This window comes from Paenibacillus paeoniae, from assembly GCF_003388735.1.
Taxonomy (GTDB): Bacteria; Bacillota; Bacilli; order Paenibacillales; family Paenibacillaceae; genus Pristimantibacillus; species Pristimantibacillus paeoniae.
Genome location: NZ_QUBQ01000004.1, coordinates 173,015 through 230,685, shown reverse-complemented (window position 1 = coordinate 230,685; position 57,671 = coordinate 173,015). Strand labels below are relative to the sequence as shown.

Below are 57,671 nucleotides of genomic sequence, written 5' to 3'. Positions count from 1 at the left end.
ATCGTTGATGCAGGCGCGTATTCCGCCGCTCATGATCCAGACGTTCGTAGAGAATACGATCAAGCACGCGATCACAATGGATGAACCGATCCATCTTCGTGTCGATGTCGAGGCCGACGATGATCAAGCGTCATTTCTTCGCATTGTTATCCGGGATACAGGGCAAGGCTTCTCGGAGGAGGCGCTGGGCAAGTGGCAGCAAGAGCCGGATGCGGAGCATCATGGCGACCGTCACATCGGCATCTGGAATGCCAGGCGACGACTCCGTCTTATCTATCAGGAGAAAGCCCGGTTGCAATTGTCCAATCATCCGGAGGGCGGAGCGAATGTAGAGATTCGGATTCCGCTCCAGTTCGAGATCAGCTCAGAGGAGGGATATGATGTATCAATTATTGATCGTTGATGATGAAATCCATGCGGTAAGGGCTGTCCAGAAGGGCGTGAACTGGGAAGAGCTGTCGATCTCCCGTATTCATGTGGCTCACAATATTAAGCAGGCCAAGGATATATTCGGTGAGCATGCCATCGACATTATGATTTGCGACATCGAGATGCCCCAAGGCAGCGGTATCGAGCTGCTGTCGTGGGTGAGGGAGCAGCATACGCAGACGGAGTCCATCTTCCTCACATGCCATTCCAACTTTGACTACGCAAAGGAAGCAATCCAGCTGGGAAGCCTGGATTATATGCTGAAGCCCGTCAAATTTCACGAGCTGCGGAACGTGGTGCAGAAGGGAGTTGAGAAGGTGGGCGAGAAGCGGGAGCTGCATGTGAGCAAGGTGGAGGGCCAGTACTACTCCATGCTCTGGCAGACGCATCGCCCCGTCTTAATGGAGCGCTTCTGGCATGACGTCATGGACCGACGTCAATCCTCCCATCCGGAGCGGATACGGGATGCCCTTCATAACCAAAGCCTTCCGATCAAGGAGACGGATTCCTTCCTGCCGGTCCTGATTTACGTTCAGCGTTGGGCGGAAAAGCTGAATCCGCGTGACGGAAAGCTCATGGAGTATGCGCTGCGGAATGCGGCGGACGATATTATATGGCGCGGCTGCGAGCACCGCCCGTTCGTACGCATGAGTGATGATTTATATGTAGCGATTCTGCCTGCGGATCAAGGGGAGAGTGGTTGGGAGCAGCAGTTAAAGCCGATCCTGGGGGACTATATTGCAGCCTGCAATCGTTACTTCCGCTGCGACATCTCTTGTTACGTCGGTGAGCGGGGGCTTCCGCATGAGATTGCTATACGCTATGACCGTCTGATTCGAATGAAGGACAATGTGCTGAACCGCAACAATGACGTCGTCTTCTGGAGCGAGGAGCTTGGGAACACGGAATCCATCGATGTCATTCGTATGAACGTCTGGCTGAAAATGCTGGAGAAAGGCGCCTACGATGCCATTCTTACCGAGTCGGCGCAATATTTGCAGTCGCTTCAGGAGTTGGGCTGTCTTAGAGCGGAGGTGCTGCAGCAGTTTCTCCAAAACTTCCTGCAAATGCTCTATCACTTCTATCAGTTCAAAGAATGGCAGGCCTATCAGGTGCTTGGGGAAGAAGTGTCGCTGGAGCGTCTGTCGCAGGCCGTCCGGTCGCTCACCGATTTGCGGATATGGGTGAGAAGCACGTTGACCCGAACGATCACTTATTCACGTCAAGCGCAGGACAATGAGACCGTTATGGATAAAGTGAAGTCCTTCATCTCGCAGCATGTCAGCCAGAGCATCTCTAGAGAGGATATCTCGAGGCATGTCCATCTGCATCCCGATTATCTGTCGCGGCTCTTCAAGAAAGAGACGGGACAGTCGCTTGTAGAATATATATTGGATGAGAAGATGGTGATTGCCAGAGAGCTGCTGTCCGGAACAGAACTGTCGGTCAGCGATGTCGCCTCATCAGTAGGCTACTCCAACTTCTCTTATTTCTCGAAGGTGTTCAAGAGCACCGTTCAGATGAATCCGAACGAGTACCGCAAGGCGGCCAGAGGGGCGGCTGGAAGGAAGACGTAGCATCGGCTTCATTGGGCCTTCTCCATCGGACAAGCTGTTCGTTTACTAGTCCCCCTCCCCATTCTGACAAGAAGTCAGAAAATTGCGATGAACAGGTCAGTATGTTGGCGGTTAGCGCTTACATGATCCTCTACAATAGGTGTTGTAGCCGGCATTACGATCATGTTCAAGAGGGAAGGAGGCTGGCCATGAAGGCTATGGCTAATGGGAGTACCCTGAAGAGAGCTATGAAATTTAAGATGCTGTACATCATGTTAATTCCCGGCATTGCCTATCTGTTGATTAACAACTATGTGCCTATGCTAGGGATGATCATCGCGTTCAAGGACATCAACTTTGCAAAGGGGATTCTCGGTAGCGACTGGGTGGGCTTCAAAAATTTCGAATACCTCTTCAAAACGGCAGATGCCTACATCATTACCCGCAATACGATTCTGTACAACCTTGTCTTTATTGTAGTGAATCTGGTGGTCGCGGTGGCGCTGGCGATTCTCTTGAACGAAATGAAGAATCGGTTTTTTTCACGCTTCTATCAAAGCGTCGTCTTGCTTCCGTATTTAATCTCGTCTGTTATTATCGGTTATCTCGTGTTCTCGCTGCTTAGCGCAGAGACGGGGCTGATGAACAAGACGATCTTGCCTTGGCTTGGCATCGATCCAGTCATGTGGTACAGCGAACCTGGATTTTGGCCTTACATTTTAACCTTTGTGAAAATATGGAGCACCGCAGGGTATCTATGTATTATCTACTTCGCGGCTGTCGTCGGTATTGATCAGGAGTATTATGAGGCGGCGACGCTCGACGGAGCGAATAAGTTCCAGCAAATTCTGAAAATTACGATTCCGTTAATTACCCCGGTCATTGTCATTATGACGCTTATGCAGATCGGACGTATCTTCTACTCGGACTTCGGCCTGTTCTATCAGGTCACCTTGGATTCGGGCGTGCTGTTGCCGACGACCAACGTCATTGACACCTATGTCTATCGTTCCTTGCTTCGCAATGGCGATATCGGCATGTCATCGGCTGCCGGACTCTACCAGTCCGTAGTTGGATTTATCATTATTCTTGCATCCAATTATGCAGTGAAAAAAATCAATCCGGATAATTCGTTGTTCTAAGGGGGGAGACAGAGACTATGCGCGCCAATCGATTGGAACAGACGGTTATTCATATCATTTTCTTTCTATTCGCTTGCATCTGCTTAATTCCGTTCGCCGTACTCATCTCCGCTTCCTTGACTAGCGAGAGCGCGATTATCCAGAACGGCTACTCCATCTGGCCTAGCGTGTTCAGCGCGGAGAGCTACCGCTTCTTGCTGAAGGAGCCCATGATGATTCTGAATGCATACGGCATCTCCATCTTCGTCACGGTACTCGGTACGGCGGTGAGCTTGATTATGATGACTTTGCTGGCGTATCCCATCTCCAGGAAGGATCTGCCGTTTCGCAACGTCATCGCATTCATTATCTTCTTTACAATGCTCTTCAACGGCGGGCTTGTACCAACGTATCTGATGTATACGAACGTCTTCGAGATCAAAAACACGTTAACGGCATATCTGGTGCCGGGACTTCTGGTCAGCGCGTTTTTCGTCATCCTGATCCGGACCTTCTTCACGATGAATATCCCGTCTGAGGTTATCGAATCGGCGAAGATCGATGGTGCGGGGGAGTTCCGTATCTTTTACGGTATCGTGCTTCCGTTATCGAAGCCTGTGCTGGGGGCCGTAGGCATCTTCCAAATTATCAACTATTGGAATGACTGGTTCAACGGCCTGATCTACATTACCGACAACAAGCTGCATAGCATTCAGGTCATGCTGAACACCATTTTGCTTAATTCGCAATACCTGATGACGAATGTTCAGGCGGCGGACAACATGGTTGAGGCTGGAGATATTCCGAGCCATGGCCTTAAGATGGCCATTGCGGTCATTGGCGTTATTCCGATCTTGATTACGTATCCTTTTTTCCAAAAGTACTTTGCAAAGGGGCTTACGGTTGGTGCGGTGAAGGGCTAGCACAGAATGGAAACAGCAATGCCATATGAACAGCCAAAAAGGGGAGGCTTTAAGGATATGTTCAAAAAAATGGGCACAACGGTACTGGCACTTACGATGACGGCAAGCTTGATGCTCGCAGGGTGCGGCAAGTCGAATGAGCCTGCGAACAACGGGCAGAGCGGAGCAGGTGAAGGCGGACTGCTGCCTTACGAAATTAATATGGTCTTCTACGGTCCGCCGCAGAAGGATCTGGACGAAATTGCAGCAGAAATGAGCAAGATTACGAAGGAAAAGATCAATGCGACCGTGAAGTTAGTTAGAATTGAACCCGCTGCGTGGGCGGAGCAATCCATTCTTATGCTGACGGGCAATGAGCAAGTTGACTTGATCGTAACCGGCGGAGGTGATTATTCCAGACAAGTGGCGCAGGGGCAGCTGGTCGCGCTGGATGACTTGCTCCAGAAGCATGGACAGGGCATTTCGAAGGCGTTCGAGCCGGATGTACTGGGCGCGTCGAAGGTAAACGGGCAGACCTATGCCATTCCAACCAACCGGGATTTTGCATCCCATCCGCTTGTTCTGATGCGTCAGGATATGCTGGATAAGTATAAACTCGACATTAGTAACATTAAGACCATTGATGATCTAGATCCCATCTTCAAAGTCATTCACGAGAATGAACCGAATGTCAATGTGCTGGGCAAAGCAAGCGCAGCCGCATCCATCGCGAACAGGCTGCTTGAGACTAGATGGGATGTACTTAGCGATTATATTGGCGTACTGCCCAATCTGGATGAGCTGAAGGTCGTTAATCTGTACGAGACGCCAGAGTATGCCGACATGCTGAACACAATCAGAAGATGGTATCTGGCAGGCTACATTCATAAGGATGCAGCCACAAGCAAAGAGACAGCGGTTGATTACATTAAGGCGAACATTGGATTCTCCGTTATTAATAAAGGAAAGCCTGGCGCGGTCGGTCAGACGGAAAACAGAGTCGACACGAAGCTGGCATCGGTGGATATCGGCTCACAAATTACGAGCACGACATCCATTACAAGCATTATGCTCGGTATTCCGACCAACTCGAAGGACACGGATCGGGCGATGATGTTCCTGAATCTGCTCTACTCCGATCCCGATCTGATCAACTTGATCAATTGGGGTATCGAAGGCAAGCATTACGTCAAGGTCGGTGACAGCTCGATCGACTTCCCGCCGGGCGTGGATGCATCCAATAGCGGCTTCAACCTTAGACAAGGCTGGATGTTCGGCAATCAGCTTCTTTCCTACACGTGGGCGACGGATGTGCCGAATCTGTGGCAAGAGATGGATAAGTACAATCGGGAAGCTAAGAAATCGATAGCAATGGGCTTCACCTACAATCCGATTCCGGTGAAGACGGAATTGGCAGCCATTACGAATGTTACCCGTCAATATGCCATGGGGCTGGAGACCGGCACGATTGATCCTGAGGCGAATCTGCCGAAGTTCATCGCCGCTCTGAAGGCTGCCGGCATTGACAAAGTTGTTGCAGAGAAGCAGAAGCAGCTGGACGAATGGGCCAAAAATAAATAATCGGGAGGCAATTCTATGAAGCTTTCAATCGGTGGATATTCTTTCAACAACACGTTTGTGGATGGCAAGATGGACATATTCGGTTATCTGGAGACGGTCAAGTATCGGTATGGTCTGGACACGGTCGATCTGTACAACGGTTTCTTCGTGGATAAGAGCAAGCCGATATGGAAGCTGGCTGACGAGGACTACATTGTGAAGATTCGCGAAGCGCTGGATGAGAAGGGAATGACTGTCGTCAACTTCGCCATTGATACAGCCTCGCTATGGGATAAGGACGAAGAGAAGCGTGAACTGCAATATCAGAACGCGCTGGAGCATCTGAAGGCGGCGAAAATATTGGGCGCCAAGACAGTGCGTATCGATACAGGCGGTTCGTATTCCAAGGAAGAGAATGGCGACTTCTACGAAATGAGCAATGAGCAATACGAGCATCTTGTGACGAGATACCAGGAGTACTGCAAGATTGGAGCTGACTATGGCTTCAAAGTTGGCCCGGAGAATCATATGGGACCGTCGCTTAACCCTCACTTCCTGAAGCAAATTGCCGAGGGCATAGATCATCCGAACTTTGGCGTCCTGCTGCATGTGGATCGTTGGAAGGTCGATGCTGAGCTGGGTGATGAGATTGTTGCTCCGTGGGCTTGCCATATTCATTTTGGCGGCAATACGTTGGCGCAGGAAGAACGTGCAACGGCCATTGCGAAAATGCTGGTTGATTCCGGCTTTAACGAATACTGGGCCGTTGAACATAACGCGCCGAAGAATCAGTACATTGAGGTAGAGTGGACGCTGTCCACGATGAAAAAAATATTAGGCAACGTACAATAGGAGGCGAAAGCAGCGTGAGCAAAATTAGAATCGGTATTGTAGGAGTAGGACTGATCGGCCAGACACACTTGAGCAATTACGCGAAGATTGAGGACGCTGAGGTTGTGGCAGTATGCGATATTAATGAACAAGCGGCACAAGCCGTCGCCAGCCAGTTCGGCATTCCGGATGTCTATACGGATTTCCGTGAGCTGCTTAAGCGTGATGATATCGATGCCATTGACGTCTGTCTGCATAACAACTTCCATGCCCCGGTGACGAACGAAGCACTGCTGGCAGGCAAGCATGTTTATTGCGAGAAGCCGATCGCAGGTACTTACTTTGACGGTGTGACCATGCTTGAGACAGCCAAAGCCAGCGGCCGGCTGCTTCATATCCAGCTCAATACGTTATATAAGAAAGAGACGAAAGCAGCGAAAGCCTTGATCGATGAGGGAAGCCTCGGCAAGCTGTATCATGCAAGATCAACCGGATTCCGCCGCAGAGGCCGTCCGTTCGTAGACGGCTATGGTACGAAGTTCTTCAATCGTAAGGAAACGGCAGCGGGCGGCGCGCTGCTTGATATGGGTGTCTATCATATCGCTCAAATCCTGTATCTGCTCGGCGTGCCGACGCTGAAGAGCGTCTCCGGCAAAGTATATCAGGAGATGGATATGGATGCAGCGAGACGGGATGAGTCGCAATTCGACGTAGAGGAGCTAGGCCTCGGCTTCGTCCGGTTCGAAGAGGGTGTGACGCTTGATCTGATTGAGGCGTGGTCGGTTCATATGGGCGGCTTCGAGGGTTCCAGCGTGCTGGGCAGCAAAGGTGGGGTTCGCCTGCCATCGTATTCCTCGATCTCGCAGACGAGCGCGCTAACCTTCCACACGACGGTAGCCGATATGGATCTCGACAGCACCATCAATCTGGACGATATGGATTTGCGTTGGGGCAGGCTGAAGCCGGACTATGACGCCTATGCCTCTTCGCAGCAGCACTGGATTGCCGCTATTCAAGGCAGAGTTCCGTTGCTGCCTACGGCGGAGATTGCGCTCCAGACGATGCTGATCAGCGAAGGCGTATACTTGTCGGATCAACTGGGACGTGAAGTAACGGCAGAGGAAATTATCGCACATTCGATTTCTACTAATGTCTTAGTATAAGGGATGAAGGGATTATGTCGGACCATACGATAAGCCGTAATATGCTGGGAATGCTGAAGGTATTCAACTTTGTACTCTATGGAGCCCTTGCGATCTATAGCACGTTCTTTGCGCTCTATCTCAAGGATATGGGGATTTCCAATGTGCAAATTGGACTACTGGTAGCGGGCGGTCCGCTCATCGGGCTGGTAGCGAATCCTTTCTGGGCGTATTGGGCGGATCGGCTGCGCAACAATAAGCGTATTCTCATTATTTGCTTAATCGGCAATTTCATCTGTATGCAGTTCGTTTTTATGACGGGGTCTTATACGTTAATTTATACGCTGATGCTGTTTTATTTCTTCTTCCAAAGTCCGCTGTTCACGCAGAGCAACAGTCTGATTCTCAATGTCATCGAAGGAACGAGCCGCAAGTTCGGCGAGTTCCGGGCATGGGGCTCGCTAGGCTGGGCGGTGATCGCGGTTGTGGCTGGGCCGATTATCGGCTGGCTGGGCATTAGCAAGCTATGGATTGTATTCGATATCATGCTGTTGTTCGCTATCTTCTTCACATTTTTGATGCCAAGCGGCAACGAAAGACCGTTGAAGGAGAAATTTTCGAACAAGGGATATCTCCAAGTATTTCGGAACAAGTACTTTCTGTTGTTCGTTTGCCTGGGTGTCCTAATCTCCATTCCCAATTCGATTAATATGACCTTCCTTGGTATCTATATTAAAGACCTGGGTGGTACGGATACGATTGTGGGATGGTCCGCCTTCGCTACGGCGATTTTGGAAGTACCTGTGTTCCTGCTATTGGATAAATATTTGAAGAAAAACTCTCGCACGATGCTGGGGTGGCTGGTCATCATTAGCGCAATTTTCTCGGTTCGCTGGCTGTTGATGTCCGTCGCAAGCTCGGCGATCCAGGTCATCTTTATCCAGTTGCTGCATTCCATCACATTCGGTGGATACTATTACATCGGAACGCAGCTTACGTCCCACCTGGTGCCTGCTGAATATCGTTCGAGCGGCCAGGCCGTGTACGGGTTGACATGGGGCGGTGTATCCGGGATCGTCGCCGGGGTTCTCGGGGGTTGGATGTTCGAAACCTTGGGTGCATCAGTATTGTACCGGATTTGCTTTGCCTTTACGTTATGCGGTGTGCTTGGATTCTTCCTGCTGCGGCAGTTCTTTCTTAGGGCAGGAAGTTCGGTCGGCGCGAACAGGCAAGAATCCATGTAAGGATAGAGAACAGGAGAGATTAGACAAAACCCGTAAGCGGGCGCTCCATCTGGAGCGCTCGCCTACGGGTTTTCGGTGTGTCCGGGTAGGCAGCATCGTTCATTCAGGGTACACTAGTAATCATTCAAGTATTGGAAAATCTAGTATTCGGTTATTGCCCTTGTATAGGAGGTTGAATTCATGATAAGTGGCTTACATGCAAGAGAGAAATTAAATGAAGCAGAGCTGGACGCAATTGGCCTGCTGGCCGATACATGCAACCGGCATGATCGGATTGAGCTGAAGCTCAACTGGAATATGCTGCGGGAGCGTTCGGGTTCAGAGACGAGTGATTTTCTCTACTATGAATCTGGACAGCTAGTCGGATTTCTGGGCGTTTATCAATTTCTGTCCACGGAAGTGGAGCTTAGCGGGATGGTGCATCCGAGTCATCGGCGCCAAGGCCTATTCGGGCAGATGGTTCAGGCTGCGAGAGAAGAATGCAAGCGGCGTAATGTGTCAAAGCTGGTTTTTATGTGCCAGCAGGGCTCGTCGTCTGCTAAGGCTGTTATGGATCGATGGACTATTCCTTACGGTTATTCGGAGTATTGGATGGGGCTATCGGATCCGCGCCCTCAGGAGGATCGTGAACAACTAGAATCCTTGAAGCTTCGGGAGTTTGATTCGGCCGACGAGTCTGCCATTGTAAGATTGAATGTAGAAGGTTTCGGACTATCGGAAGAAGATGCGACCAACCTGCTGGAGAAGCCGAATGGGCTGAGGACTAGCCGTGTCTATATGGCGGAAGTCCAAGGCGAGGAAGGTATTCGTCGAACGGTAGGGAAGATACATGTCCGCATCGTCAACGGCAGTGCGTTCATCTATGGATTTGTAGTAGCAGCTAATGAGCGTGGACGCGGGTATGGCAAGGCTATCCTAAAGCAGATCATTAAGGAGATTAGAGCTGAAGATCCGCAAGCGACTATTGCCCTTGAAGTGGCAGTGAAGAATGAACAGGCGCTCGGTCTGTATGAATCTACAGGATTCCGCATAAGCAAGGCAACAGATTATTATGAATGGACCGCTGTGACGAATTCGTAATAAGCATGCTGGTTGCAAGGTTGCGAATCGCAGCACGGCTTCAAAGATTAAGCTTTCTGTTGAATTGTTGGATTAAACCTAAGAATGCGCTCCGCAGTTTCCCATAGCTCCGGCATGAATTGCAGCACGGCTTCGGCTCTTTTTGCCATGGCAGACGAATCTGTCACGCCGAGATCATCGGTTAGCGCCAGAAGGGCGGGCAAATAAGTCTGCTGTAAGTGCGGCGCATCGGCAGCGAAAATCTGATGACATCTAGCGAAGGTCGCCGCAATCCAGAATATCGCTTCATGATGCTGCCCAGAGCGAATCAGATCACGGCTGCCGTCAATGGCGATGGGCCTCGAGAGATCTGAAATGTCGGTGCGGAAGAAGAAGGGTGTCCGCACTGCCTTAGCAGCGGCATCGAATGTACGGGCAAGCTCATTTAGATGATGCTCCACCTGAGAAGCCGAAAGATGGCTGCAACCGAGTAATTGTAGTAGCTGAGGGTATACCTCTTGAAGTCTGTACTCGTGGAGAACCTCACGAGCAGCGGCGTACCGCAGTCGGATGGTCGGATTGCGAAGCGCAGCGACAAGCAGAACGTGAGTGGCTACACCTGTAGGGAAAAGCCATGCCGTCAAGCGGTCATGCAGCGGTGCGTTGACATCGAGCGAGCTCAATCCACTCACGATTCGGTTGCGAGCGTTCTCGCAGCGCTGCTGCACCCACGCTATTTCATTGAATCTCGGACCTACTTCGGCTTGAAGGTTGCGCAATCGCCCGGTAGGATCGGCTAGGATTGTATCCCTGCGGAAGCTCCCTGCCAGATGATAGGAAGCGAGCACTTCTTCCGCCGAGTCGAGCTGATTCAAGGACAATAGGGTCACTTCGATAAGCGCGTCTTGAAATACTAGTTTGCCGGGCTTGACCGGCGGCTCGTCCTCTGCGGTAACTACTACGATATCGACATCGGAGCTGGTCGGAAGTTCAGCGTCATCCGGCATATCGATAGTCGAGCCGCTGAAATATGCGCCCCGAAACCATTCTTCAGGAGCGGCATGCGCCTGTACCCATTCAGCCGCTGCTTTGCGTGCATCCTTTACTTTCATGGGATGATTCTCCTTTGCAAGGATCCCCATTCTTCCGAGAAGAAGAATGGGGATGTCTGTTTTTATTGGCGATATTTTCTTCCGATTAGAATCGTGACATTCAAGGTAAGCTCAAGGGAGCTAAGCTCCTGCAAAGACTGGATGCTCCTTGTATCCGCATGCCAAGACAAAGGGGTCATCGCAATGGCATGGGGGATGAGTGAGGCATCTAGCTTTAATCGTGTGCATAGCGGAAGCGACTTAACCAGTTCGAAATTATCCTGGAATCTGGCTTCCAGCTTGGCGCCGGAATGCGGCTCACTGGATGAGCGGAAAGCCGCACGCAGCTCTTGCAGATGCTCGTTGTCAGGAATGACCTTAATTAAAAAACCGTTATTCCTCAGCAAGCGATGGCACTCCGCATAGTTGGTTGGCGATAGAATGTTGAGTATGAAGTCGAATCTGTTGCTCGCCAGCGGGCTTCTAGCCAGATCGGCGACACACCAGAGAAGATGGGGCTGACGGCTGGCAGCCATCCGAACGCCTTCTTTGGCAATATCTAATCCGACGCCCGCTGCTTGAGTGCAACCTTCGGTGTGCATCATGTCCAGTATACGTGCCAGATGTGAGCCTTCCCCGCATCCCATATCGAGCAGACGGACAGACTGGTTTTCGATATGTGTAAGTATTTGGTCGGTTATCAGGCGATCGAGAGATTCGAAGAAGCCGCTCTGGCTTAAGATGCTTCTGGAGCGGAATAAGGCTTGACCATATTTGGACGGCGCGGGACGCGGTAAGAAATGGACATAGCCTTGTTTGGCAATATCGAAGCTGTGCCCTTTGAGGCAGACGAGCTGCCGTAGGTCCTCAACACGCATCATAGAGGAGCAAACGGGACATTGGAATAAGCTGCTGTGAACGCTCATGGCTTCGGCAGCAAGAATACGATTGCGTTTGTTCAGCACAAATAAACACCCTTCCATTCGTTTTCGTTGAATGAAAAAGGCACAGCCAAATAAACCTGGCTTCTTCCCTTAGAAAAAAAGCCGAGCCTTATCTACCGTGCCTCTCATTAGCGCAAACGAATGTAATGAATCATGGTGAATATAGCCTCCAATCGCAAAGACCCTATTAACGATGCTATACCAGCATAACATGAATACTTTTCCGGAAGCGAGAAACATCCCGGTCGCCCATAATGTATAGCTTGGAGGCAAGGAGGTCATGAATCCCGATGTCCCCATTGACGCGTAGATTCTCTTATAGGATCAAAAAAAAGCTGTCTTGGGCAGCTTTTTCTCTTTGGGCACCTGCTATCATCATTCATTCACGACGAGACCAAACAGCGCTGCGAATACATACGCTTGCTCGCGTGAGATGATGCAGCCCTTCAAGTCCTCGATATTGACGCTTAGTCCATTGAATTCGCAATCGCTCAGATCGATGCCGCTAAGCGGCGTGCCGGAGAACTGAGCCCGGTCGATATTGCAACGGGACAACTCGGTTTTCTGAAGCTTGGCGAAACAGATGTCAGCTCGGCTGAAGGAGCTGTCCTGAATAATGAATTGCTTCGTATTCGATACTCGCAGCGAAGCATAGTCGGCAAGGGCATTATCGATCAGTACGTTTCGGATCGTGGCCCCTGTTAGCTGCAGGCCGATCATTTTGCAATCGCGGAATTCGGTACGGTGGATGACAGCATCTGTCCATTCGGCATTGGAGAAATCGCATTTCTCGAAGATGACGTCGGTCATCTCCATTCTGGTCCAAGACGTATCCGCGAATATCACATTCTTGAATATAATTTTCTCGAACGTAACTCGGTCAATATCACGGTCGTCGAAGACGCAATCCTGGATGATGCCCATCTCTATGAAATCTTGCACAGCCAGGTCCGGCTTAGATAGTATAGGTAGATTCGCGGGCAGAATGGGTGATTCGATTTTCATGGTTTTCTTCTTTGTCATAGCTTTCATCTCCTATAGGATAAGGGTCCGATCGATATTTCCTTACTACATACTAACATAGCAGAATTCTGAAACAACAAAGATTTTGCCCATGTTGAGTGGTTGTGGTTAACGTTCAATGGCAGTCCACATACGATAAATAATTTTTATATGGTGTATAGAAAATGCGAAGTTTCGCTTATCAATATAGCGTGGTAAAGTGAATGAAAATGGTAACGGGAGTGAGCGTCATGGAACTGGATGTCATTTCGAATGATTTTCGTCGATTTGCCAAAGACTGCAAAGATTCGAGTCGTCTGTATGAGTATCTGTCGCAGAGAATAGCCCAGGACAAAGAGTTGTTGCAATTATCTTCCCAAGCCAAGGAAGGTCAACCTATTCCCAATCTGCTGTTCGGTGCGGTTCATTACTTGCTGATGCAGGGCAAGTCTCATCCGCTGGCCATGTATTATGGAAGTCTTGTGGCAGAGCCTGGTGCAGCCGAAGAAGCATTCCCAGCATTCAAGCAGTTCTGTGCGCAATATAGGGAGGAAATAATCCCTATTCTAGCAAGCAAAAATGTGCAGACGAACGAGGTTAGACGCTGCGCTTACCTTTATCCGGTCTTTTGCTCCATCTATGCATCGATGCAGCGGCCGCTATCCCTGATTGAGATTGGCACGAGCGCTGGACTGCAGCTGTATTGGGACCGCTACGGCTATTCCTACTCATCGAAGCCTGGTATAGTTTTCGGCAATCCTAACTCTGAGCTGGTGCTTGTCTCGGAGATGAGAGGGAAGGGTTGGCCGGATTTGTCGCCCCTAAGTCCACCTGTAACCGACAGGATCGGCATTGATCTGCATGTGAATGATCTTTCGGATGCAGAAGACTGCCTATGGCTTCAAGCATTGATCTGGCCAGAGCATGCCGAGCGAAGAACCAACTTCGATAAGGCAGCTTCTATCGCAAAAAACGGAGGAGCAAGGCTCGTTCAAGGCAACGGAGTGAAGCTGCTTTCCGAACTGGCGGAAATGACTGATCCTGAATCGGTATTATGCGTCTTTCATACCCATGTAGCGAACCAGTTGTCCGAGCATGATAAAAATGAGCTCCTTCAGACAATCGACCAGCTAGGCGGCCGGCGGGAGGTGTTTCATATTTACAATAATATGCGGGATGGGCAGCTGCATGTGGATGGCTATAGGAATGGCGTATTGCAGGAGATCATTGTTGCTGAAATTGACGGACATGGGCGATGGTTCAGCAGGTGACATGATAAAAAATCCTGTGGTTTCGTTTGTTCAGCCTGTTACAGCTTATTATCTCATCTCAACCATCAAGTATGACGAAGCTCCAACGGCCGAGGACATTGCCAATTTGGAATCGGATGACAACGAACATGTACTTGTTCATGAAGGAAAACCGTTTCTGGAAGGACATGTTGACATTTCAACCCCAACACCGAATATTGTGCCTTGGATTGGAAAGACACTGTACGTGTATGTAGTACTGAAAACAGAGGATGGGGAGCTGCATTTCATAGGAGACCCTGAAGAACCGTTTTCCTTTCAAGCTGAAATTAATCCATAACGCTAATGTGCAGCAGTTTCTCGCCCCGTGCTGGGGAGAGGAGCTGCTTTTTTTGATCATCATAAATGTGCTGAAATTAGCTTTGTCATCACAGAATGCCGCGTATCTATATCCGGGCGAACGTTACCCCTTGCTGCCAATAATCGTAAAGCGTAAGTCTGACTTATTCGGGCATCCTATGGGAAAAGACAGAAGGAGCGATCAGTATGGCCCGGAGAAGAAGGTATGTGGTGCCAGAAGCGGCGCGCGGCATGCAGGCTTTCAAAGCAAATGTGATGAAGCAAGAAGGTTATAATGTAAATCCTGAGCGGCCTGACGATGTGAAGTATGAAGTAGCTAAGGAGCTTGGCATTCCCTTGAGACAAGGCGACAATGGAGACCTGTCCACGGAATCAGCAGGACATATCGGTGGCAAGATCGGCGGATCAATGGTTCGCGAGCTGGTTCGTATGGCGCAAGATCGTTTGTCCAAGCAATAGAAAACAAACCGTCAGAGAATACAGCTCTGGCGGTTTTGTCATCTATTAATAGACCAGTGCGGCTGCATCTTGGCGAATATGCTCAACGTATGCTTTCGCCCGATCAGCGAGATATTCATCCGTCCGTTCTTGTACGTGATAGAGGACAAAGGCTGGCAAGTAGGTGCCATTAATTTTAGTGACCGTCGCTTGGATCGGTCTAAGCAGCTCGCTGATGGTGAAGGCATTTTGTCCACCGGAGCGATATTGCTTCTCTGTTCCGCCAGTTGTGACGGCAGCCAGAAATTCCTTCCCTTGAAGTTGGTTGCCTCCCGGTCCATAAGCCCAGCCGTAGGTGAGCACATCGTCAAACCATTTTTTCAGCAGCGGTGGCGTGCTGTACCAGAACACGGGAAATTGGAATACGACCCGGTCATGGGCCAGCAGCAATTGTTGTTCCTTCTCTACATCAATGTTCCAGTCTGGATACTGTTGGTAGATATTGTGGAAATGGATATGGTCATAAGACGTCAGTTCACGGGCCAAAGCTTCATTGCCGCGTGACTCTTGCAAATTTGGATGTGCGGATATCACTAAAATGTTCAAGGTTAACACCCTTTCATGAGTTGTGGCAATCGCGATTACAACCTCATTATTGAGCAAATTTCATGCGTTGAAAAGTACGCAGTTTTGTGGTACTAGGTTCTATAAAACGTACCATTGGCAGTTACTGATTCTCTGGAATACAGTACGAAAAAACGTACTAAGTATGATAAAAAATCGTACTGTTGTTATTCGAGATACTCTGATAAAGTAACAGTAATTATTGTTTTTCAGCTGGGAGGAGACGAGGCATGCCAATGGAAGAGAATGATCCCGATCGAACGAAGGGGATAATGGCCACTCTCCAAGTCATCGGAGGAAAGTGGAAGCCGCTTATCGTCTTTATCTTGCTGTATCACGGTACAAAGCGCTTTGGTGAGCTGCGCCGGATGCTGCCGAACATAACACAAGGCATGCTGACCAATCAGTTGCGCGAGCTGGAGCGGGATGGACTTGTTGTACGGAAGGTATATCATGAGATCCCTCCTAAAGTGGAATATGATCTGTCGGAGCATGGCCGGACGTTAAGCGCTGTTTTAGCGGATATGTGCGGCTGGGGCTTTAAGCATATGGAGTTTATGAACACATTGGAAGAAACACGTGAAGAGGATTATGCGGATCAACCGCAATCTCAATAAATAGAATAGATATGTAAAAGAAGCACCCGATCAATCGAATCGGGTGCTTCTCTGCGTTATCTCGTTCTGTCTGACTATACGTAGGGCTGATCGGTCTCTGTATAGACAGATATGAGTACGATCGCTTGCTCATCACCGATATTACGGACGAGATGGGGCGTGCATGCATTCCAGGAGAAAGAGTCGCCTTCTGTGAACTCGGCCGAATCCTCGCCTTGCTCCGCATAGATTCTGCCCTTGATCACCACATGCACTTCTTCGCCTTCATGGGCATGAGGGACATTTCCTGTGGAAGCGCCGGGAGGAAACTCGACAAGCATCATCTTCACGTTTTTGGAGGAGCTGAGATGCTCGACCTTCAGTTGCTCGATTCCACTTGTCGTCACTTTGCGCTCGGACTTACGCACGATCCCCATGCGCTCCTCTTTTTTCAGCAGCAAATAGGCTAGAGGAACCTTCAAGGCGTTCGCGATGTTTTCCAATGTAGCAATGGAGGGGGAAGTCTTATTGGTCTCAACCTGACTCAAGAAGCCTTGGGACAAGCCGGTTTCTTCGCATATTTGTGCGATCGTAATCGCTTTTCGCTTTCGAATGGCCCGAATGTTGGAGCCGATATCCATAGAGTTCACGCATCCTCAAAAATATTTGTGATACAGATGATATATTCATATTATCAATTTTCCCATTGACATGCCAGCCCTCTGTCATTTAAATTACTTATATAAAATTAATTTCTTTATAACTAATATTTTATTCAAGAGGTGACTTCTATGATACCTGCTTATGCTTATCAAATTAGCTTGCCGGAGCACGTGGAGCCGGACAAGACGTATCCCACCGTATTTACTTTGCATGGGAAGGGGTCGAATGAGCGCAATATGGCGGGTCTGACGGAGCCGCTGGAGGGGGATTTCATTACGATCCATATTCGCGGCGATCTTTTGCTCGGGGCAGGCTATCAATATTATGAGCTGAAAAGCTTGGGCAACCCCGTGCGTGAATCATTCGACCGGGCCGTGCAGCAGTTGGAAGCTTTTATCGGTTATGCATCGGAGAAATATCCGGTGGATACAGGTCGCCGCTATCTGCTTGGGTTCAGCCAAGGGGCCATTATTTCGCTGACGCTGGCGCTCACTTTGGGGGATGCTTTGCAGGGCATTGTTGCGCTTAACGGCTATATTCCGCAGTTCGTGAAAACGGAGTATTCGGTCAAAGCTATGGAGGACGTGTCAGTGTTCCTCTCGCATGGTGAATACGATTCGGTATTCCCTATTCATATTGGTCATGAGACTGCCGAGTACATGCAAGGCATGACCTCCAGGCTGACCTTCAAAACCTATGCGTCGGATCATGGCGTGACAGAGGAGAATAAAGCTGATTATGTGAGCTGGCTGTTGCAGGAGGCGGCAATAATAGAGGATAAAGGAGCGATGAAGTCATGATACCTTCCTATTTTTTCGCGCATGGAGCGCCTTCGCTTGTATTGGAGGAACATGCCTACACGGATTTGATGAAGCAATTTGGCGCAAATACGCCTAAGCCGAAGGCGATTGTATTGTTCTCCGCCCACTGGGAGCAGCCTGTCCAGACGATTGGCGCGGCAACGCAATACAGCACGATCTATGATTTCGGCGGGTTCCAGGACGAGCTATACCAGATGACCTATCCGGCCAAAAGCGATAAGGCGCTGAGCGAGCGTATTCAATCCTTATTCGCCAAGCATGGCATCGAGAGCGTATTGGACGAAGAACGCGGGTTAGATCACGGCGCTTGGGCCGTGCTGAAGCTGCTGTACCCGGACGCGGATATCCCGGTGATAGCGTTGTCGGTGAATCGGTATTTGACGCCGGAGCAGCAGTATGAGATCGGTAAGGCGCTTGGCGAGCTAAGGGAGCAGGATATACTCATCATCGGCAGCGGGGGAACGGTGCATAATTTGCGCCGGCTGAACTGGCGTTCGAATGGCGATATGGACGACTGGGCAGAAGCCTTCGATAATTGGTTGCAGAGCAAGCTGGAGAATTGGGATATGGAGGCGTTGTTCCGTTATATGGAGCTTGCACCTCATGCGAACGACGCGGTTCCTACCAGCGAGCATTTCATTCCTTTGCTGCTTGCTATGGGCACAGGGGATGTGAACCGGCAAGCCAAGCTGCTTCACCGCAGCTATCAGTACGGCAATTTAAGCTTGAGCTGCTGGCAGTTTAATTAAAAGAAGAAGGCGAATTCTATGGCAACATCTATACGGGCAGCGGCGGAGAGAATAGTCGTATTCTCGCTCGCTGCCGTCTTTATCGCGCAGCAGATCACCCATCTGGAGCTGCTGCTTTATCCGCTTGGAGGGCTGGCGTTTCTGGCGATTGCGCTATCGCTTCCAAGGCTTAAAGGAATAGCCAAGTGGCTTGCGACTGGCTTTATGGGTGGTGGTGTGCTGCTCATGCTGCTCCAGAAGGCGGATGTCCGTCTTTGGTTTGAGTCGGCAGCCATTAACGCTACTCTCGTTACCTTGTTCGTATTTGCCCCGCTGTTCGGGATTCCGGTTCGGCTGCCCGCATACGTTGCGTCGCTGCGTCGCTTCTACGAGCGGAGCGTCAGAAGCAAAACCGTGATGTTTACGGGGACACAGCTTCTTACCCAAATCATGGGCGCGTTCATCAATGTGGGGTCCATTTCGGTGGTCTACCATCTCGCCTTCGTCAAGCCGCATTCAGGTGGCGTGGCGCGGCTGCTGGCTTCAGCAATGAATCGGGGATTCGGCGGTGCGATTATGTGGTCGCCGTATTTTGCCGCGATGGCGCTCGTCACGTCGGCGTTGTCGCTAGGCTGGTCGTCCATCTTGCCCTATGTGCTTGGACTATCGCTGATCAGCGTAGCGGCGAGCGTCTTGGTGAACTTGCGAGAGCTTGGCCGCGAGGAGCAGCGAGATGAAGTTAGCGCGGAACCGGTGTCGGCGGAGCACGCAGGAACTAGCGAGTCCCATACTCGAGCACCATTCCCTCCCGGACTTGCTGCTTATCTTATATTGGCGATTGCGTCAGTTTTGCTGCTGGAGAATCTGGTGGAGCTGCCGATGGTGCTTATCACTTGCATAGGCGCTGTCCTAATTCCGTTGCTGTGGTGCTGGGCGAAGGGTTCGATGGCAACGTACCGCCAAGGCATCGGCAATCACGTATCCGTTACGCTGCCTGCCTTGCAGAAGGAGATAACGCTGTTTCTTGCTGCCGGATTTTTCAGCGGTTCCATCCGATCCACTGGATTCGGGACTTACATTCCCGAGCTGCTGGAGAAGCTGCCTGTTCCGATATGGCTCGCGTTTTCGATCATGACCATTTTGCTTATCATGCTTACATCCTGGGTGGGGCTTCATCCCATCGTACCGGTCACGATTCTTGCCACGGGCATCGATCCTGCCTCGGTCGGGATTAGCTCTGTCTATTTCGCGGTGCTGCTGCTGGGCAGCTGGGGCTCCTCCAATCCAATCTCGCCAGCATCGGCTGTCAATCATCTGCTCGCAGGCTTGCAGAACAAGACAGTTATAGAGATGGCACGGCCGAACTATGCGTATGCGTTCTGGATGGCATCGGCTCTTGTGCTTTATTTGGCACTATGGCGGGTTCTGATATAGGCAACGTAGCAAGACCCATACTGGGGTAACACGATCAACATAAAGACGGCTGCCGATTTATGACTCGGCAGCCGTTGATTTTTAGGACAACCCCTTTTTATAACGATTCATCGTCTACCGCATTCAGCCAGCTATCGATTGTTCCGATGACGGAAGTGACGCAGCCGTCCTCGAATGGAGAGACGAGGCCCGCTTCATCGACAAGCTCAGTGAAGGACAGGCTGCCCCCAAGCTTGCATAAGTTCAGATAGTCCGCCCAAGCTGCGTGACGGTTTTCATGCATCTTCTTCCAGAATTGAAACGCACACAGCTGAGCCAGCGTGTAGTCGATGTAATAGAAAGGCGAATTAAAGATATGGCTTTGTCTATGCCAGAAGCCGCCCTGCTCGAGATAGGTATTGTCCGCATATTGGCGATGAGGCAAATATTTCTGCTCAATATTGCGCCAAGCTTCCTTGCGCTCCGCAGGGGTCGCTTCCGGATGCTCATAGACAAAATGCTGAAATTCATCGACAGTTACGCCGTAAGGGATAAAGATAAGCGCGCTTGCCAGATGGTCGAACCGATATTTATCTGCATCTTCCTTGAAGAACAAGTCCATCCACGGCCAAGTGAAAAACTCCATGCTCATGGAATGAATCTCGCAAGCCTCGTACGTTGGGAAGCTGTACTCCGGCACCGCATAGCTCCGGCTTTGGTATACCTGGAAGGCATGCCCCGCCTCATGCGTCAACACATCGATATCGCCCGACGTGCCATTGAAGTTGGAGAAGATATAGGGAGCCTGATGCTCACTAATGTACGTGCAATAGCCTCCGCCCCGTTTTCCTTTCTTACTCACAAGATCCATCAGCTCGTTGTCCTGCATGAAACGGAAGAACTCATCTGTTTCCGGCGACAGCTCGGCATACATCTTGGCGCCGTTGCTCACGATCCAGTCGGGATCTCCCTTCGGAGTCGCGTTGCCCGATAGGAAGGCCAGGCTTTCATCGTAATAGAGCAGTTCATCGACGCCGATGCGGTTCTGCTGGCGCTGCTTCAGCTTTGTGGCTACAGGCACAATATGTTCCAGTACTTGCTCGCGGAAGTTCGCCACCATCTCGGCGTTGTAATCCGTACGGCTCATTCTAGCGTAGCCTAGCTCGACATAGTTGCGGAAACCAAGCTTATGCGCAATGCTCGTCCGCGTCTTGACTAGCTCGCCGTAGATGCGATCGAAGTCCTCTTCATGCTGGGCCATGAAACCAAAGGAGGCTTCGGCAGCCCGTTTGCGCATATCGCGATCCGGAGATTGCTGGAATGGCGCAAGTTGGGACAATGTGCGCTCCTCGCCCTCGAATGGGATTTTTGCAGAAGCAAGCAGATTGCCATATTCCGTCGTCAGCTTATTCTCAAGCTGAAGCTCTTCAATGACTTCCGGGCTGAATGTCTGCAGTGACAGCTCAGCCAGTTGGAAGAGCTGGCGACCCCATTTCGCCTCAAGCTGATCACGAAAGACCGATTCAACCAATGCTCGATAATAGTCGGTAATGTACTCCTGGACGATAGGACCGTTCTCATCGAAGAAGTCTTGCTCCGCTTTGTAATAGTCATCGTTCGTATCGATGGAATGGCGGATACTGGCAATCGTCCCCATCGTATCGAACTCGCTGCGCAGCTTGTTGAGCGCAGTCATCGCCTCGTCCTGCTCCTCATACGTGGCAGCTTGCGTGAATGCGCCTAGCAGCTCCTTGAATGTTAATTCGAACGTTTTGACGTCCGGCCTTTGGTAGGCGTATGTACTAAATTTCATAACGAACACCTGCTTTCCTATCTTTTACATACCTCATTATACGCCTGATGGAATGGGGTTAGTCTACAGCTATTTGATGTTTTCCGAGGTCAAGCAGCTGATCTTAATCAGCATCTCTGCTGAATCGTCAATTAAAAAAGACGAGTTTTAAATGATAGATTAGACAAGGGAGTGCAAATAGAAGATACAGGCCGCTGGTTCCTTGTCGTACTTCTATTTTCTGTGTAAGTCATTGCCGATATACTTTAATATAGCAAGAGAAAGAGTAATCTTGTAAGATATTGATGTTATCACCATTAACGGAATCATTTACGGAGGAATTATGACGATCATTGGCATTGATCTAGGAACCACTAACAGTTTGGTTACATATTGGACGGAAGAAGGGCCGGTCATGATCCCGAACGGGCTTGGTCGGCATTTGACGCCATCGGCGGTGAGCGTGGACAGCGATGGTGAATTTGTTGTGGGACAGATCGCGCTGGAGCGGCAAATCTCTCATCCGGAGCTTAGCGCTTCGTTCTTCAAGCGTTACATGGGAACGAAAAAGCTGATTAAGCTCGGAGATCAGGAGTTTCTGCCTGAGGAGCTGTCCGCTCTGGTCATTAAAGCGTTGAAAAAGGATGCAGAACATGTGCTGGGTAAGCCTGTGCATGAGGCAGTTATTAGCGTGCCCGCTTATTTCAACGATGTGCAGCGCAAGGCGACGAAGCGTGCTGGAGAACTGGCTGGGCTGCGGGTAGAACGTTTGGTGACAGAACCGACTGCTGCAGCTATTGCGTACGGGCTTCACCAGCGGGATGCGGACACGAAGTTCCTCGTCTTCGATCTGGGCGGAGGCACCTTCGACGTCTCCATTCTGGAGTTGTTCGAGCAGGTTATGGAAGTTCGAGCTGTAGCCGGCGACAACTATTTGGGTGGTGAGGACTTTACGCAATTGCTGATCGACCTGTTCCTGGCCCGTCATGGACTAACGGTAGATGAGCTTGAGCTGAAGGAGTATGCGAAGCTGCGCAAGCAAGCGGAGACGGCGAAGCTGAGCTTTGCCGAGAAGAAGGCAGCCCGAATGGTCCACATGCATAAGGAGAATGAGCTTGTCCTTGATATCAGCCTGGATGAATACGAGCAGGCGACGAAACCTCTGCTGCAACGGCTTCGGGCGCCGATTGAGCGCGCATTGTCCGATGCCTCGCTGAAGGTAAAGGATTTGGATGCCATTCTGCTGGTGGGCGGCGCAACTAGACTGCCCTTTATCCGTACATTCGTCAGCAAGCTGTTCGGGCAGCTGGCTTACGCCAACGTCAATCCGGACGAAGTGGTAGGCGTAGGAGCTGGTATTCAAGCGGGCCTGAAGGAGCGTCATGAGAGTCTGAAAGAAGTGGTTCTGACAGACGTATGTCCCTATACGCTAGGTACATCGGTATCCGTCACCAAGTCGAACGGCTACCATGAGAGCGGACATTTCTTCCCGATTATAGAACGCAATACAGCTATTCCGGTTAGCCGAATTGAACGGTTTTTCACCACTAATGACAATCAGCGAATGATTAAAGTCGATATCCTGCAAGGGGAAGCCAGATTATCCCGTGATAACATCTATCTCGGGGAGCTTAACGTACCCGTGCCAATCCGGCCAGCCGGGCAGGAGGGCGTAGATGTCCGGTATACCTACGACATTAACGGTTTGCTGGAGGTGGAAGTGAAGGTCCAGTCCACCGGTCTTGTGAAACAAATGATGATTGAGCGGAATCCGGGAGACATGTCTCCGGAGGAGATGGTAAGACGCATCGAGCAGCTGGCTACTCTCAAGATTCACCCTCGCGACCAACAGGAGAACAAGTGGGTCATCGCTCGCGGCGAGAGGCTGTACGAGGAGCATATCGGCTACGAGCGTATGGAAATCGCCAGGCTGCTGCGAGAGTTCGAGGATGCGCTTGATAAGCAGGAGCCGCGTCGGATTGCGGAGATGAAGAAGCTGTTGAAGGACATATTCGATGCTATAGAGGCCAAAGGAGAGTAGAGCATGGATCAATTTGCAGTCTTGCGCATCAGTCCGACGACGGATCAGAAGGAAATTAAGCGGGCCTACACCCAGCTTGTGAAAATCTACAATCCGGAGACGCATCCGGCAGAGTTTCAGGAAATCCGGGCAGCTTACGAGAAAGCAATGGATGCGGCCAAGTCCGAGGCGTTGACCGGCAGCGAGCCTGAGGACCCGTTGGAACAGTATGTTTACCGTCTGAAGGGGATTTATGATCGCTACGAATCAAGGTTGAATGTGCAGGAATGGAAGGCGCTGCTGGAGTCGGATGTCTGTCAATTGATTGATACGCGAGAGGCGGCAAGCCGCGAGACGCTCAACTTCCTGACGGAACACTTCCATCTTCCTCATCGGATCTGGGTGGAGCTGAATGAGCATTTTGAATGGAACAAGCAGAAGGAGAAGCTTCTGGAAGACTATCATCAGAACTTTATTGAATTCATCATGAATCGAACCGAGAAAGATCAATTTTTCCGTTACCAAGAGCTGCTGAATTGTCAGCCGGGGCAACAGGAGACGTTCATTAAACAATACCGCGCAGGTATGCAAGCAATTGACGACTACGACTACTACACGGCGCGAGAGATAATACTGCAATTGGGGGAGCTGTGTCCGTCCCATCCGGATGCAGAGCTATTGGGAACCCGATACAGTATGGCTGTAGGCAGACTGGCGGAGGCTGGACAGAAGTTTAATGAACTGCTGGATAGGGATGAGACGGACTATTATGCAAGGTATTACCGTGCGGGCTTGCTCTTCCGGTTAGGGCGCTATGAGGAAGCTTATATTGACTATAAGCACATTTTGCCGGTAAGACCGGATGCAGCCGATGTACTCTTCTCGCTAGGGAAGTGCGCTGTAAGTCTGGGTTATTACACGGATGCAGCCACTCATCTGACTTTATTAAAGCAAATTTTGCCGAACGATCATGAAGTGATCAACCTGCTGGCTTCCGCGCAACGCTTCCAGATTGACGAGATGACGAGTGGAACGGGTGGCCAGCCAGATGACGTCGATGCTGCGCAAGAGCTCGTAACAGCATATTTGGCTACGGGACGGGCGGAGGAAGCTTATCGTCTGTTATGCGATCTGGAACCTCAGCATCCTTCCGCAACGCTGCAAGTGCAATTATGTGTGGTCTTGCGCCAATTGGAGAAGAAAGAGCTGGCATTGACCAAGCTGAATGAGGCATTGAACCTGTATCCGGATCATATGGACCTTAACCATTGGAAGGCCGTCTTATTGGAGGAATCCGGGGATCTGGAGACAGCAATCATTTATTACGATAAAGCGATTGAGCTAAAGCCGGATGAAGCGTCGTTATATAACAATAAGGCGTATACGCTTAATTTGCTGAAGCGGCATGAAGAGGCGCTGGAGTCTGCTGATCTGGCGATCCAGTACGATGCAAGCTTCGCGAACAGCTTTAGACAGAGGGCGGATGCGCTGCTTGGGATGGGCCGATATGGCGAGTCTTTTGAAGCAGCGGACAAAGCGCTGTCGCTCAATCCCAATTATACGGAAGCTTATATTGTGAAGATGAGCATGCTGAACCGCGTCGGACAGTATCAGCATGCGGTGGATGTCTTTCAAGAAGCCGCCAGACATGATCTTAGGGACAGCCGTCTCTACGTAGAGAAAGCTGACGCTTTGCGAAATATGGGTGAACTTGAGGAAGCTATTAAGAACTGTGATTATGCGCTGGAGTATGAAGGTGACCCGAGGGATGCGTTTCTATGCAAAGGAATGTGTTACTTCCGCATGCAGCAGTATGAGGAAGCAGCGGTGTATTATGAGAAGGTAATTGCCGAGCATCGCGTGGAACAGGCCGTCTATTACGAAGCGCTGTGCTACTATAATAGGAGAGATCTGGGTGAGGCCCATCGCCGGGCGACAGCAGCGCTTGAGGGGGCTGAGCAAGCGGATTTGTTCTACGATTTGATCGGTGATATTCATAGAGACCGGGGAGAGCGGAGTCAGGCCATCGCTGCTTACCGAAGCGCTATTGACATCGATTCCGAAGTGGCAACTTATCATCTGCAGCTCGGTATTCTGCTTCATCAAGAGGAGACGTGGCAGGAGTGTCTCCATCATCTGAATCGAGCCATTGCGATCGATCCGATGCTGATGAGAGCTTATGAGAGAAAAATTCATGCAACCTATGATTATGCGCAGGACTATGAGCAATGTATTGCCGCCTGCCATGAGCTTCTAGGTGTCGAGCTGGAGAGCGCATACGCGTATGACTTTCTGGCATGGTCGCATTTTATGATGGGCAAGAAAGAAGAGGCTGCATCCTATATTCAGCAAGGCCTTGCTATTGATTCACAGTTCGTCAGCCTCCTTCATCTTCGTATGACGATGCTTATCGAGAATGGGCAGAAGCTGGAGGCGTTGGCGGCCTGTGACCGAATTCTGGAGTTGGAGCCAGATCATGAGGACACGCTGGCGAAGCGCGCCAAGCTGTTGCAAGAAGAGCCGAAGAAGTCGGTCTTCTCCTGGCTAGGAAGGAAGTAATAGACGTCGCAGGCGGGAGGAACCGCTAGCAGGCGATACAAAAAGGATATCTCGTATCCGATAACGGATCGCGAGATATCCTTATTTGTATACGCTAAGATAAGTCGGTGGGAGCCAGATAAGACCACGGAGGAAGATTGCGTGCCAGCCCGTATATCAGGGTCAAGCTGATCATGAACACGACTATGAATCCGCTAATTCGTCGCTTCTTCTTGGCGTTGGCCCAGGCGTATAGGGCAAGCATCGGCGCTAAGATGAAGATTAACGAATTGAATCGAAACGCTTGATAGACATCCATGTCCAGCAGGGAAAGCGCTGCTCTGGTCACGCCGCAGCCCGGACAATATAGTCCGGTAACAGCGTGGAATGGACAAGGGACGGCCAGTCCGGTTACAGGCAGCCAGACCTTGGCATACAGCAATCCGCCTGCACCAAGCATGGTACCCCAGAACAGTCTGGGATGCCGCTTGGGCAGTTCCTTAAGGTCTTGCCATTTGGTTGACATCGGATTGAACCAGGGCATAGGTAATAATGCCGAATCCAAAGATAGACAACACAACGTAAATCAAGGCGTTGTCAGACATTCTAAGTCCGCGCTGTCTTTGCGCTTCTTCGACCTGCTTGGCAACTTGATAGGCCCATACGATTCCCCAGATTCCGCAGGTAACGAGGGTGAGCAGGAAGTGTTTGCCGCCTGTGAACGAATGATCGCCGCTTAAGTATCCGACCTCGTTCGTCATGACGATAAACCAATAGATGCCGTAAATCCCACAGGTCACAATGGATAAAATAATAGCTACTGCAATATTTCGTTGTTGAACCATGAACTTGCACCATCCGATCTAGTTGATAATGAATTTGTCAGGATATGCGGTAATTGTTCTGGCATCGTTATTGGAAGACTCCTAACAGAAAGCCGCTTCAATCGCAGTATTTGACAAACAACGACGAAATAAGTATATGAAAATATGACTATCAAGACAAGGAAAAAATAGAAAGAATAGAAAAAGAAATCAAGCGCAGATGGAACGATTCAAGACTTGATCTTGTCTAATAGGGTGAGGAGGTGAACGCTTGGATTCTCATGCAGAGCTGCACTATTTGACCTATCTGGATTCCATGGACAAGACGGAGTTGTACAACCTGATGACACAGTATGGAGATGATGTCCGGAAGTATGCCTATGCGATGACACGCAACCGGGAACAATCCAAGGATATCGCACAGGAAGTTTTCATTAAAGTGTATCAGAATATCGGTTCATTCAGGGGGCAGTCATCCTTCAAAACATGGCTGTTCACGATTGTGCGCAATCTCGCAATTAACGAGTTGAGATCGAGCTATATGCGGAGGATTGTGTTGTTCGAATGGGTGAGATCGGACAGAACGGCAGGATCGGCAGAGGCGGTTTATTTGGAAGAACAGTCGGAGAAGGAATTGCTGGACATTGTTTTGGGATTGTCGATGAAGCATAGAGAAGTGCTTGTTCTTCATCTGGAACATGGGATGACGAAGGCGGAAATCGGACAACTGCTGAACCTTTCGGAGGGAACGGTCAAGTCCAGGCTGCATCGTGCGCGCAAAATAGTAGAGAGCAAGTGGAAGGAGATGAAGCGATGAGCGAATCCCGATCGGATTGGCAGGACGCTGTAAAGCGGGGGTTATTCGGCAAAGCGGAGTTTAATGAAGAGATGAAGCGTTCGGTACTGAAGGAAATTGATCAGACACCTGCAATGCAATTTCATAAGCATGTGCGGTTTATTGGTATGGCCGCATTGTGTGTCATTGTAGGAGCTGTACTCTTCTACAGTACGAATGGTACCCCGTGGGGGGAACATGCGAGCCAACAGGCGGGCGTAGTCGAGCCAACGCAGCCGAACGACTCCAGTCAGGTTTTAGAGAGGGATGCAATAGGCTTGCCTGTTACGTTCCGGTATTTGGAGGCGAAGACCTTGCAGAAGGATGAGGTGATATGGGAGAGTGATGAGGATATTCTACCTGGCTTATCCAATAAGCATTCTCCGTTATGGAAGCTTTACACTGCGGTGGAATTGCCGTTGGATGAGGTTGAAATTCTAGATCAAAGACATGTCGAAGGTATAGGCTCGGTAATTCGATTTACCAAAATGAATGATACAGCGACCCAGCACGGCACTGATGAGAAGTATGATTATATCGGTTTTGTGATCGATGGTCTCTCAAAGCCGAATACGCTCCTCCATTATGGATTGGGCCATTTATACGATGATGAGATTTTGATGACACGCCTCTTTGGCAAAGAAGTCATTAAAATCGATGTGCAAACCTGCAGAACGGATGGAGAATCCTGTGCTTTCTACATACATGAGCTTGATGGAAGCATTACTACGTATGCGATGTTCGATGCGGCGTCCTATGAGTACGATCTGGATAATGACGGACGCGAAGAGGCGATTGTGACCACTTATAAGCAGAATCAAATTTATGTCTTCAAGGAAGAGAACGGAGAACTGTTATGGGCCAGCATTCGCGATAGTCTTGGTGCAGATCATAGAGATATCGTGAGCTATGATCGGGATAAGGGTTGGTTCACCATACGCGATGCAAGTAGCGGCGACAGTCAGGGCAGCTCGGTACTGACGTACCGCTATGAGGCTGCAACACAGAGTCTTGTCGAAGTTCAGCCTTAGCGAAAAAGAAGGATTATGGGCAGACATGGGAGGGCCTTGCACGTTGGTGCGTGCAGGGCCCTCTTTGCCTTTGCTATGGCCTGATCAATTTGTAGGCCTCGTTTATGAGGTCCTTTGATATGAAGCTGACCGCATTTTTGTTGGAAACGGCCCTAATTGCTTTGGCTTGTCTGTATCTCCAGCACTTGTTCCTATATACTAGTATAAAAACAATGGAGAACGATAACATGTCTAATTTGCCTAATTGTCCTAAATGTAAGTCCGAATACACCTACGAGGACGGCCATTTGATCATCTGTCCGGAGTGCTCGCATGAGTGGTCGCTGACAGCGCAAGAGGAGAATGACGACGAGAGTCGTATCATTAAAGACTCGAACGGAAATGTATTGAATGACGGGGATACGGTATCGGTCATTAAAGATTTGAAGGTGAAAGGAAGTTCGTCCGTCATTAAAATCGGCACCAAAGTGAAGAATATCCGATTAATTGAAGGCGATCATGATATTGACTGTAAGATTGACGGTTTTGGAGCGATGCAGCTGAAATCGGAATTTGTGAAGAAAATATAGGCAATCGAAGTGCTGAATAGGGTACAATAATAATGGATTGTGAAAGGGGAGTATCTGTTGTGGCCAAAGAAGAGTTGCTATTGACGCCAGAAGGATTGGCGAAAATTGAAGAGGAATTGCTGGAGCTGAAGACGGTCAAGCGCAAGGAACTGGCGGCGCGTCTGAAGAATGCGATTAGCTATGGCGATTTGAAGGAGAATAGCGAGTATCATTCCGCCAAGGATGACCAGGCGTTTATGGAGACGAGAATTCTGCAGTTGGAGAGAATGCTCAAAATTGCGCGTGTCGTGGATGCAAGCAGCATAAGCTCGAATCAGGTGAGTATCGGTTCTATCGTCATTTTGAATGACATCGAATATAACGAAAAAATCGAGTATCGCGTGGTCGGTCCTGCGGAAGCTGATGTGACGGACAATAAGATCTCTTACGAAAGCCCGCTCGGTAAAGAGCTGATGGGCAGAAAAGTCGGCGATACGATCAACGTAGACGCGCCGATAGGCATCATCAAGTATGAGCTGCTGGAGATCAGAGCCGTATAAGTCATTGCGTACAAGGCAACTGGTCAATCGGGTCATAACACGGATCAGTTATCAGGAATAGAAATGCTTCTCTAAGCTGCGACCGCTTCTCGATTTTTCGAGGAACGGTCGTTTTGTGTTATGCATCGCTTTAGTCCGCTCAATTGCCGAACATTTGCTGATTTGCTATAATCGGGATGGCCTAACAAGCACACGCATGAACGACACAACTTTCAAGCGAATGCCATTGCGGTATTCGCTTTTTTATGATGAATTTGGATATGGGGAAAGGACATGTGTAAGGGATGAAAAAACGAATAATAGACATTTTGATGATTATGGCGGGCGCTTTTATTTTTGCGGTTGCTATCAATGTGTTTGTCATACCGAATGATCTGGGCGAGGGCGGCGTAACGGGTCTTACGATCATTGCTTATTACCAGTTCCAGTGGTCACCTGGTTTGGTAAACTTGATTATTAACTCTTTCTTGCTGATTGTGGGCTATAGATTTCTGGATAAGACGACAACGGTCTATACCATTATTGCCGTATTGTTCAACTCGCTGTTCCTGCATCTGACGGAGAGCTGGTCGATTTCGACCCATGATCTGATGATCAATACGATATTCGGCGGTGTCCTCACCGGGATCGGCATCGGCATCATTATAAGAGTAGGCGGCACAACGGCGGGTACGACGATACTGGCGAGAATCATGAATAAGTATTTGGACTGGAATATTAGCTATGCGCTCCTGTTCTTCGATCTGATTGTCGTGTTTGCGTCGTATTTCATCATCGGCATTCAAGGCATGCTGTTCACGATTGTGATGCTGTATGTCGGCACGAAGGTGATGGACTTTATTATTGAAGGCTTGAACTCACAGAAGGCGGTTATGATTGTCTCCAATGAGCAGAAGCTGATCGCGGAGAGAGTCAATATGGTGATGGATCGCGGTGTGACGGTATTTTACGGGAAAGGCAACTACACCAATACGCCTAAGGATATTTTGTATATCGTTATTACGAAGCCCGAGGTTAGTATGCTGAAAAAAATCGTGAAGTCGATCGACAAAAATGCGTTCATTACGATCCATGATGTACGCAACGTATTCGGCGAGGGATTCGTCGATATATCGAAATAGAGCTGAGCTGTCATCGGAAGTAATCGCCTTAGATGGCGAGAATTCGCAAATAGCGTTGCTACACACAACGAATTGCGCCAACAGGGTGGGAACTCGAGAAACGGCGCTCGTTCGCACACCATTTGCACAAGCAGGCGGCATCGCCCAGTATAAAGGAATGGCGGTACAGGAATAGACTTCCTGTACCGCCATTTTTATTTGCCAATTCATGTATGAAGTGAGATATCTCGTCACATCGGCAGACCTGTTTAGCACGGCATTCCTTATCGTGACCATGAAGGGACGGATAGCTGAGACATTGCTCATCCTCCCATTAATGCCCCCGGGAGGGACATTCGGACATGCTTCCATGTGCCTTACGAACGAGCAAGTTCCTTGCGTACGATCGGTGCGACTTTCGTGCCGAGCAGCTCGATCGACCGTAGAATATCGCGATGCGGCATGGAGCCGAAGTCCACATGGTGGAAGAAGCGCGTAAGTCCTAAGTTCTTGTGAAGCAATACGATTTTCTCCGCTACATACTCCGGATCGCCGACGTAGAGAGAGCCTCTTAAGCCTCGAGCGGCGTCGAATGCCTCGCGGTCATAATGCGGCCACCCTCTCTCCCGACCAATCGTGTTCATCTGGGCTTGGGTGTAAGGGAAGAAGGTATTCGCCGCTTCCTCAGTCGTATCCGCGATAAAACCATGCGAATGTGTGGCGATCTGCAGCTTCCTCGGATCGTGACCTGCTCGGATTGCGGATTGCTTATACAGATTCACAAGTGGTGCGAACCGTTCCGGCATGCCGCCGATAATCGCGAATACGACAGGCAAGCCCATCATACCTGCACGCACAGCCGACTCCGGGTTGCCGCCTGTCCCGATCCAGACCGGAAGAGGCTCCTGAACGGAGCGCGGATAGACACCGCGATTGTCGATAGCTGGGCGATGGCCTCCGCGCCATGTAACCTTCTCCGATTCGCGTATGGCAAGCAGCAGCTCAAGCTTTTCAGTAAATAATTCATCATAATCGTCGAGGCTGTGACCGAATAATGGGAATGATTCAATAAAGGACCCACGGCCGGCCATAATTTCTGCTCGTCCGTTGGAGATGCCATCCAGTGTGGAGAACGCTTGGTAGACACGTACAGGATCATCCGACGACAGCACGGTCACAGCACTGGAGAGTCGAATATTCTTCGTCCGGGAAGCCGCTGCTGCAAGCAATACAGCGGGAGCGCTTGCCGCATAGTCTGCGCGGTGATGCTCGCCTACGGCATATACGTCAAGGCCGACTTGATCGGCCAGGACAATCTCTTCAATTCCATTACGCAGCCGTTCCGCATGGCTGATCGCTTTGCCGGTGACCGGGTGCGGCGACGCTTCCATAAATGTACTGATTCCAATTTCCATCCTAATCGACGCCTCCTTTGTTTTTTATATTTTACTATAAAAATGAATGTAAATCAATTATAGTAAGTTAATTAACGAGTGGATTGTTACTTATTGTGGCATAAAGTCAGCCGAATTACACGACCCGCCCTATCTGCCGAGATTCTTGCCGTGTTTTGCATTCATCTATATAGATTCTACATAAGTCCAAGGTAGAATGGATGTATCTCTATGCTTAATGGAGGATGGATATGAAAACAATCGCAGTAGTGGATGATGAAGTTAAAATACGCGATGTCATCGTTTCTTATTTGGTGCAGGGAGGATTCCGTTGTCTGGAAGCGGGAACCGCACGGGACGCCTTGCAGATTATCGAAGAGCAGCCGCCTGATCTCATTATATTGGATCTCATGTTGCCGGATATGGACGGAGAGCAGGTGTGCGAGGAAATTCGCCGAACACACTCCATCCCCATCCTGATGTTGACAGCCAAGGCTTCGGAGAGCAATCGAATTAGAGGCTTATCGCTGGGCGCCGATGATTATGTGACGAAGCCATTTGATCCGCGAGAGGTTGTAGCTCGCGTGCGTGCCATATTGCGTCGTACGGACGATGTTCAACTGCTTGCTGATCGCATCGTATTTCATGGGGGTCATCTCGTCATTGATTCGCTTAAGCAGGACGTCTATTGTGGCGGTGAAGCGGTAAGTTTAACCCCAAATGAATACAAGCTGTTACTGGTGCTGGCGAAGCATCCGCAGCGGCGTTTCACGCGGGAGGAGCTGGTAGAGAAAGTGCTGGGGTATGAATTTGAAGGAGATATCCGGACCATTGATCAGCATATCAAAAACATTCGTTCCAAGATCGAGCCCGATCCCAAGTCGCCGATTTATATTGTTACGGTATACGGTTCAGGCTACCGATTCGCGGGGGGAGAGGTATGATGCGGCGCCTTCATATTCGGCTGGCGCTCGTTATGATTGCGCTCGCCGCAGGCGTTGTCGTTATCGCGACGATCAGCATTGTGCTGGAAACTCATTATCACTTCACGATGTATCAGGAGCAGCATGCGGCGTCCGGTATAGATGGCGATGCCGGGGAACTGGGCTATCATTTGGAGCAAGCACTCATTCAGACGATTGTCTGGACAGGACTCGGCTCCATTACGCTTGCCGTCATTCTGGGCTTTTATGTCGCCCGGCGTATATCAGAGCCACTTGTGCATATGAAGCGAATTGCCGAGCGGATGTCGGGCGGTCAGTGGCATTCCAGAGTGCATGTGAAAGGTGAGGACGAGCTGGCGCAGCTCGGCGCTTCTTTGAATTCATTGGCCGATCAGCTTCGTCAGCAGGAGCAGCTCCGGAAGACGATGACGGAAGATATCGCCCATGAGCTGCGTACCCCGCTTGCAGTGCTGAAGAGTCACATGAGAGCGATGGAGGACGGTATCTGGGCGCCTACGCCTGATCGCATCCATGCTTGCTATGAAGAGATCGAGCGGCTAACCCAACTGGTGGCGGAATTGGAGGATTTGACTGATGTAGAATCCCCCGGTTTCCAATTGGACCGCACCATAGCTTCGCTAGACGAGGTGATTCGGCGGGCCGTCGATCTTGTGCATGCAGCATTCAGGGAAAAGGGTGTTAAGCTCATGTGCCGGGCCGACCCGGAGCTTCACTTGGTCATGGACCCGAATCGGATGATGCAGATTCTGGTCAACCTGCTTAGCAACGCTTTGAAGCATACGCCAGAAGCGGGTATCGTCAGCATAGAAGCAGTCGATGAAGGAGCGCAAGTCCGCTTGCTGGTGAAGGATACGGGAGAGGGCATCCCGCCAGAGGAGCTGCCCTATATTTTCGAGCGCTTCTATCGTGCGGAGAAGTCTCGTAGCCGCGAAACCGGGGGCAGCGGTCTCGGACTTACGATCGTCAAGCAGTTGGTGACGGCGCACGGCGGCACTGTATACGCGGATAGCAGCGGAGAAGGAACTTCGATGTACATTAAGCTTCCGAAGCAGCTATAGAATCCTCTACACAAGATCTTCAAAACCTCGTTCTATACTTATCCTAACGGGCGGAGGTCTCTAGTCTATGAGACAAGGAAAGGATAAAGAGACGAGATATTTGAAGATTTTTTGTATAGAGGAGGCTTTACGAAATGAAAAATAGGATGAAATTGATGATTGTATTCACTGCGATTTTAGTGATGCTTACAGGATGCTTCGGTTCGGACAAGCCAGTCGCGAATGTCAGCAGCGGCGGGATAACGGACAATCTGTCGATGCCGTGGATCGCTTCCAAAAATACGACGCGCATTAACTCGGCCAAGGCTGCGGAAGCAGCGGCAATCGTATCGCAGACGTTATGGATGGCCACAAGCGATACCAATAGGCCGGGAGGTGTCATTATTGCCGATCCTACGGACTGGCAGGCGGCTCTCGTCAGCGCGAACCTGATCCATCATCCGAATGACGGTCCCGTCTTATTCGCAGACAAGGGTGAAGTTCCTGAAGTGACACTGCGGGAGTTGAAACGGCTTCGCCCCAAGGGAGTGGACAGCAACGACAGTATCCAGGTTATACTAGTCGGCAATCTGGATGCGAAGGTTGAAAATCAGATTAAGGCGTTAGGCTATAAGACGGACAGAGTCGGAGGGGTCAATGCTCCTGCTCTGGCCAAGGAGGTTGACGCTTATTATGCCGATGTTACGAAGGAGCTTCCGCAATCCGTTATTGTAGGGTCGATGGACAGTGCCGATTATACGATGCCGGTCGTCAATTGGATTGCCCATATGCCGGAGCCGCTGTTATACGTCAAGAAAGATGAAATTCCCAAAGAAACTGCCGAAGCTTTATCGATGCGAGACGGACAAGCCAACATCTATATTGTAGGGCCGGAGTCGGTTGTATCGAGCAAGGTAGAGGAGTTGTTGGGGCAATACGGGAGAGTCGTCCGTATCTCCGGAGACGATCCGTATGAGAATGCGATAGCGTTCGCGAAATACAAGGATCCGGCAACGGGTTTTGGCTGGGGCATTACAGCACCAGGTCATAATTTCTCCTTTGTATCAAAAGCAACACCGGAGCTAGCACTCGCTGCGGCCCCCTTTTCCCATCTAGGCAAGCATGCTCCACTTCTCTGGACGGACAAGAAGGGCATGCCGGATACTGTCATGTCATACGTCATGTCTGTTCAGCCGAAGTATAGGGATTCACCGGTCGAGGGTCCCTATAATCACGCTTGGCTTACAGGTTCAATGGACGAGCTGTCCGAAGCGGCGCAAGGTGAGATTGACACTATGCTGGAGATTGTCTCGGAGTCAGGGGCAGGCCATGGAGTCCATGGCGGTGGAACGGCAGACAAAGAGCAGCCAACATCGGATGAACATGACAGCAAAGGCGAGGGCGGAAGCTCTCATCATTGATCTGACCAAGAAGCCTCTACCCGCGTAATGGCGGAATAGAGGCTTCTTTCAGTTCCTATGGTTTGCATAGTGAGTGCGCTCGCTGCGCTTCGGCTAATCTCGTTCAATCACCCTCTGCAGAGGCTGCAACCTACTTTTTCTTCCGTTTGCTTATCAGCTCGTTCTCTCCAAGACTGCCGCTTCCGCCGCCAACGGCGTGCTGCTGCTTCGTGCGCGGACTGTCAATGGCGGAGTTTGTGCCTGCGGCGCTGAAGCCCCCTGCGCCTCCTGCAACTTGGGTGGCGGATGCGAGCTCCTGTCCACTGGACAGCTCGACCACTTGCTCATTAATGACAATGATCACTTCTTTGTCCTGATGATGCTTGCGGGAAGCTGTCTTGTTTTTATGCTTGCTTCCCTTCTTTAATCCTTTGTTCTTCGCAATGCCGCCTGCGCCGACGCTTTGCTGCTGGAATGCATCTGGCGAGTTGATCGCTCCGTTGTTGCCTGCAGTGCCGCTGCGGCCCGCACCATTTGCGATCTGCGTAGTGTTCGGCGCATTCGTGAATTGCCCGTTGTAAACGAAGACAACACGGTCAACGCCTTTCAATGGCGTCTTGGACACATAGTGTTGCTGTCCCTTGCGAAGCATGATTACAAGCTCGTCCTTCTCTTTGCCCATAGCCTCATCCCTTTCATGCCATCCGTTATGATCTATTCTATGAACGGAGGAAAGGAGAGGCTTGGACAAGTGCGGCCGGCTGTAAAAAGATTGGATAAACCCAGCGACTTACATACGCGTCGGCGCAGGAAGACCTAGTGTATCCAGCGCATCGCCCATCGTGTGCTGGAACAAGGAAACGAGCCATAAGCGGTAAGCTTTTGTAGCCTCGTCGGCCTTTAGAATCGGACAAGCCGCATAGAAGTTGTTGAACAGCGAGGCCAGCTCGTAGGCATAGTTGCAGATGACCGTCGGGGACAGCTCCCGAGCGGCTGCATGCAGTGTATCCTGCCAAGTGGCGATATGACGAATTAAAGCCAGCTCCGCTTTCTCCTTCGGTTGCGCCTCTACAAGTATGTCGGACACGCTAATACCGTCCTCTGTCGCCTTCGCGATAATGTTCGAGGCGCGGGCGTAAGCGTACATGAGGTACACCCCGGTATTGCCGGTCACCTCAGTCGCTTGCTGAAGATCGAATACAACCTCCGTCGATAAGGCGAAGCGCAGCAGATAATAACGGATAGCTGCGGCTCCAATCATTCGGCTTGACAATCCGTTCGCGTCCGAGCGCTTCTGATCAATAACGCCCTGCATCCGGTCAAGCAGATCGGTGACCTTGATGCCGACGCCTTGTCTGCCGGACATGGCGTAAGAGGTTTTGCCTGACGAGATGTCGATCCCAAGCTCCTCCGCTGCGGCGGGGCTTAACGATACGACCCCATAGCTGACATGGCGGAGCTTATCCGCTTGCTCGGTATACCCCAGCACCTCTAGCGCTTGTTTTACCATCGCCTGCGGATATTGCTGTCTATAGTCGATTACGTTAATAACCATATCGGCATGACCATATTGCGAAGACGGGGCACCTGCTTGATGAGTGGACCATAAACCATCGGAGAACGGCTTATACGAGAAGTCTTTGTCCAGCAATCCGAACTTCCAAAGATGGTAGGCGATGTCCTTGGCCGTATACGTCAGGATGCCGTTGGAGCGTACGAGCACCTTATCCATATGGTGCTGCTCGGCTTCCTCCGTTGCTGCTTCTTCCGTCTTCGCAACGGATTGTTTGAGCACCCAGCAGCCTTCAAGCTTGCCGGACTTCTCTTGCTCGAAGGATGAGGTGCCTTTCAGCAGCTCGAAGGCTGCTTCCCAGAAGCCTTCCCTTACGATCTGGCTCTCCCATACGAGCAGGTCGTAGTCGATGCCGAAGGCATTCATCTCCTCCAGATGCTCGCGCACAATACGCTCTGCGACGAGCAACCCGATCCAGGCCAAGCCATTGTCACCCTCCTCCAGCGCATGCAGCACATTCGTACGTTCACTGAGCTTGTCGGGATTAGCCGTATACTCCCGATTGACGCCGGAATAGATATCCCAGCAAAAGTCGCCGAAGCGAGCATGCTCTCTACTGAGCGGGACATGCAACAGTCCAACAACGGTATCGGCCAGTTGATTGCCCAGGTCATCAATATAGTTGTGCACTTCCACTTCACGGCCGATTTTTTTCAAAATACGGGCTAACGTATCGCCAATGCAAGAATTGCGCAGATGGCCGATATGAGCGGATTTGTTCGGATTGATTGAGGTATGCTCAATAATCGCTTTGCCTTCTGCCACAGGAGGAAGGGTGAAGTCTCGTCGCGTCCACTCGCTCCAATTCAGATGGAGATTCAAGAAGCCGGGCGGCGCAACATCAATTTCACGTACAAGTGAGGATAGCTCAGGGTCGATCTCCAGCTTGTCTTTCAGCAGCCCCGCTATGTGCAAAGGGGACTTCCGCAGCGTCTTGGCCAATTGCATAGCCACATTGGTCGAATAGTCGCCATGCTCCATATTCGCAGGCTGCTCCACATTGATCTTCAAGTCTCGGGGCTTATCAACCCCTAATTCATGGTGTATCTCATGTAGTGATGCAGCAATACGTTCCTTCATCCATTCACTTAACATAACCTTTCCTCCTTTGGCAAAATAAAAAAACGCCCCGTCTCTTGGAAAAGAGACGAAGGCGTATGCATTCGCGGTACCACTCTTGTTGCTGAACTTGTCGTTCAGCCACTCTAACGGATAACGGTCGCAGCCGAGACTTCCTACTCTGATCGTTCAGAAGTCTATCTCATGGGTCCGGTTCACTGCTGCTTCCGTACCGGCTCTCACTCTCCCGGCTCGCTTGAACTTCGGCTGACAGTTACTCTCCCAATCGTTGATTGTTCGATATGTTTACTCATTATAGCGGTTCGGCCGCAAAACGCAAGCCCTTTATATCTGCCAGATATAATGGAGTCGCCCATGGAGAGATTGTTCAGCATGAAGGGTATGGTGAGCTGAACAGATATAGAAAGAGGGTTTTGACCGATTTTCAGAACATTTCACAGAGGTTCAATTCCCTTAAACATGCACAACTTTCGCATCCCCCCTATGGGGGATCTTTTACTATAATAGGCCAAAATCCACTTTTTTTGGCATGGGTGTAAGCTTCTCTGTATGCGCCACTGAGGTATATCAGGCTAAGTATCTTGATTATTTGCTAGAACATTACGATGATCTGAACTTGTCTTACCCGTTCGTCCCTCAAGTAGGCAAGAGCATCTGTTGTGGAATGCTCCTGCCTGCTTTTTTTTGCGTTTGTTCTAAACGCTTCCCAGAGGCAAGATGGAAGATGTAATGATCCGTTGCCGAAAATAGGAGGAAATTGGTCCCTTTATCCAGAATAGAATTAGGCATATCGTCACAAAATCAAGTTCGGATCTCAGAGGGAGATGAGCGCAGATGGGGACTTATGTCGAGTACAAGGAAGGATTCGCAGGCTTGCCGCTGCCATTCGCTTATGTAGATGTAGATAGGCTGGAGCGGAATATTGCTGCTATCGCGAGTGCGGCAGGGGGCAAGCGGGTACGGATTGCAAGCAAGTCGATTCGGTCAGTTGATGTACTCAAAAAAATACTGGCGGCACATCCTTGTTATCAGGGAGTCATGTGCTATACCGCGGCGGAAGCGGATTTTCTGGCAGGACAGGGAATAGACGACTTGCTGCTCGGTTATCCGCAAGGCATATCTCCTTCCGTTGATCGGTTGCTGGACCGAATAGCGGACGGTCGGACGGTCTCCTTTATGGTGGATTGCATAGAGCATGTCGAGGAACTGGAACGTCATGCCCGGGCGAGGGGCGTTATCGTTCCGTTGTGCCTGGACCTTGATTTGTCCGTTTCCTATCCCGGCTTGCGCTTCGGCGTATGGCGTTCCCCTTTGTCTTCATGGGAGAAAATGAAACCGGTTGCGGAACGAATAGTCGATTCGCCTTGGCTCGTTCTGGATGGGCTGATGGGTTACGAAGCACAGGTAGCGGGTGTGGGCGACAATGCACCGGGTGCAGCGATGCGCAACGGAATGATTCGATGGCTGAAGAAACGCTCCATTGCCGAGGTATCGAGAAGACGAGAAGAGGCAGTACGAGGCATCGAGGCGCTAGGCGTTAAGCTGAGGTTCGTCAATGCAGGAGGAACAGGCAGTCTGGACAGTTCCCGCCTAGAGTCTTGGGTGACGGAGCTCACGGCTGGATCCGGCTTTTATTCGCCGGGCCTGTTCGATAACTATGTTTCGTTTCGTTACGAGCCGGCAGCGGGTTTCGCCGTTGAGGTGGTTCGCCGGCCAACCGAGCATATCGTCACTTGTCTGGGCGGGGGCTACGTCGCATCGGGGGCGGCGGGAACTGACAAGCTGCCGAAGCCGTATTTGCCGGAAGGGCTGTCCTTGCTTCCGCTGGAAGGAGCGGGAGAGGTACAGACGCCGCTTCGCTGCCCTCAAGATGTCCAGCTTGCGATTGGGGATCCGGTATTTTTCCGCCATGCCAAAGCTGGCGAGTTAGGCGAGCGCTTCCCCGTTCTCTATGCGATATCGAAGGGAGCAATTGTCGGGCAGTACAGCACTTACCGGGGGATGGGGGAGTGTTTCCTATGAAGCAGAATGCCAAAGGATGGTCCAATTGGTCGGGATCAGTGACCGCAAAACCGCGTGAAGTGATGCTGCCCACTTCCATAGATGAGGTGGTCACAGCTGTAAATCAGTGCAGACGGGAGGGAAGAAGGCTGCGTGTCGTTGGCTCCGGTCATTCGTTCACGGCGGTTGCCGCAAGCGATGATCTGCTAATCTCGCTTGATCTTCTGCAAGGCATTGTGAAGGTGAATCCGGAAGAGGGCACTGCAACGGTCTGGGCCGGTACCAAGCTGAAGCGTCTGGGCGAGGAGTTGTTCGGCCATGGCCTTGCGCAAGAGAATTTGGGGGATATCGATGTCCAGTCTATCGCAGGGGCCATAAGTACAGGAACACATGGAACGGGACGGGAGCTTGGGACCATCTCGACGCAGGTCGTCGGGCTAACGGTGGTGACGGGGCAAGGCGAGGTTCTGGCTTGTACGCCGGCATCCCATCCGGAATGGTTCAAGGCGCTGCAGGTCTCGATTGGCGCATTAGGTGTCATTGTGCAAGTGACCCTTAGGCTGAGAAGCGCGTATAAGCTGGAATACGTAAGTCGTCGAATGCCGATTAAGGAATGTTTGCTTCAGTCCGAGCAGTTGGCGCAGGAGAATCGTCATTTTGAGTTTTATTGGTTTCCATATGCGGAGCCCTGTCAAATAAAGCTGATGAACGAAACCGATCTGCCGCCCGGAAGCCGCAAGGTGAGAGATTACATCGGAGACGTCATCGTCGAAAATGCCGTATTTGGCTTGTTGTCAGGCATATGCCGGAGAGTGCCAAGAGCGAGCTCTGCCATTAGCCGCTTGTCCGCTTCGCAGGTGCCGATTGGCCGAAAGGTTCAGTACAGCCATAAACTGTTCGCGACAGCGAGGCTCATTCGATTCAATGAGATGGAATACAATGTGCCTGCGGATGTAATGGTTCCGATTATCGAAGAGATGCGAGAGACGATGTCCCGCGAGCGATTCCATGTTCATTTTCCCATTGAATGCCGCTATGTCTGTGGGGACGACATTTGGCTGAGTCCGTCATATGGGCGGGATTCTGCTTATATCGCTGTACATATGTACAAAGGCATGCCGTATGAAGCTTATTTTGAAGCCATGGAGGAGATTTTTCTTCGTTATGGCGGGCGGCCGCATTGGGGCAAGCTGCATACGCTTGGGAGCGATCGCTTGAAGGAGAGGTATCCGATGTGGGAATCCTTTCGCCGTGTAAGAGCAGAGCTGGATCGGGACGGTATTCTTCTAAACCCTTATGTAGAAAAGTTGCTGGACGTATAGCTCCACACTAAATAAAACGTCGCATTCCTCCGCCTAGTGGCTAAGAAATGCGACGTTATTTATAGCTTAGGGGACATGCAGGGATAGGTGTACCCTATGCATTGGAAGCCTCTGCTCTCCAATACGGGTCTGCTCATCGGGCTTGCGTCTACTGTGAATAGCCCGAAGCCCCGTTTCCATGCTTCCTGGGCACGGACAGCAATTAGGCCGGTGTAAAGGCCTTTCCCTCGGAATTCGGGTAGTGTAGACCCGCCCCAAAAGCTGCAAAACGAAGTTCCCGTATGCATATACATCCAGGAGCCGCTAACGATACGTCCCGACTCATCATAAGCCCCGTAAATCATAAGCTCGTTGGACGTATGACGAAGATCACGCTTGAGCCGCTCTCCCAGTTCATGATGCGATTCTTGCCATATGGACTCTTCCAATGCCATGAGCGCATCAATGCCTTCATCGTCAGTAATGGCTTTGATTGAACTCGGGATGGAGGTTGTCAGCAAAGGATGCTCCGAACCAAGCTCCAATACCATAAGCGCTTCGGCATCTCCGATCTCAAAGCCGTGAGTGGCTAGCCGCTCCTTCAAATCTGATGGTTCATCAAAGTCAAACAGCTTCCATTCGAAGCGTTGGCCTAGCCTAGCGAAGTAATCGAGCTCACGCTTAATGATGGCATCCGCATGGCTGGCCGTCAGGTTGGAGTAGCTGATGTAGCCGTCCTCATCCCCGGAATTGATTTGCCGCACAATATACTCGTCAGCTTCCCGACGGTTGCCGGGATAGACGATATCGATTCTTTGCTCGCGGTTGTATTTTTCGATAATGTCTGACTTACTCATGTAAGTATCAACTCCATTTTTTTAGACTCAGAACACCTGCTTGCGAATGACTTGCAAAGCATGTTCCAGCTCCCGTATATCTTCAGGTGAAGCGTCTTGGATACGCGCCATGAAGCGTGCTTCAATCTCATTGAATGCCTGACCCATTATAGCCTGTCCAGAAGTCGTAAGCTGGATGAGCTGCTTTCTCTTATCGAGGGGGTCGCTTGTTTTCTCACATAGTCCCTTCTCCTCGAGCTTGCGAATTTCGCGGCTCGTATTCGGCATGGACATATGCACACACTCGCTGACCTCGCTTAAGGTCGCCGGTTGGCTGACCATTAGATACTCCAATATATCGTATTGAGCAGCCGTAGTGCCCTCAGGCCGCACATCTTTGGTGAACTGATGGGTCGCTTGGTGAAATTCGCTCAAAAAAGCGACAAAGTTTTGAAACATGGAGCGCGGATGGTTCACGGCAATCACCTCTTTAGTTCACGATATCAAACTCGTTATCATATTACAATGAAACATATATAATTATCATTTGACAACTAAAATAAGAAAATGTACGATATAGTTATCAAATGATAACTATAGGAGTGAAGCTGAATGAACGTTTTAGTCATATATACACACCCGAATCATGAAAGCTTGAGCTACGCCTTTTTGCAGCGGGTTTTGCAAGGGACAGGCGAGAATCCAAATATCGCGCAGACACAGGTGTTAGATTTATACGGGGAGAGCTTCGATCCTATTCTGCGATTCGATAAGGTGAAACGAAGAAGGGATATGCATGCCGATCCCAGGCTGGAGAGGCATAGAGAGCAGCTGCGATGGGCGGACAAAATCGTATTTGTCTATCCTATTTGGTGGGGCAGACCTCCTGCGATGCTTCTCGGCTACATTGATCAGATGTTTGCCTCCGGTTTCGCTTACCGGGATAATGGAGGGCTTCTGCCGGAGGGGCTTCTGAAAGGGAAAAGCGTTGTGTGCGTTTCTGTCATGAAAGGTCCGCCGCTCTATCCGCTATACTGGCTGAATAATGCGCATAAGGTACTAATGAGAAAGGCTTTGTTTTCGTATGTAGGCATGAAGAAGGTGAAGTTTTTCGAATTTGGAAATATGGAGAAGCCCGGCGGCAAGCAAGGCCGCAAGCTTGAGCGGATTTATCGCTATTTCAAATCCGTCGCACACTGATTTTAAGGAGGCTCCTGCGGTTGACGATTTTTTGGGAGGAGTGATATATTGAACTCCATTGATTACTATTCGACCATGAAATGACAATAGAAACGGGGGCTCTTAGATGTCTGGCCATTCGTCTTCGCGAACGACCCCGCGTTCCAAATATACGTTTGGATTCGGACTCGCGATTTTTATCGTGATGGCTGTTTTGTATGCGGCGGGTGTAGCTTATCTGTTTCGGTCCGACTATATGTCGGAGGGGATCATGCTGGCTGCTGCGTTCGATGGTATAGTTGCGATGCCGGTTTTATTTTATATGCTTTGTATGCGCGTGGCTCCATTGCCTAAAGGATGGCTAATTGCCATTGCTGTTGCCGCCGCGCTCTTTATGTATGTAATGACGCCTGCCCCGTATGCCACCGTGCTGTCCTCGGCTCTGCGTTGGCTGCTTCCGGCAATGGAGCTTGTGTTAGTTACTTATTTGCTGCTCCGGCTGACCACAATTGTGAATCGGTACCGTTCCATAGCTCGTCTGACCAAGCAACCGCCAATGATGGTGCTGCGAGAAGCGCTTATACCTATGTTAGGATCCGGAGCTTTGCTGGAGATCGTGACCCATGAGCTTAACGTGCTGTATTATGCCATCATGGCAGGATCAAAGAATTCGAACAGGCCGCAGGGAACCTGCTTTACCTATCATCAAACTTCTCAATTCAAGATGGTATCCATTGTATTCTCGATCATTATCATACTGGAGACCGTCGGCTTACATTTCTTGTTAAGCATGTGGAGCCCCTGGGCTGCCTGGTTATCCGTCGCTATGAATATATATGGCATCTTATACTTGATAGCTGCGAGCCGGTCCATGGCACATCTGCCGCATCGATTTACGGAACAACACATGCATATTCATTATGGATTTCAGGGCAGTGCTGTGATTCCCTTATCTATCATCGATAGCATCGCTCAGGCGGTACCAAGAGCACTGGGCGAAAAAGTGCCTAAGCACATGTATTTGGCCTACTCCAGTATAGACACACCGCAATTCGAAATTCGATTAAAACAGCCCTTACATGTAAAAGGCGTGTATGGAATAAGCAAACAAGCCTCCAGCATAGTCATTACGGTCGATGATCCTAAGGCCTTCATAGCGGAGTGGGAGCGGTTATCCGAGTCATCTACGATTTGAGTCCATTGACTTGTCATGAGTACCTGTAAGAAAGTGTTTTAAAAAGAACGGGAGGCGGGTTTTCTCATGACCAGATGGTTGCTGGGGTTGATTGTGGCGACAGGACTGATTCATTTGGCTACGTTGTCGGTAGACAGCGCGCCGCTGCATTGGATATTTAAGCTGCTTCCGATGACGCTGATTATAACGCTGGCCGTCACGTCCCATCCAGGGAGGACATCGGGCATCTATAAGGGACTAATCGTCACGGGGCTAATCTTCAGTATTGGCGGGGACGCGTTTCTGCTTATACCAGGCGATAGTTGGTTTACGATGGGGCTTGCCTCCTTCCTTATCGGGCATCTATTCTATACAGCTGCCATGTTGACGCGACTGAGTGGGCCGCTGCTGGGCTGGCTGTCAGGCATTCCAATCGTATTATATTGCATTTGGATGGCTAACCGATTTTATGAGGTTCTTACTGTTGATGATTCTGCCAGCGGACTATGGATTCCCGATCTCTGTTACATTATCGTGATCGGGCTTATGTTCTGGAGCGCTCTATTAACTGGTAATCGGTTTGCCGCCTTGGGAGCGCTATTGTTCGTTATCTCAGATTCGGTGCTGGCATGGAACAAGTTCGTGGAGCCTGTGCCGTCGGCCGGGCTTCTGATCATGTTGACGTACTTCTCCGCTCAGTTATTCCTTGCAGGCAGCATCTCAGGCAGCTTGCTCCGCAGAGGGAATACTTCAGCTCCAGGCTAAAGGCTAATCTATAATACGACTGCAGAGAGGACGCCCAATCGGCGTCCTTTTACAATTTCGTTACGAAACCTACACAATCGCTTAATATGGGTCTGACACTGGACAAACATAGCCTTGTTAAGATGAGTTGTCTCATTCAGTCATCAGGACGAATCGACAACAATCTTTTAAACGAGGTGGTAGGTTTGTTGTTCAGGAGTTGGGGAAGGCAGCAGTGGCTAATGGTGTTGCTGGTTATTGCAGTGATGTCAGGCGCAGTCATACCGTCTGCAGGAGTTTCTGCGGCAGAGGGTACATCGACAAGCAACAGCACGGCAGTAACGATTGTAGATAAAGGGTCAACGTGGAGCTATAGCGATGAAGGCATTGATTATAGCGACGCTATGAAAAATGTGGCCTTCGATTATGCAGCGTGGAAAGTTGGCGTTGCTCCATTCGGTTATAAGGTATCGGGCGGCAAGGTTACCAATGATGTAGCACCGGCATCGGTGTTCGACAAGGCAGCTACGATTACTAGCTTTGGCGACGATGCATCGAAGAAGTATCCTACAACCTATTTCAGTAAAATCATTCAAATGGAAGATGTGAATGCTTTTGCTAGTTTTGAAGCTACACTTGGTGTAGACGACGGCATTGTACTGTATGCCAACGGTGTTGAAGTGTACCGTGCGGGCATGGCGGAAGGCGAAGTCGGCTATGAGACATTGGCGACTTCGGGCAAGGACAAGCCTGTTGTCTACACAGCGGATTTGACAGACGCACTGAAGTCGGCGCTTCGGAACGGCGACAACAAGCTGACTGCTGAAATTCACAATCAAAGCTTAACCAGCTCGGATTTGTATTTTGACATGCAGCTGACAGCAGTAAAGGGTTCTGTCACAGAGCCTGTGGAGCCGCTGGAAGTAGTGAAGAAAGGCGCGAGCTGGAGCTTTAATGACAAGGGCATTGATTATAGCGCGGTAATGAAGAACGGGGCATACGATTTCTCAGCGTGGGATATTGATCTGGCGCCGTTCGGCTATAAAGTGAAGAGCAACGTCCCGACGAATGAGGTAGGTCCAGACTCTATCTTCGATAAGGTAGCTACGATTATTAGCTACGGCGGGGATGCAAGCAAGAAGCATATGACGTCTTATTTCAGCAAAAAAGTAACGATTGACGATGTCAGCCTGTACGATACTTACGAGACCATATTTGGTGTAGACGACGGCATGGTGTTCTATGTGAACGGGGTTGAGGTATTCCGTGCTGGCTTGCCTGAGGGCGAGATCGGCTACGATACACCGGCGACTACATCCAAGGATCTTCCGATTATTTATACGCCAGACCTGACAGCGGCGCTGAAAGGCGCGCTTCGCGATGGCGACAACGTATTTGCTGTTGAAGTGCATAACCAGAGCCTCAGCAGCTCTGATCTGTATTTTGATATGATGATGACTGCTCTGCCTCCCGGCGAAGAAGGCGGCGAAGAAGAGGAGCCGCCGGTAGAAGAGGGCAAGAACATTGCGCTGCTGGCGAAAAACTCGGTCTGGAAGTATCTCGACAATGGTTCTGATCAAGGTTCAGCTTGGAGAACTGCGAGTTTCGGGGATGCGGCATGGCAAGCAGGACAGGCACCATTGGGCTATCCTGCGAACGATTCGACAACTCTGTTCGGCGGTATGAAAACGGTCGTCAGCTTCGGTGACGACCGAACCAAGAAGCATCGTACGACCTATTATCGTACAACGTTCCAGGTAAAGGATTTGGCTTCAATTACGAAGCTGTTCGGCCAGTTTGGCGTAGATGACGGCGTTGTGTTGTATGCAAACGGCGTGGAAGTGTATCGCTTCAATATGCCGGAAGGCGAACCGGATTATCTTACGCTTAGCGCAACGACAATTGGTAGCCCAACCACCGAAACGGCTGATTTGACGCAGAGCATGCTAAGCGTGCTGAAGGAAGGCACGAATGTGCTTGCTGCCGAAGTACATCAGCGTAGCGACAGCAGCTCCGATTTGTACTGGGATATGCAACTGATCGGCAATCCGGTCGGTCTGTCGCCGGAATCGTCCGGGGACCTGATTCCGACAGCGATTGCGCTGACTTATAACGGAGATCCGAGTACGGCTCAAGGTTTTGCATGGTATACGGATTCCAGCATTGTAGGCACTAAGCTGCAAGTGGCCGAGGCGTCGAAGGTAAACGGCAATACGATGCCTGCAGCTGACACGACGACATTTAACGGAACATCAACAGAAATTCACGTGTTCCAGTCCCGAGCGGACAAAAGCGCGGGCAAGCGTATTTCCTATGCAAGTCATAAGGCTACAGCAACAGGATTAAAGCCTAATACCACGTACAGCTACCGCCTTGGAGACGGCCAAGAGGGGCATTGGAGCGAAATTCGTACATTCAAGACAGCGAACCCAAGCGCTGATGCGTTCCAGTTCCTGTATATGACGGATACGCAAGGTACGACAGCAGCGGATTACGAGACGTGGAAGCATACGTTGGACGAAGCGATGAATACGTTCCCGGCTTCGGAATTTTTTACGCTGACTGGCGATTTGGTTGATCATGGCGATATCGAGGATCAATGGATGTGGCTCTTGAATACGCCGCAGGATACACTGCGCAGCCTGCCGTTTGTGCCGGCGCTTGGCAATCATGAGAGTAAGCTGAACAATAACTTCTGGTATCATTTTAATGTGCCGAATGTATCGTATACGGGAGCCAAGCCAGACGGTTCGGTCTATTCCTTCGAATACGGCGATGCTCAGTTCATGATTATCAACACCGAGTACAATGAAGTCAATGGCGTCGATGTGGTGTACAAGAAGCAGGAAGAATGGCTGAGAGCGGAAGCGGCGAAATCCAATAAACCTTGGAAAATCGTCCTGTTCCACAAATCCCCTTATTCCGTAGCCAGCCATACGAATGATTCCGATGTGCTGTTCTTCCGCGATAAGCTGACGAAGCTGTTCGACGAGATCGGCATCGATGTTGTGTTGAGCGGCCACGATCACACATATACACGGACTTATCCGATGTATGACAATGTGCCGCAGAAGGATACGGCCAAGGATGCGGACGGCAGCTTGCTGAATCCGCTGGGTACGATGTATCTGGTGAGCAATGCGGCAGGCGACAAGCGCTATACGCCGAAGGCTGGTCCATTCCCGTTCGCGGAGAAATACGGGCAGCCGGGAACAGAGATGTTCACAGGTATTACGGTGACGGAAGATGCTATGTCGTTCCAGGTGTATACAACAAGCGAGCGCGGAGCTACGGAGCTGTACGATGAGTTCAGCATTAAGAAGACGACGCAGCAGCCGAACAAAGTTCGCAATGCGACGATTAGCGCGATCAAGGATGGAAAGGCGACGCTGACTTGGAATGCGGCGCAAGGCAATGCGGCGGTTGACGCTTATCGTATCTATGAAAAGTCCGATAAGCTGGGGCCGAATTGGAATGCTCGTGTAGTTCCTGCGGAAGGGGCGAATGCCTTCACGTATGAAGTAACGGGCCTTGATGCAACCGTAAAGTATGAATTTGTCATCAAAGCGATGAGCGGCAAGACGAACTCCGAACCGGTTGTTGCGGTTGTATCGTCCGGCAACGGAGGCAACAATGGCGGTGGTAACAACGGCGGAGATAATGGCGGTAACAATGGAAATGGCAATGAAGGCAATAACGGTGGTGGCGAGGGCAATAACGGCGGTAATGGCGGCGAAGGCAGCGAACCAGGCACGCCGAAACCAACTGTCACAGATATCGCCAATCACTGGGCAAGCTCCTCCATTGAGCGTGCGCTGAAGAACGGTATTGTGAACGGCTATGGCGATGGCACGTTCCGCCCGGATATGGGGGCGTCGCGCGCTGAGTTTGTTGCCATGTTGGTTCGCGCGCTGGGGCTGCCGGCAGCCAAAGAAGGGACAGCATTCGCGGATCAGGATCGCATTCCGACCTGGTCGCAGCAGAATATTGCTCAAGCAGTCGAAGCGGGATTAATCGGCGGCTATGACGACGGCACGTTCCGTCCGTCTGGACAAGTGAAGCGCTCCGAGCTCGCTGTCATGATTGCTAGAGCAGCGTCACTTCAGATTGATCCGGCGGCGAAGCTAAGCTTCTCCGATGCAGGCGATGTGCCGCAATGGGCCGTTCCTTATGTAGCGGCAGTAAATGAAGCGGGCCTGATGCAAGGCAAGGGCAGCAACCGCTTCGACCCATCCGCAGGCATGACCAGAGCGGAAGCGGTGACGGTTCTCTTGAAGCTGCAAGAGCTCAAGGAGAAGAAGTAGAAGTAGTCTGCGCACAAATACAAGTAGAGATGAAGCCTCTCGGTAAGACTGACGGGAGGCTTCGTTTTTGTGTTTTGGTTGTGCACATCAGTGGCGTAATTACTTGCCTCGAATGTGCAAATCCAACACTTAAATGCGCCAGTTGGTGCAATCCGGAAATAGAGTCGTTCTACTGAAGTGTTGGGAAGTTGAGAAGGACGGAAGCCCACCCTACCAGTCAGCATGATTAGTACGATTAGATTCGTTTAATCATAAAGCTGACAAAAAAGATCGCCAGCACAGCCAAAACGGCTATGCGAGGCGATCTTTTGATTTCAGCGGACACTGGCGTTAAGCCTTCTCTTCATACAAGCGGACAATCTCGACGATTGTTTTGACGGCCAGCTCCATATGGTCGACTGAAACGTATTCATAGCGGCCGTGATAGTTCATCCCGCCGGTAAATATATTCGGCGTAGGCAGTCCCTTGAAGGACAGCTGGGAGCCGTCGGTACCGCCGCGAATCGGCTCGACGATCGGAGTGATGCCGAGATTGACCATCGCTTCATATGCGATGTCGACAACTTCCTTCACCGGCTCGATCTTCTCGCCCATATTGTAATATTGATCGTTCATTTCCAATTGAATGCGTCCCTCGCCATACTTGGCTTGGAGCTCTCCGACGATGTGGGACAGCAGTTCTTTGCGCCCAATGAAGAGATCGCGGTCATGGTCGCGAATAATATATCTAAGCGACGCTTGCTCAACATCGCCTTCCAAAGCCATCAAATGGAAGAAGCCCTCGTAGCCATCCGTATGCTCAGGAGCTTCGCCAGCCGGAAGCTTGCTGTTCAGCTCAATCGCGATTTTGATCGCGTTGATCATTTTGTTCTTCGCCGTGCCGGGATGAACGTTTTTGCCCGAAATCGTAATTTTAGCTCCTGCAGCGTTGAAGCTTTCATATTGCAGCTCGCCAAGAGGTCCGCCATCCATCGTATAAGCATAAGTAGCGCCAAAAGCATCGACGTCGAACCGATGAGCGCCGCGTCCGATTTCCTCGTCAGGCGTGAAGGCAATGCGGATGTTGCCATGCTTGATCTCCGGGTGGGCAATCAGGTAGGCCATGGCTGTCATAATCTCGGTCATGCCTGCCTTGTCATCGGCGCCGAGCAGCGTCGTGCCGTCAGTTGTAACGAGCGTATGTCCCTTGTAGCCTGGCAGCTCAGGGAACTCCGATGGGGACAGAATGATGCGCTGAGCTTCATTCAGTACAATGTCTCCGCCGTCATAATTGTCGACGACCTGTGGGTTGACGCCTGCGCCGGTCATATCTGTCGCCGTATCGAGATGCGCCATAAAGCCGATCGTTTTTACGTCCTTGACCGTATTGGCAGGCAAAGTTGCCATTACATAACCGTTATCGTCTACAGTTACATCACTCATGCCAATCGCCTTCAACTCCTCGACCAATATGCGGCCAAGCGTCAGTTGGCCGGGCGTGGACGGGCATTGTTCGTTGCTTTCATTCGACTGAGTATCGACTTTTACATATGTGAAAAACCGTGAAAGCAGCTCTTGTTTCATTGACATGGGTTGTTCATCTCCTATATTCATCTTCAAGCAAAGTATAATATAAAGCAGGCAACAAATGAAAGGCAACCACAGTACAGCCGCTTCTCAAGGATCATAATGACGAAAATCAAAGAGCCGGAAAACCAAGAACCGAATGATGGAAATCGAGGAGCTAGAAAGTGAGGATCACCATGGCAAAAATTCAGAAACAGGAACGCGAGTCTTTTGCCCAAATCGCACGGAAGCTGAATCCGGCGGGGGAGCTGCTTGAATTCCGCACGTTGAAGGGAGGCGTATCGGCCTCCACCACTTATATAGAAGTTACAGAGCGAGAAGGTGGTGCGATTAGCCGTTATGTTGTTCGGCAACACGGCGAAGCTGATTTGCAAAGGGACCCGGACATTGCGAGACATGAGTTTGAACTGGTCCAGCAGTTGGAGCGCCATGGTGTTGCTGTCGCAGAGCCTGTGCTTTACGATCAATCCTGCGACATTCTCCCCAGTCCGTACATGGTTGCAGCATTTATTGAAGGCTGCGCCGAACTGCAGCCACAGCAAGCCGTTCATTATGCCGAGCAGTTAGGGGACGAGCTTGCAAATATTCATCGAGTTGCGATTAGCCGAGCAGAACTTCCTTTTTTGACTGACATGTACGCCGCTGTTGCCGATAAACTGCGGTCGACACCTGATCGGCCCGATGATTCGTTGAGTGAAGGAGTTATACGCGAAGCGCTGAATAAGGCCTGGCCGAGTCTGCAGCGAAATGAAGGTGCAATTCTGCACGGCGACTATTGGCCGGGGAATGTACTGTGGAAGGACGGAGCGATTGCCGCGGTCATCGATTGGGAAGACGCTGCGTGGGGTGATCCGCTGTCAGATGTCAGCAATGCAAGATTGGAGCTGCTCTGGTCGTACGGTGAAGAAGCGATGGAAGCCTTCACGAGGCAGTATCGAACGGACATGCCGAACCTGGCTTACCAGAGCTTGCCTTACTGGGATTTATGCGCGGCGCTTCGTCCTGCATCCCGCTTGTCCAGTTGGGGACTGGAGCCGGATGTCGAACGTGTCATGCGCAAGCGTCATGCCTGCTTTGTCGCCCAAGCGCTGGCTAATAGGCAATAGGAGGTTGAAGAGGGGTGCCATGTGAAATCAGGCGCCCCCTCTTACGGAACAAGACAATCTTGGCCTGCTCCTAATGCTCAAGCCTGCTCCCGCAGCCCTTTGTTTTTGGTGTAAATCATACCAATCGTTTTCTCCAGCTCCGGTTCTCTGAGCCGCAGATCACGGAGATTATGCTGCTTGGTGACGAGGCTGACGGCTTCACCCAACGAGACATCGCTTCGGTCAAATTGATACGTCACGTTATGACCGGAATGCGCAACCACCTGAATACGGGCATCCTCCAGAATAGCGTCGTCACCTCGATACTCCACTTCAAGCAACGTACCTCCGCCGAATTGACGGCTGAATGCTTGCAGGCCGCCATCATAGATGATCTGCCCGGCATCAATCATCATAAGCCGGTCGCAAACCTCCTCAATATCATCCATATCATGGGTAGTTAAAATAACAGTCGTTTTTTTCTCAGCATTCAATTCTTTCAGAAACCTTCTTATATTGGTTTTGGCGATCACATCGAGCCCGATCGTCGGCTCGTCCAAATATAAAATTTTAGGATCATGCAGCAGGGAGGCGGCAAGGTTGGCCCGCATTTTTTGCCCCAGACTGAGCTGTCTGATCGGCGTTCGGTAGAAACCCTTCATCTCCAGCAATTCCACCATAAATTCTACATTACGTTTGAAGATAGATGGCTCGATCCGGTACATACGCTGGAACAGCTTGAACGTGTCTTCCATGGGAAGATCCCAATATAACTGCGAACGCTGGCCGAATACGACGCCGATATGCATCGCGTTCCGCTTGCGATCCCGGCTTGGCTCGATGCCATTGGTCAGAATATGGCCTGAGGTGGGGGTAAGCACGCCGGACAGCATCTTGACGGTTGTGGATTTGCCGGCTCCGTTCGGACCAATGAAGCCTACGAGCTCTCCTTCCTTAATATGAAAAGAAAGATCGGATACGGCGGTTTTCCACTCATAGGCGCGGGAGAATAAGGATTGGACGGAAGCTAGCCAGCCGCTCTCGCGAGGCCGGTTCACTCGATAGGCTTTGGACACGTTATGAACTTCGATCATCGTCAAGTCTCCTTTATTTAAGAACCTGTGCTGTGATAATGTTTGATGCCCCATCGCCATAGTAGAATCGCACCAGTAATGAGCACGGCTCCGACTGCTAATGTCAAATATTGAAATACGGGATGGAACAGGAGGAAGTCTTGTTTGTTCAAAAAATATTGCGCCGGATAAAAGTTAATAAAGGCATACGGAACAATTAGCGTTAGTACAACCTGAATCGATGCCGGATAGATGGAGACCGGGTAACGTATGAAATCTTTGAAATCGAACAGGAAGAGCTGGGCCAGACTTGTATTTCGCACCATCCAGAAGGACGGTATTGCGGTATAGATGAAAGCCGAGGCTTGAATTAGCATGCCTCCAATTAATGTGACGAGCAGGAACGCATAATCCCATAGGCCGAGAGAAAGATCCAAATGATAGATGCAGATCCCGATGAACAGCAGTCCGAAAGCAACGTTGGAAAAGTAAGATGCAGTAAATTCACGGCTCATCAGATAGAGCAGAGGGTTCATCGGTTTGGTTAACAACTCGTCAAACTCGCCGGACTGGACTTTGGCTGGAAGTTTGGTGAAGGGATGGAAGCAGAAGAACGCTGCCATCGAATAGGACGTTAAGTTCAATGCGTATAGAAACATAATCTCGTATTGCCCCCAACCGGCAATGGATTCGAAGCGGTAGAGCAGCACCCATATCAGGGCAAATTCGGTGCTCCATACGATGCCCCGGGACAGGAAGGTCAGCAGGAAGGCCGCCCGGTATTCGATTTTGGCTTTAATGTTGATGCGGATAAAGGTCCAATACAGCGATGCGTATTCCATGACTAACCTCCTTGAACGAATATTTTATGCTGTGCCCGGGACCATAGCCATTTCTCCGCTAGCAGGAGGAATAGAATCCAGACGCCTTGCAGGGCGATTATACCGATGGCTCCCGCCGTATCAGTCTTCCCGGCCAGTATGGCAATAGGCTCGAACGTAACGAGCCGGAAGGGCAGGAACGTGCCAATATGCAGCAGCCACTGCGGGTAGAACCATAAGGGGACGAAGGTACCGGCGAACAGCTCATAGAAGGCCTTCATGAACCAATCGATGTAATAGGCATTGCCTGTCCAGAAGCTGGTGAGCCCGAGTATGTAATGAATGTGATAGATGATGACGATGCCACAGGTCACGCTAATGACAAACAGCAGAATCCTCAGAGGATCGGCGGCAATCGCCGGAATGCTCATAAAGACGAAGTAGATCGCACAGGCTGGAACCGCGCTGAAGAGAAAGCGGAATAGATTCTCTCCCCATTGGTCCGCAATCATATACGATTTGAAGGATACGGGCCGGATGAGATCCGTGCTGATGGAGCCGCTGACGACTTTATCTCCGATCGTCGAGCCGATCCGGGAGTAGGTCAGCATGCCGACCAGCAAGTTAATAAGGACGAAAAGCATCATATCACCATAGGTGATTCCATTAATCGCATCATTCCCGCGGAACAAGCCTTGCCAGACACTCATAAGAACGAACAGCTTCAAGAATGAGCCAAAAGCAAGAATAACGGTGTTGCTTCGATAGACACTGTGCATGCGGAATGATGTCATGGCGAACATAGCGAACAAAGAAAAGGGTGCCATCGCGACTACACGATTCCTCCTTTCAAATTGTGTAAGATTTGTATTTTCTGAGACTTATCTTAGCCGAATGATATGATATAGTGTTAATTAATAATAGATATAGGAGTTATAAGGGAGGGATATAGCTGTGGTCAATTTGGAGTTGTATCGAGTCTTCTACTATACGGCAAAAGCGGGGAGCATATCGAAGGCGGCTCAGCAGCTTCATATGGCGCAGCCTAGTGCAAGCCTTGCAATCAAGCAACTGGAGGATTCCCTTCAGACGAATTTATTTCATAGAACGCCGCGTGGCGTGTCACTGACAAGCGAGGGCCAAACCTTGTTTGCTTATATTGAACAAGCCTACGAACTGATTATGTCTGCGGAAAGCAAGCTGGACGAAGTCGCAAATTTAGGCGGAGGAGAGATTCGCATCGCTGCGAGCGTATCGGTCATTCAATATGTACTGATGCCGCATTTGGAACGATTCCACAGGCAATACCCCACCATCAACATCAAGTTATCCCCTGGCAGTACCCGAGCTTGTCTGAAAATGCTGAAGGAAGGGAAAATCGATTTTTGCATCGTTCGGCTGCCGATTGAAGACGAGTCGTTGACGACTACAAGCCTCTTGTCCATACAGGATTGTTTCGTCGCAGGCGAGAAGTATAGGCATTTGTCAGAATCGCCGATTTCGTTGAAGGAGCTGGCGGCGAAGTACCCACTCGTTGTATTTCCTCCCCATATGACGTCACGCCAAGCGATGGACCAGTTGATGGCGTCCTTTGGCGTTACGCTGACCCCGAAGTATGAGATCGGCAGCTTGCATGTCCTCATCGGACTCGCTCAAGCGAATTTGGGTCTTTCCTATGTGGTAAAAGAGTTTGTGAAGAAGGAGTTGGAGGAGGGCAGCCTGCTTGAGGTGAAGGTAAAGGAATCCATTCCGCGCATCGACTTCGGTATTGTAAGGATGAAGCATCTGGCTATTCCGGTAGCGGCTCAGCAATTTATTAACGAGATGCTGGACGAGGCTGGTGTGAAATTCGCATAGCCGCCTGCGTAGATAAATAGCGATCAGAACGCCCGTTAACATCCATTGTGACAGGCGTTTTTTTGTTATATGATAGGAGGGTGAATCGGGGGTTGTCCCCTTTTATACCTAACATTGATATGATAACGGAGGATAAGATGAATCCTAGAGATTTGAACTATAGAATGCCTGCTGAGTGGGCACAACACGAAAGAACTTTTATGTCCTGGCCTGTTCAGGACTCGATGGTTTATCCCGAGCAATACGAGGAAGTTACAGCTGGATATGCCGAGATTATTACGGCGATTGCTGAATTCGAGCCGGTTACCGTCATCGTCAACCTTGACGATCTGGAACAGGTGGGTGCGCGCTTCACCGGCAACGACAATGTAGAACTCCTGCCTATTCAGCACAATGACGCTTGGTTCCGCGACAACGGGCCGACTTTCCTGCTGGGTGAACAGGACGAGCTTGCTGGTGTGAATTGGGGCTTCAACGCATGGGGCGGCAAATATTCGCCGTGGGATCTGGACGACGCGGTAGCGCCTCAGGTGCTGAAGCATGTAGGAGTGCGCCAATTCGACGCGCCGATTGTGATGGAGGGCGGATCGATTCACGCGGATGGAGAGGGCACGCTTCTGACGACGGAGGAATGTCTGCTTAATGAGAACCGCAATCCGGAGCTGACGCGCGAGCAGATCGAGGCTCATGTGAAGCAATTCGTAAGTGTGGACGAGATTATTTGGCTGAAGCGTGGCTTGAGCGGCGATGAAACAGACGGACATGTCGACAATATTGCATGCTTCGCAGCGCCGGGCAAAGTCATTATTCAAGTATGCGACGATCCATCGGATGAGAACTACGCCATTACGCAGGAGAATCTGCAAATTCTTCGCGACGCGGTTGATGCGAAAGGGCGCAAGCTGGAGATTATTGAGATTCCGCAGCCTCCTTACACCGAATATGATGGCCAGCGTCTGACGCTAAGCTATTTGAACTTCTACTTTGTTAATAACGGCATTATCCTGCCTGTATTCGGCGGGGCGGCTGAAGAGACGGACCGTAAAGCAGAAGAAATTCTTGCCGCAGCGTTCCCTGACCGCAGAATCCGCAAGGTTAACGGCATGGGGATTATCGCCGAGGGCGGCAACGTCCACTGTACGACACAACAGATGCCGGCAGGCCGGGTATAACAGGACATTGGAAGAGGAGGCAACACCATGAGAAAAGTGAAAGTAGCAGCTACACAGATGAGCTGCTCTACCGATAGAGATGAGAAC

Annotated in this window: 53 protein-coding genes and 1 other annotated feature (2 of these 54 running past the window's edge); of the genes, 36 read left to right on the top strand and 17 right to left on the bottom strand. The window is 50.5% G+C overall.

Annotation, left to right across the window (positions count from 1 at the left end; genetic code table 11):
• From DX130_RS19445 to DX130_RS19405, 9 genes are all read left to right on the top strand, one after another.
• On the top strand, positions 1–403 hold the 3' portion of the coding sequence (locus tag DX130_RS19445; protein WP_116048201.1) for a sensor histidine kinase. The gene continues 1,328 nt to the left of window position 1, outside the view; 403 of the gene's 1,731 nt are visible here — the last part of the coding sequence; its start codon lies off the left edge, out of view; its stop codon occupies positions 401–403.
• On the top strand, positions 378–2,006 hold the full coding sequence (locus DX130_RS19440) for a response regulator (protein ID WP_116048199.1): 1,629 nt from the start codon (positions 378–380) through the stop codon (positions 2,004–2,006). The genes DX130_RS19445 and DX130_RS19440 overlap by 26 nt, the downstream gene beginning before the upstream one ends.
• 197 nt (positions 2,007–2,203) lie before the next feature.
• Positions 2,204–3,127, top strand: coding sequence for an ABC transporter permease (locus DX130_RS19435; RefSeq protein ID WP_420818545.1), 924 nt, complete (start codon positions 2,204–2,206; stop codon positions 3,125–3,127).
• Between the two features lie 17 nt (positions 3,128–3,144).
• Positions 3,145–4,029 (top strand): carbohydrate ABC transporter permease, encoded by an 885-nt coding sequence (locus DX130_RS19430; protein ID WP_116048198.1) that lies wholly within the window; start codon positions 3,145–3,147, stop codon positions 4,027–4,029.
• Positions 4,030–4,086: 57 nt separating this feature from the next.
• Positions 4,087–5,589 (top strand): ABC transporter substrate-binding protein, encoded by a 1,503-nt coding sequence (locus tag DX130_RS19425; protein ID WP_116048196.1) that lies wholly within the window; start codon positions 4,087–4,089, stop codon positions 5,587–5,589.
• A gap of 15 nt (positions 5,590–5,604) precedes the next feature.
• A complete protein-coding gene (locus tag DX130_RS19420) occupies positions 5,605–6,420 on the top strand; it encodes a sugar phosphate isomerase/epimerase family protein (protein WP_116048194.1) in 816 nt (271 codons plus the stop codon).
• 14 nt (positions 6,421–6,434) lie between these two features.
• On the top strand, positions 6,435–7,562 hold the full coding sequence (locus DX130_RS19415) for a Gfo/Idh/MocA family protein (protein ID WP_116048193.1): 1,128 nt from the start codon (positions 6,435–6,437) through the stop codon (positions 7,560–7,562).
• A gap of 14 nt (positions 7,563–7,576) precedes the next feature.
• A complete protein-coding gene (locus tag DX130_RS19410) occupies positions 7,577–8,785 on the top strand; it encodes an MFS transporter (RefSeq protein ID WP_116048190.1) in 1,209 nt (402 codons plus the stop codon).
• Between the two features lie 180 nt (positions 8,786–8,965).
• Positions 8,966–9,865, top strand: coding sequence for a GNAT family N-acetyltransferase (locus tag DX130_RS19405; RefSeq protein ID WP_116048189.1), 900 nt, complete (start codon positions 8,966–8,968; stop codon positions 9,863–9,865).
• 47 nt (positions 9,866–9,912) lie between these two features.
• Here the strand turns inward: DX130_RS19405 and DX130_RS19400 are convergent, their stop codons facing one another.
• The 3 genes from DX130_RS19400 to DX130_RS19385 all read right to left on the bottom strand — a co-directional run bounded on the left by DX130_RS19400 (position 9,913) and on the right by DX130_RS19385 (position 12,902).
• Positions 9,913–10,956 (bottom strand): hypothetical protein, encoded by a 1,044-nt coding sequence (locus DX130_RS19400; protein WP_116048187.1) that lies wholly within the window; start codon positions 10,954–10,956, stop codon positions 9,913–9,915.
• 62 nt (positions 10,957–11,018) lie between these two features.
• Complete coding sequence (locus DX130_RS19395) at positions 11,019–11,900, bottom strand: putative RNA methyltransferase (protein WP_165861367.1); 882 nt, start codon at positions 11,898–11,900, stop codon at positions 11,019–11,021.
• A 354-nt stretch (positions 11,901–12,254) separates the two neighbouring features.
• Positions 12,255–12,902 carry a pentapeptide repeat-containing protein gene (locus tag DX130_RS19385; RefSeq protein WP_240644595.1) on the bottom strand — a complete coding sequence of 216 codons (648 nt, stop codon included), beginning with the start codon at positions 12,900–12,902 and terminating at the stop codon, positions 12,255–12,257.
• Between the two features lie 230 nt (positions 12,903–13,132).
• Here DX130_RS19385 and DX130_RS19380 point away from each other — a divergent pair, with 230 nt between their 5' ends.
• From DX130_RS19380 to DX130_RS19370, 3 genes are all read left to right on the top strand, one after another.
• A complete protein-coding gene (locus DX130_RS19380) occupies positions 13,133–14,152 on the top strand; it encodes a DUF2332 domain-containing protein (protein ID WP_116048179.1) in 1,020 nt (339 codons plus the stop codon).
• The gene (locus DX130_RS19375) at positions 14,112–14,471 is read left to right on the top strand and encodes a hypothetical protein (RefSeq protein ID WP_116048177.1); all 360 of its coding nucleotides are present in this window, start codon (positions 14,112–14,114) and stop codon (positions 14,469–14,471) included. The genes DX130_RS19380 and DX130_RS19375 overlap by 41 nt, the downstream gene beginning before the upstream one ends.
• Before the next feature lie 206 nt (positions 14,472–14,677).
• On the top strand, positions 14,678–14,950 hold the full coding sequence (locus DX130_RS19370; RefSeq protein ID WP_116048176.1) for an alpha/beta-type small acid-soluble spore protein: 273 nt from the start codon (positions 14,678–14,680) through the stop codon (positions 14,948–14,950).
• Between the two features lie 45 nt (positions 14,951–14,995).
• Here DX130_RS19370 and DX130_RS19365 read toward each other — a convergent pair whose 3' ends face one another.
• A complete protein-coding gene (locus tag DX130_RS19365) occupies positions 14,996–15,535 on the bottom strand; it encodes an NAD(P)H-dependent oxidoreductase (RefSeq protein WP_116048174.1) in 540 nt (179 codons plus the stop codon).
• A gap of 248 nt (positions 15,536–15,783) precedes the next feature.
• On the opposite strand from DX130_RS19365, the gene DX130_RS19360 reads away from it, so the two are divergent.
• Positions 15,784–16,170, top strand: coding sequence for a winged helix-turn-helix transcriptional regulator (locus DX130_RS19360; protein ID WP_116048172.1), 387 nt, complete (start codon positions 15,784–15,786; stop codon positions 16,168–16,170).
• 74 nt (positions 16,171–16,244) lie between these two features.
• Here the strand turns inward: DX130_RS19360 and DX130_RS19355 are convergent, their stop codons facing one another.
• Entirely contained in the window at positions 16,245–16,790 is a 546-nt protein-coding gene (locus DX130_RS19355; protein ID WP_116048171.1) for a helix-turn-helix domain-containing protein, read from the bottom strand.
• Between the two features lie 150 nt (positions 16,791–16,940).
• On the opposite strand from DX130_RS19355, the gene DX130_RS19350 reads away from it, so the two are divergent.
• The 3 genes from DX130_RS19350 to DX130_RS19340 are packed head-to-tail and all read left to right on the top strand — an operon-like array spanning position 16,941 to position 19,795.
• The gene (locus tag DX130_RS19350; RefSeq protein ID WP_116048169.1) at positions 16,941–17,612 is read left to right on the top strand and encodes an alpha/beta hydrolase; all 672 of its coding nucleotides are present in this window, start codon (positions 16,941–16,943) and stop codon (positions 17,610–17,612) included.
• Positions 17,609–18,382, top strand: a complete 774-nt coding sequence (locus DX130_RS19345) for a DODA-type extradiol aromatic ring-opening family dioxygenase (protein ID WP_116048167.1) — start codon at positions 17,609–17,611, stop codon at positions 18,380–18,382. Before DX130_RS19350 ends, DX130_RS19345 begins: the two co-directional genes overlap by 4 nt.
• Positions 18,383–18,400: 18 nt before the next feature.
• Positions 18,401–19,795, top strand: a complete 1,395-nt coding sequence (locus tag DX130_RS19340) for a hypothetical protein (protein WP_116048166.1) — start codon at positions 18,401–18,403, stop codon at positions 19,793–19,795.
• A 97-nt stretch (positions 19,796–19,892) separates the two neighbouring features.
• Here the strand turns inward: DX130_RS19340 and DX130_RS19335 are convergent, their stop codons facing one another.
• Positions 19,893–21,587 (bottom strand): M3 family oligoendopeptidase, encoded by a 1,695-nt coding sequence (locus DX130_RS19335; protein WP_116048164.1) that lies wholly within the window; start codon positions 21,585–21,587, stop codon positions 19,893–19,895.
• A gap of 322 nt (positions 21,588–21,909) precedes the next feature.
• Here DX130_RS19335 and DX130_RS19330 point away from each other — a divergent pair, with 322 nt between their 5' ends.
• Entirely contained in the window at positions 21,910–23,607 is a 1,698-nt protein-coding gene (locus DX130_RS19330) for a molecular chaperone HscC (RefSeq protein ID WP_116048162.1), read from the top strand.
• Positions 23,608–23,610: 3 nt separating this feature from the next.
• A complete protein-coding gene (locus DX130_RS19325) occupies positions 23,611–26,145 on the top strand; it encodes a J domain-containing protein (protein WP_116048161.1) in 2,535 nt (844 codons plus the stop codon).
• Positions 26,146–26,239: 94 nt separating this feature from the next.
• Here DX130_RS19325 and DX130_RS19320 read toward each other — a convergent pair whose 3' ends face one another.
• Both DX130_RS19320 and DX130_RS19315 read right to left on the bottom strand, forming a co-directional pair.
• The gene (locus DX130_RS19320; protein WP_116048159.1) at positions 26,240–26,650 is read right to left on the bottom strand and encodes a DUF2752 domain-containing protein; all 411 of its coding nucleotides are present in this window, start codon (positions 26,648–26,650) and stop codon (positions 26,240–26,242) included.
• Positions 26,625–26,969 (bottom strand): DUF4234 domain-containing protein, encoded by a 345-nt coding sequence (locus tag DX130_RS19315; RefSeq protein WP_116048157.1) that lies wholly within the window; start codon positions 26,967–26,969, stop codon positions 26,625–26,627. The genes DX130_RS19320 and DX130_RS19315 overlap by 26 nt, the downstream gene beginning before the upstream one ends.
• A 250-nt stretch (positions 26,970–27,219) precedes the next feature.
• Between DX130_RS19315 and DX130_RS19310 the strand changes: the two genes are divergently transcribed.
• From DX130_RS19310 to DX130_RS19290, 5 genes are all read left to right on the top strand, one after another.
• The gene (locus tag DX130_RS19310; protein WP_240644593.1) at positions 27,220–27,765 is read left to right on the top strand and encodes an RNA polymerase sigma factor; all 546 of its coding nucleotides are present in this window, start codon (positions 27,220–27,222) and stop codon (positions 27,763–27,765) included.
• Positions 27,762–28,814 carry a hypothetical protein gene (locus DX130_RS19305; RefSeq protein ID WP_116048155.1) on the top strand — a complete coding sequence of 351 codons (1,053 nt, stop codon included), beginning with the start codon at positions 27,762–27,764 and terminating at the stop codon, positions 28,812–28,814. Before DX130_RS19310 ends, DX130_RS19305 begins: the two co-directional genes overlap by 4 nt.
• A 227-nt stretch (positions 28,815–29,041) precedes the next feature.
• Positions 29,042–29,383: a zinc ribbon domain-containing protein YjdM gene (locus DX130_RS19300; RefSeq protein WP_116048509.1), complete on the top strand. Its 342-nt coding sequence runs from the start codon at positions 29,042–29,044 to the stop codon at positions 29,381–29,383.
• Between the two features lie 59 nt (positions 29,384–29,442).
• Entirely contained in the window at positions 29,443–29,922 is a 480-nt protein-coding gene (gene greA / locus DX130_RS19295; protein WP_116048153.1) for a transcription elongation factor GreA, read from the top strand.
• Positions 29,923–30,206: 284 nt separating this feature from the next.
• Positions 30,207–31,043, top strand: a complete 837-nt coding sequence (locus DX130_RS19290) for a YitT family protein (RefSeq protein ID WP_116048151.1) — start codon at positions 30,207–30,209, stop codon at positions 31,041–31,043.
• 356 nt (positions 31,044–31,399) lie between these two features.
• Here DX130_RS19290 and DX130_RS19285 read toward each other — a convergent pair whose 3' ends face one another.
• Positions 31,400–32,437: an LLM class flavin-dependent oxidoreductase gene (locus tag DX130_RS19285; RefSeq protein WP_116048149.1), complete on the bottom strand. Its 1,038-nt coding sequence runs from the start codon at positions 32,435–32,437 to the stop codon at positions 31,400–31,402.
• Between the two features lie 230 nt (positions 32,438–32,667).
• On the opposite strand from DX130_RS19285, the gene DX130_RS19280 reads away from it, so the two are divergent.
• The 3 genes from DX130_RS19280 to DX130_RS19270 all read left to right on the top strand — a co-directional run bounded on the left by DX130_RS19280 (position 32,668) and on the right by DX130_RS19270 (position 35,839).
• A complete protein-coding gene (locus tag DX130_RS19280) occupies positions 32,668–33,360 on the top strand; it encodes a response regulator transcription factor (protein ID WP_116048147.1) in 693 nt (230 codons plus the stop codon).
• Positions 33,357–34,439 (top strand): sensor histidine kinase, encoded by a 1,083-nt coding sequence (locus DX130_RS19275; protein WP_206098861.1) that lies wholly within the window; start codon positions 33,357–33,359, stop codon positions 34,437–34,439. The genes DX130_RS19280 and DX130_RS19275 overlap by 4 nt, the downstream gene beginning before the upstream one ends.
• A 134-nt stretch (positions 34,440–34,573) precedes the next feature.
• Positions 34,574–35,839, top strand: coding sequence for a cell wall-binding repeat-containing protein (locus tag DX130_RS19270; protein WP_206098860.1), 1,266 nt, complete (start codon positions 34,574–34,576; stop codon positions 35,837–35,839).
• A gap of 130 nt (positions 35,840–35,969) precedes the next feature.
• Here DX130_RS19270 and DX130_RS19265 read toward each other — a convergent pair whose 3' ends face one another.
• Positions 35,970–36,500, bottom strand: a complete 531-nt coding sequence (locus DX130_RS19265; RefSeq protein ID WP_116048143.1) for a hypothetical protein — start codon at positions 36,498–36,500, stop codon at positions 35,970–35,972.
• A gap of 108 nt (positions 36,501–36,608) precedes the next feature.
• On the bottom strand, positions 36,609–38,486 hold the full coding sequence (locus tag DX130_RS19260) for an arginine--tRNA ligase (RefSeq protein WP_116048141.1): 1,878 nt from the start codon (positions 38,484–38,486) through the stop codon (positions 36,609–36,611).
• Positions 38,487–38,531: 45 nt separating this feature from the next.
• Positions 38,532–38,749: a binding site (T-box leader), on the bottom strand.
• 556 nt (positions 38,750–39,305) lie between these two features.
• On the opposite strand from DX130_RS19260, the gene DX130_RS19255 reads away from it, so the two are divergent.
• Both DX130_RS19255 and DX130_RS19250 read left to right on the top strand, forming a co-directional pair.
• Positions 39,306–40,493, top strand: a complete 1,188-nt coding sequence (locus tag DX130_RS19255) for an amino acid deaminase/aldolase (RefSeq protein WP_116048139.1) — start codon at positions 39,306–39,308, stop codon at positions 40,491–40,493.
• A complete protein-coding gene (locus DX130_RS19250; RefSeq protein WP_116048137.1) occupies positions 40,490–41,794 on the top strand; it encodes a D-arabinono-1,4-lactone oxidase in 1,305 nt (434 codons plus the stop codon). Before DX130_RS19255 ends, DX130_RS19250 begins: the two co-directional genes overlap by 4 nt.
• 59 nt (positions 41,795–41,853) lie before the next feature.
• On the opposite strand, the gene DX130_RS19245 is transcribed toward DX130_RS19250, so the two are convergent.
• Together DX130_RS19245 and DX130_RS19240 are read right to left on the bottom strand one after the other, a co-directional pair.
• The gene (locus tag DX130_RS19245) at positions 41,854–42,630 is read right to left on the bottom strand and encodes a GNAT family N-acetyltransferase (RefSeq protein WP_116048136.1); all 777 of its coding nucleotides are present in this window, start codon (positions 42,628–42,630) and stop codon (positions 41,854–41,856) included.
• A 27-nt stretch (positions 42,631–42,657) separates the two neighbouring features.
• Positions 42,658–43,086, bottom strand: a complete 429-nt coding sequence (locus DX130_RS19240) for a MarR family winged helix-turn-helix transcriptional regulator (RefSeq protein WP_240644592.1) — start codon at positions 43,084–43,086, stop codon at positions 42,658–42,660.
• A 135-nt stretch (positions 43,087–43,221) separates the two neighbouring features.
• On the opposite strand from DX130_RS19240, the gene DX130_RS19235 reads away from it, so the two are divergent.
• The 4 genes from DX130_RS19235 to DX130_RS19220 all read left to right on the top strand — a co-directional run bounded on the left by DX130_RS19235 (position 43,222) and on the right by DX130_RS19220 (position 50,010).
• On the top strand, positions 43,222–43,809 hold the full coding sequence (locus tag DX130_RS19235) for an NAD(P)H-dependent oxidoreductase (protein ID WP_116048134.1): 588 nt from the start codon (positions 43,222–43,224) through the stop codon (positions 43,807–43,809).
• 106 nt (positions 43,810–43,915) lie between these two features.
• On the top strand, positions 43,916–44,983 hold the full coding sequence (locus tag DX130_RS19230) for a hypothetical protein (protein ID WP_116048132.1): 1,068 nt from the start codon (positions 43,916–43,918) through the stop codon (positions 44,981–44,983).
• A gap of 66 nt (positions 44,984–45,049) precedes the next feature.
• The gene (locus tag DX130_RS19225; RefSeq protein WP_116048130.1) at positions 45,050–45,727 is read left to right on the top strand and encodes a lysoplasmalogenase; all 678 of its coding nucleotides are present in this window, start codon (positions 45,050–45,052) and stop codon (positions 45,725–45,727) included.
• A gap of 188 nt (positions 45,728–45,915) precedes the next feature.
• Complete coding sequence (locus tag DX130_RS19220) at positions 45,916–50,010, top strand: S-layer homology domain-containing protein (protein WP_133297950.1); 4,095 nt, start codon at positions 45,916–45,918, stop codon at positions 50,008–50,010.
• 330 nt (positions 50,011–50,340) lie between these two features.
• Here the strand turns inward: DX130_RS19220 and pepT are convergent, their stop codons facing one another.
• The gene (gene pepT, locus DX130_RS19215) at positions 50,341–51,573 is read right to left on the bottom strand and encodes a peptidase T (RefSeq protein ID WP_116048506.1); all 1,233 of its coding nucleotides are present in this window, start codon (positions 51,571–51,573) and stop codon (positions 50,341–50,343) included.
• Positions 51,574–51,752: 179 nt separating this feature from the next.
• On the opposite strand from pepT, the gene DX130_RS19210 reads away from it, so the two are divergent.
• Positions 51,753–52,682 (top strand): phosphotransferase family protein, encoded by a 930-nt coding sequence (locus DX130_RS19210; protein ID WP_116048126.1) that lies wholly within the window; start codon positions 51,753–51,755, stop codon positions 52,680–52,682.
• A 77-nt stretch (positions 52,683–52,759) separates the two neighbouring features.
• On the opposite strand, the gene DX130_RS19205 is transcribed toward DX130_RS19210, so the two are convergent.
• From DX130_RS19205 to DX130_RS19195, 3 genes are read right to left on the bottom strand one after another with little or no spacing between them, the layout of a single operon-like run.
• On the bottom strand, positions 52,760–53,755 hold the full coding sequence (locus DX130_RS19205; protein WP_206098859.1) for an ABC transporter ATP-binding protein: 996 nt from the start codon (positions 53,753–53,755) through the stop codon (positions 52,760–52,762).
• A 17-nt stretch (positions 53,756–53,772) separates the two neighbouring features.
• Positions 53,773–54,576, bottom strand: coding sequence for an ABC transporter permease (locus tag DX130_RS19200; RefSeq protein ID WP_116048123.1), 804 nt, complete (start codon positions 54,574–54,576; stop codon positions 53,773–53,775).
• Between the two features lie 2 nt (positions 54,577–54,578).
• Entirely contained in the window at positions 54,579–55,382 is an 804-nt protein-coding gene (locus DX130_RS19195; RefSeq protein WP_116048121.1) for an ABC transporter permease, read from the bottom strand.
• Positions 55,383–55,509: 127 nt separating this feature from the next.
• Between DX130_RS19195 and DX130_RS19190 the strand changes: the two genes are divergently transcribed.
• From DX130_RS19190 to aguB, 3 genes are all read left to right on the top strand, one after another.
• Positions 55,510–56,412: a LysR family transcriptional regulator gene (locus tag DX130_RS19190; RefSeq protein WP_116048120.1), complete on the top strand. Its 903-nt coding sequence runs from the start codon at positions 55,510–55,512 to the stop codon at positions 56,410–56,412.
• Between the two features lie 137 nt (positions 56,413–56,549).
• A complete protein-coding gene (locus tag DX130_RS19185; protein ID WP_116048504.1) occupies positions 56,550–57,584 on the top strand; it encodes an agmatine deiminase family protein in 1,035 nt (344 codons plus the stop codon).
• Positions 57,585–57,611: 27 nt separating this feature from the next.
• Positions 57,612–57,671, top strand: partial view of an N-carbamoylputrescine amidase gene (gene aguB, locus DX130_RS19180; protein ID WP_116048118.1) — the 5' portion only. Its footprint extends 819 nt past the window's final position; the window shows 60 of its 879 coding nt (coding positions 1–60); its start codon is at positions 57,612–57,614; its stop codon lies off the right edge, out of view.

Bases quoted from the DNA above. Each gene is read 5' to 3' on its own strand.
- DX130_RS19210 (WP_116048126.1), top strand. From the start codon at position 51,753: ATGGCAAAAATTCAGAAACAGGAACGCGAGTCTTTTGCCCAAATCGCA.
- DX130_RS19255 (WP_116048139.1), top strand. From the start codon at position 39,306: ATGGGGACTTATGTCGAGTACAAGGAAGGATTCGCAGGCTTGCCGCTG.
- DX130_RS19330 (WP_116048162.1), top strand. From the start codon at position 21,910: ATGACGATCATTGGCATTGATCTAGGAACCACTAACAGTTTGGTTACA.
- DX130_RS19285 (WP_116048149.1), bottom strand. From the start codon at position 32,437: ATGGAAATTGGAATCAGTACATTTATGGAAGCGTCGCCGCACCCGGTC.
- DX130_RS19300 (WP_116048509.1), top strand. From the start codon at position 29,042: ATGTCTAATTTGCCTAATTGTCCTAAATGTAAGTCCGAATACACCTAC.
- DX130_RS19200 (WP_116048123.1), bottom strand. From the start codon at position 54,576: ATGGAATACGCATCGCTGTATTGGACCTTTATCCGCATCAACATTAAA.
- DX130_RS19320 (WP_116048159.1), bottom strand. From the start codon at position 26,650: ATGTCAACCAAATGGCAAGACCTTAAGGAACTGCCCAAGCGGCATCCC.
- DX130_RS19435 (WP_420818545.1), top strand. From the start codon at position 2,204: ATGGCTAATGGGAGTACCCTGAAGAGAGCTATGAAATTTAAGATGCTG.
- DX130_RS19205 (WP_206098859.1), bottom strand. From the start codon at position 53,755: ATGATCGAAGTTCATAACGTGTCCAAAGCCTATCGAGTGAACCGGCCT.
- DX130_RS19270 (WP_206098860.1), top strand. From the start codon at position 34,574: ATGAAAAATAGGATGAAATTGATGATTGTATTCACTGCGATTTTAGTG.
- DX130_RS19430 (WP_116048198.1), top strand. From the start codon at position 3,145: ATGCGCGCCAATCGATTGGAACAGACGGTTATTCATATCATTTTCTTT.
- DX130_RS19335 (WP_116048164.1), bottom strand. From the start codon at position 21,587: ATGAAATTTAGTACATACGCCTACCAAAGGCCGGACGTCAAAACGTTC.
- DX130_RS19235 (WP_116048134.1), top strand. From the start codon at position 43,222: ATGAACGTTTTAGTCATATATACACACCCGAATCATGAAAGCTTGAGC.
- DX130_RS19400 (WP_116048187.1), bottom strand. From the start codon at position 10,956: ATGAAAGTAAAGGATGCACGCAAAGCAGCGGCTGAATGGGTACAGGCG.
- DX130_RS19355 (WP_116048171.1), bottom strand. From the start codon at position 16,790: ATGGATATCGGCTCCAACATTCGGGCCATTCGAAAGCGAAAAGCGATT.
- DX130_RS19440 (WP_116048199.1), top strand. From the start codon at position 378: ATGATGTATCAATTATTGATCGTTGATGATGAAATCCATGCGGTAAGG.
- DX130_RS19185 (WP_116048504.1), top strand. From the start codon at position 56,550: ATGAATCCTAGAGATTTGAACTATAGAATGCCTGCTGAGTGGGCACAA.
- DX130_RS19290 (WP_116048151.1), top strand. From the start codon at position 30,207: ATGAAAAAACGAATAATAGACATTTTGATGATTATGGCGGGCGCTTTT.
- DX130_RS19425 (WP_116048196.1), top strand. From the start codon at position 4,087: ATGTTCAAAAAAATGGGCACAACGGTACTGGCACTTACGATGACGGCA.
- DX130_RS19345 (WP_116048167.1), top strand. From the start codon at position 17,609: ATGATACCTTCCTATTTTTTCGCGCATGGAGCGCCTTCGCTTGTATTG.
- DX130_RS19275 (WP_206098861.1), top strand. From the start codon at position 33,357: ATGATGCGGCGCCTTCATATTCGGCTGGCGCTCGTTATGATTGCGCTC.
- DX130_RS19420 (WP_116048194.1), top strand. From the start codon at position 5,605: ATGAAGCTTTCAATCGGTGGATATTCTTTCAACAACACGTTTGTGGAT.
- DX130_RS19370 (WP_116048176.1), top strand. From the start codon at position 14,678: ATGGCCCGGAGAAGAAGGTATGTGGTGCCAGAAGCGGCGCGCGGCATG.
- DX130_RS19195 (WP_116048121.1), bottom strand. From the start codon at position 55,382: ATGGCACCCTTTTCTTTGTTCGCTATGTTCGCCATGACATCATTCCGC.
- DX130_RS19340 (WP_116048166.1), top strand. From the start codon at position 18,401: ATGGCAACATCTATACGGGCAGCGGCGGAGAGAATAGTCGTATTCTCG.
- DX130_RS19315 (WP_116048157.1), bottom strand. From the start codon at position 26,969: ATGGTTCAACAACGAAATATTGCAGTAGCTATTATTTTATCCATTGTG.
- DX130_RS19380 (WP_116048179.1), top strand. From the start codon at position 13,133: ATGGAACTGGATGTCATTTCGAATGATTTTCGTCGATTTGCCAAAGAC.
- DX130_RS19360 (WP_116048172.1), top strand. From the start codon at position 15,784: ATGCCAATGGAAGAGAATGATCCCGATCGAACGAAGGGGATAATGGCC.
- DX130_RS19225 (WP_116048130.1), top strand. From the start codon at position 45,050: ATGACCAGATGGTTGCTGGGGTTGATTGTGGCGACAGGACTGATTCAT.
- DX130_RS19250 (WP_116048137.1), top strand. From the start codon at position 40,490: ATGAAGCAGAATGCCAAAGGATGGTCCAATTGGTCGGGATCAGTGACC.
- DX130_RS19325 (WP_116048161.1), top strand. From the start codon at position 23,611: ATGGATCAATTTGCAGTCTTGCGCATCAGTCCGACGACGGATCAGAAG.
- DX130_RS19260 (WP_116048141.1), bottom strand. From the start codon at position 38,486: ATGTTAAGTGAATGGATGAAGGAACGTATTGCTGCATCACTACATGAG.
- DX130_RS19280 (WP_116048147.1), top strand. From the start codon at position 32,668: ATGAAAACAATCGCAGTAGTGGATGATGAAGTTAAAATACGCGATGTC.
- DX130_RS19405 (WP_116048189.1), top strand. From the start codon at position 8,966: ATGATAAGTGGCTTACATGCAAGAGAGAAATTAAATGAAGCAGAGCTG.
- DX130_RS19350 (WP_116048169.1), top strand. From the start codon at position 16,941: ATGATACCTGCTTATGCTTATCAAATTAGCTTGCCGGAGCACGTGGAG.
- DX130_RS19265 (WP_116048143.1), bottom strand. From the start codon at position 36,500: ATGGGCAAAGAGAAGGACGAGCTTGTAATCATGCTTCGCAAGGGACAG.
- pepT (WP_116048506.1), bottom strand. From the start codon at position 51,573: ATGAAACAAGAGCTGCTTTCACGGTTTTTCACATATGTAAAAGTCGAT.
- DX130_RS19305 (WP_116048155.1), top strand. From the start codon at position 27,762: ATGAGCGAATCCCGATCGGATTGGCAGGACGCTGTAAAGCGGGGGTTA.
- DX130_RS19230 (WP_116048132.1), top strand. From the start codon at position 43,916: ATGTCTGGCCATTCGTCTTCGCGAACGACCCCGCGTTCCAAATATACG.
- DX130_RS19245 (WP_116048136.1), bottom strand. From the start codon at position 42,630: ATGAGTAAGTCAGACATTATCGAAAAATACAACCGCGAGCAAAGAATC.
- DX130_RS19410 (WP_116048190.1), top strand. From the start codon at position 7,577: ATGTCGGACCATACGATAAGCCGTAATATGCTGGGAATGCTGAAGGTA.
- DX130_RS19385 (WP_240644595.1), bottom strand. From the start codon at position 12,902: ATGACAAAGAAGAAAACCATGAAAATCGAATCACCCATTCTGCCCGCG.